Origin of the sequence: Sphingomonas sp. CFBP8993, from assembly GCF_034044895.1 — a bacterium.
Taxonomy (GTDB): domain Bacteria; phylum Pseudomonadota; class Alphaproteobacteria; order Sphingomonadales; family Sphingomonadaceae; genus Sphingomonas.
On record NZ_JAXCWU010000001.1, the window covers coordinates 398,149 to 452,783 of the forward strand.

Annotated in this window: 56 protein-coding genes (2 of these 56 only partly in view); 30 read left to right on the forward strand and 26 right to left on the reverse strand. The window is 65.7% G+C overall.

Annotated features, from left to right (window positions below):
- The 5 genes in view from metG to mazG are tightly spaced (at most 38 nt apart) and all read left to right on the forward strand, a layout consistent with a single transcriptional unit that may run on beyond the window.
- Positions 1 to 925 carry the 3' portion of a methionine--tRNA ligase gene (gene metG / locus SOM26_RS01785; RefSeq protein WP_320451010.1) on the forward strand. The gene continues 632 nt to the left of window position 1, outside the view, so only the last 925 of its 1,557 coding nucleotides appear in the window; its start codon lies off the left edge, out of view; the stop codon is at positions 923 to 925.
- Positions 925 to 1,701 (forward strand): TatD family hydrolase, encoded by a 777-nt coding sequence (locus tag SOM26_RS01790; protein WP_320451011.1) that lies wholly within the window; start codon positions 925 to 927, stop codon positions 1,699 to 1,701. The genes metG and SOM26_RS01790 overlap by 1 nt, the downstream gene beginning before the upstream one ends.
- Positions 1,698 to 2,462 (forward strand): MBL fold metallo-hydrolase, encoded by a 765-nt coding sequence (locus tag SOM26_RS01795; protein ID WP_320451012.1) that lies wholly within the window; start codon positions 1,698 to 1,700, stop codon positions 2,460 to 2,462. Before SOM26_RS01790 ends, SOM26_RS01795 begins: the two co-directional genes overlap by 4 nt.
- Positions 2,459 to 3,028 carry a retropepsin-like aspartic protease family protein gene (locus SOM26_RS01800; RefSeq protein WP_320451013.1) on the forward strand — a complete coding sequence of 190 codons (570 nt, stop codon included), beginning with the start codon at positions 2,459 to 2,461 and terminating at the stop codon, positions 3,026 to 3,028. Before SOM26_RS01795 ends, SOM26_RS01800 begins: the two co-directional genes overlap by 4 nt.
- A 38-nt stretch (positions 3,029 to 3,066) precedes the next feature.
- Positions 3,067 to 3,819 carry a nucleoside triphosphate pyrophosphohydrolase gene (gene mazG, locus SOM26_RS01805; protein WP_320451014.1) on the forward strand — a complete coding sequence of 251 codons (753 nt, stop codon included), beginning with the start codon at positions 3,067 to 3,069 and terminating at the stop codon, positions 3,817 to 3,819.
- Here mazG and hflX read toward each other — a convergent pair.
- From hflX to dusB, 7 genes are all read right to left on the reverse strand, one after another.
- A complete protein-coding gene (gene hflX / locus SOM26_RS01810; protein ID WP_320451015.1) occupies positions 3,800 to 5,092 on the reverse strand; it encodes a GTPase HflX in 1,293 nt (430 codons plus the stop codon). The two genes, mazG and hflX, sit on opposite strands and share 20 nt — an antisense overlap.
- Positions 5,089 to 5,580 carry an RNA chaperone Hfq gene (hfq, locus tag SOM26_RS01815; RefSeq protein WP_042482301.1) on the reverse strand — a complete coding sequence of 164 codons (492 nt, stop codon included), beginning with the start codon at positions 5,578 to 5,580 and terminating at the stop codon, positions 5,089 to 5,091. The genes hflX and hfq overlap by 4 nt, the downstream gene beginning before the upstream one ends.
- 128 nt (positions 5,581 to 5,708) lie before the next feature.
- On the reverse strand, positions 5,709 to 7,085 hold the full coding sequence (gene ntrX, locus SOM26_RS01820) for a nitrogen assimilation response regulator NtrX (protein WP_320451016.1): 1,377 nt from the start codon (positions 7,083 to 7,085) through the stop codon (positions 5,709 to 5,711).
- A gap of 6 nt (positions 7,086 to 7,091) precedes the next feature.
- Positions 7,092 to 9,338 (reverse strand): sensor histidine kinase NtrY-like, encoded by a 2,247-nt coding sequence (locus SOM26_RS01825; RefSeq protein ID WP_320451017.1) that lies wholly within the window; start codon positions 9,336 to 9,338, stop codon positions 7,092 to 7,094.
- Positions 9,339 to 9,411: 73 nt separating this feature from the next.
- Positions 9,412 to 10,842 carry a nitrogen regulation protein NR(I) gene (gene ntrC, locus SOM26_RS01830; protein WP_320451018.1) on the reverse strand — a complete coding sequence of 477 codons (1,431 nt, stop codon included), beginning with the start codon at positions 10,840 to 10,842 and terminating at the stop codon, positions 9,412 to 9,414.
- A complete protein-coding gene (locus SOM26_RS01835; protein ID WP_320451019.1) occupies positions 10,839 to 11,855 on the reverse strand; it encodes a two-component system sensor histidine kinase NtrB in 1,017 nt (338 codons plus the stop codon). The genes ntrC and SOM26_RS01835 overlap by 4 nt, the downstream gene beginning before the upstream one ends.
- 34 nt (positions 11,856 to 11,889) lie before the next feature.
- Positions 11,890 to 12,891, reverse strand: coding sequence for a tRNA dihydrouridine synthase DusB (gene dusB, locus SOM26_RS01840; RefSeq protein WP_320451270.1), 1,002 nt, complete (start codon positions 12,889 to 12,891; stop codon positions 11,890 to 11,892).
- 92 nt (positions 12,892 to 12,983) lie between these two features.
- On the opposite strand from dusB, the gene SOM26_RS01845 reads away from it, so the two are divergent.
- The 3 genes from SOM26_RS01845 to SOM26_RS01855 are packed head-to-tail and all read left to right on the forward strand — an operon-like array spanning position 12,984 to position 15,171.
- Positions 12,984 to 14,144, forward strand: coding sequence for a bifunctional 2-C-methyl-D-erythritol 4-phosphate cytidylyltransferase/2-C-methyl-D-erythritol 2,4-cyclodiphosphate synthase (locus tag SOM26_RS01845; RefSeq protein WP_320451020.1), 1,161 nt, complete (start codon positions 12,984 to 12,986; stop codon positions 14,142 to 14,144).
- Positions 14,141 to 14,671 carry a hypothetical protein gene (locus SOM26_RS01850; protein ID WP_320451021.1) on the forward strand — a complete coding sequence of 177 codons (531 nt, stop codon included), beginning with the start codon at positions 14,141 to 14,143 and terminating at the stop codon, positions 14,669 to 14,671. The genes SOM26_RS01845 and SOM26_RS01850 overlap by 4 nt, the downstream gene beginning before the upstream one ends.
- On the forward strand, positions 14,671 to 15,171 hold the full coding sequence (locus tag SOM26_RS01855; RefSeq protein ID WP_320451022.1) for a CinA family protein: 501 nt from the start codon (positions 14,671 to 14,673) through the stop codon (positions 15,169 to 15,171). Before SOM26_RS01850 ends, SOM26_RS01855 begins: the two co-directional genes overlap by 1 nt.
- On the opposite strand, the gene SOM26_RS01860 is transcribed toward SOM26_RS01855, so the two are convergent.
- Positions 15,132 to 15,590, reverse strand: a complete 459-nt coding sequence (locus SOM26_RS01860; RefSeq protein WP_320451023.1) for a type II toxin-antitoxin system RatA family toxin — start codon at positions 15,588 to 15,590, stop codon at positions 15,132 to 15,134. The two genes, SOM26_RS01855 and SOM26_RS01860, sit on opposite strands and share 40 nt — an antisense overlap.
- Positions 15,590 to 16,513, reverse strand: a complete 924-nt coding sequence (lipA, locus tag SOM26_RS01865; protein ID WP_320451024.1) for a lipoyl synthase — start codon at positions 16,511 to 16,513, stop codon at positions 15,590 to 15,592. Before lipA ends, SOM26_RS01860 begins: the two co-directional genes overlap by 1 nt.
- A 160-nt stretch (positions 16,514 to 16,673) precedes the next feature.
- On the opposite strand from lipA, the gene SOM26_RS01870 reads away from it, so the two are divergent.
- Entirely contained in the window at positions 16,674 to 17,324 is a 651-nt protein-coding gene (locus SOM26_RS01870) for a carbonic anhydrase (protein WP_320451025.1), read from the forward strand.
- A 95-nt stretch (positions 17,325 to 17,419) separates the two neighbouring features.
- Here the strand turns inward: SOM26_RS01870 and aspS are convergent, their stop codons facing one another.
- Positions 17,420 to 19,234: an aspartate--tRNA ligase gene (gene aspS / locus SOM26_RS01875; RefSeq protein WP_320451271.1), complete on the reverse strand. Its 1,815-nt coding sequence runs from the start codon at positions 19,232 to 19,234 to the stop codon at positions 17,420 to 17,422.
- A 160-nt stretch (positions 19,235 to 19,394) separates the two neighbouring features.
- On the opposite strand from aspS, the gene rnd reads away from it, so the two are divergent.
- Positions 19,395 to 20,573 carry a ribonuclease D gene (gene rnd / locus SOM26_RS01880; protein ID WP_320451026.1) on the forward strand — a complete coding sequence of 393 codons (1,179 nt, stop codon included), beginning with the start codon at positions 19,395 to 19,397 and terminating at the stop codon, positions 20,571 to 20,573.
- Positions 20,570 to 20,857, forward strand: coding sequence for an I78 family peptidase inhibitor (locus SOM26_RS01885; protein WP_320451027.1), 288 nt, complete (start codon positions 20,570 to 20,572; stop codon positions 20,855 to 20,857). The genes rnd and SOM26_RS01885 overlap by 4 nt, the downstream gene beginning before the upstream one ends.
- Here SOM26_RS01885 and SOM26_RS01890 read toward each other — a convergent pair.
- Genes SOM26_RS01890 through SOM26_RS01905 form a run of 4 tightly spaced genes read right to left on the reverse strand, consistent with a single transcriptional unit; the run spans position 20,835 to position 26,377 of the window.
- Positions 20,835 to 22,316 carry a Ppx/GppA phosphatase family protein gene (locus SOM26_RS01890; protein ID WP_320451028.1) on the reverse strand — a complete coding sequence of 494 codons (1,482 nt, stop codon included), beginning with the start codon at positions 22,314 to 22,316 and terminating at the stop codon, positions 20,835 to 20,837. The genes SOM26_RS01885 and SOM26_RS01890 overlap by 23 nt on opposite strands.
- A 17-nt stretch (positions 22,317 to 22,333) precedes the next feature.
- Positions 22,334 to 24,499 (reverse strand): RNA degradosome polyphosphate kinase, encoded by a 2,166-nt coding sequence (locus SOM26_RS01895; RefSeq protein WP_320451029.1) that lies wholly within the window; start codon positions 24,497 to 24,499, stop codon positions 22,334 to 22,336.
- A gap of 16 nt (positions 24,500 to 24,515) precedes the next feature.
- Positions 24,516 to 25,124 carry a P-loop NTPase family protein gene (locus SOM26_RS01900; RefSeq protein ID WP_320451030.1) on the reverse strand — a complete coding sequence of 203 codons (609 nt, stop codon included), beginning with the start codon at positions 25,122 to 25,124 and terminating at the stop codon, positions 24,516 to 24,518.
- Positions 25,121 to 26,377 carry a heavy-metal-associated domain-containing protein gene (locus SOM26_RS01905; RefSeq protein WP_320451031.1) on the reverse strand — a complete coding sequence of 419 codons (1,257 nt, stop codon included), beginning with the start codon at positions 26,375 to 26,377 and terminating at the stop codon, positions 25,121 to 25,123. The genes SOM26_RS01900 and SOM26_RS01905 overlap by 4 nt, the downstream gene beginning before the upstream one ends.
- Before the next feature lie 59 nt (positions 26,378 to 26,436).
- On the opposite strand from SOM26_RS01905, the gene purM reads away from it, so the two are divergent.
- The 4 genes from purM to SOM26_RS01925 are packed head-to-tail and all read left to right on the forward strand — an operon-like array spanning position 26,437 to position 29,018.
- On the forward strand, positions 26,437 to 27,570 hold the full coding sequence (purM, locus tag SOM26_RS01910; protein WP_320451032.1) for a phosphoribosylformylglycinamidine cyclo-ligase: 1,134 nt from the start codon (positions 26,437 to 26,439) through the stop codon (positions 27,568 to 27,570).
- Positions 27,560 to 28,138: a phosphoribosylglycinamide formyltransferase gene (gene purN, locus SOM26_RS01915; protein ID WP_320451033.1), complete on the forward strand. Its 579-nt coding sequence runs from the start codon at positions 27,560 to 27,562 to the stop codon at positions 28,136 to 28,138. The genes purM and purN overlap by 11 nt, the downstream gene beginning before the upstream one ends.
- Positions 28,135 to 28,422 (forward strand): MmcQ/YjbR family DNA-binding protein, encoded by a 288-nt coding sequence (locus SOM26_RS01920; protein WP_320451034.1) that lies wholly within the window; start codon positions 28,135 to 28,137, stop codon positions 28,420 to 28,422. Before purN ends, SOM26_RS01920 begins: the two co-directional genes overlap by 4 nt.
- A complete protein-coding gene (locus SOM26_RS01925) occupies positions 28,419 to 29,018 on the forward strand; it encodes a hypothetical protein (protein WP_320451035.1) in 600 nt (199 codons plus the stop codon). The genes SOM26_RS01920 and SOM26_RS01925 overlap by 4 nt, the downstream gene beginning before the upstream one ends.
- Before the next feature lie 51 nt (positions 29,019 to 29,069).
- On the opposite strand, the gene SOM26_RS01930 is transcribed toward SOM26_RS01925, so the two are convergent.
- The 4 genes from SOM26_RS01930 to SOM26_RS01945 form a co-directional block, all read right to left on the reverse strand.
- Positions 29,070 to 29,588, reverse strand: coding sequence for a GNAT family N-acetyltransferase (locus SOM26_RS01930; protein WP_320451036.1), 519 nt, complete (start codon positions 29,586 to 29,588; stop codon positions 29,070 to 29,072).
- On the reverse strand, positions 29,588 to 30,010 hold the full coding sequence (ndk, locus tag SOM26_RS01935; RefSeq protein ID WP_320451272.1) for a nucleoside-diphosphate kinase: 423 nt from the start codon (positions 30,008 to 30,010) through the stop codon (positions 29,588 to 29,590). Before ndk ends, SOM26_RS01930 begins: the two co-directional genes overlap by 1 nt.
- Before the next feature lie 118 nt (positions 30,011 to 30,128).
- Positions 30,129 to 30,569, reverse strand: coding sequence for a DNA polymerase III subunit chi (locus SOM26_RS01940; protein ID WP_320451037.1), 441 nt, complete (start codon positions 30,567 to 30,569; stop codon positions 30,129 to 30,131).
- A gap of 20 nt (positions 30,570 to 30,589) precedes the next feature.
- Positions 30,590 to 32,056, reverse strand: a complete 1,467-nt coding sequence (locus tag SOM26_RS01945) for a leucyl aminopeptidase (RefSeq protein ID WP_320451038.1) — start codon at positions 32,054 to 32,056, stop codon at positions 30,590 to 30,592.
- Between the two features lie 180 nt (positions 32,057 to 32,236).
- On the opposite strand from SOM26_RS01945, the gene SOM26_RS01950 reads away from it, so the two are divergent.
- From SOM26_RS01950 to rsmA, 4 genes are all read left to right on the forward strand, one after another.
- Positions 32,237 to 34,465: an LPS-assembly protein LptD gene (locus SOM26_RS01950; RefSeq protein WP_320451039.1), complete on the forward strand. Its 2,229-nt coding sequence runs from the start codon at positions 32,237 to 32,239 to the stop codon at positions 34,463 to 34,465.
- Positions 34,466 to 34,595: 130 nt separating this feature from the next.
- On the forward strand, positions 34,596 to 35,906 hold the full coding sequence (locus SOM26_RS01955) for a peptidylprolyl isomerase (RefSeq protein WP_320451273.1): 1,311 nt from the start codon (positions 34,596 to 34,598) through the stop codon (positions 35,904 to 35,906).
- Between the two features lie 13 nt (positions 35,907 to 35,919).
- Complete coding sequence (pdxA, locus tag SOM26_RS01960) at positions 35,920 to 36,915, forward strand: 4-hydroxythreonine-4-phosphate dehydrogenase PdxA (RefSeq protein ID WP_320451040.1); 996 nt, start codon at positions 35,920 to 35,922, stop codon at positions 36,913 to 36,915.
- Between the two features lie 2 nt (positions 36,916 to 36,917).
- Positions 36,918 to 37,742, forward strand: a complete 825-nt coding sequence (gene rsmA, locus SOM26_RS01965) for a 16S rRNA (adenine(1518)-N(6)/adenine(1519)-N(6))-dimethyltransferase RsmA (protein WP_320451041.1) — start codon at positions 36,918 to 36,920, stop codon at positions 37,740 to 37,742.
- A 99-nt stretch (positions 37,743 to 37,841) separates the two neighbouring features.
- On the opposite strand, the gene SOM26_RS01970 is transcribed toward rsmA, so the two are convergent.
- The 3 genes from SOM26_RS01970 to guaB are packed head-to-tail and all read right to left on the reverse strand — an operon-like array spanning position 37,842 to position 41,041.
- Entirely contained in the window at positions 37,842 to 38,345 is a 504-nt protein-coding gene (locus SOM26_RS01970; protein ID WP_320451042.1) for a tetratricopeptide repeat protein, read from the reverse strand.
- Between the two features lie 32 nt (positions 38,346 to 38,377).
- Positions 38,378 to 39,565, reverse strand: coding sequence for an RsmB/NOP family class I SAM-dependent RNA methyltransferase (locus tag SOM26_RS01975; RefSeq protein ID WP_320451043.1), 1,188 nt, complete (start codon positions 39,563 to 39,565; stop codon positions 38,378 to 38,380).
- A gap of 18 nt (positions 39,566 to 39,583) precedes the next feature.
- Positions 39,584 to 41,041 carry an IMP dehydrogenase gene (gene guaB, locus SOM26_RS01980; protein WP_320451044.1) on the reverse strand — a complete coding sequence of 486 codons (1,458 nt, stop codon included), beginning with the start codon at positions 41,039 to 41,041 and terminating at the stop codon, positions 39,584 to 39,586.
- Between the two features lie 126 nt (positions 41,042 to 41,167).
- On the opposite strand from guaB, the gene SOM26_RS01985 reads away from it, so the two are divergent.
- Entirely contained in the window at positions 41,168 to 42,142 is a 975-nt protein-coding gene (locus SOM26_RS01985; protein WP_320451045.1) for an SPFH domain-containing protein, read from the forward strand.
- Positions 42,143 to 42,144: 2 nt separating this feature from the next.
- The gene (locus tag SOM26_RS01990) at positions 42,145 to 42,588 is read left to right on the forward strand and encodes an NfeD family protein (RefSeq protein WP_320451046.1); all 444 of its coding nucleotides are present in this window, start codon (positions 42,145 to 42,147) and stop codon (positions 42,586 to 42,588) included.
- A gap of 53 nt (positions 42,589 to 42,641) precedes the next feature.
- Here SOM26_RS01990 and SOM26_RS01995 read toward each other — a convergent pair whose 3' ends face one another.
- Complete coding sequence (locus SOM26_RS01995) at positions 42,642 to 44,249, reverse strand: phosphoenolpyruvate carboxykinase (protein WP_320451047.1); 1,608 nt, start codon at positions 44,247 to 44,249, stop codon at positions 42,642 to 42,644.
- Between the two features lie 215 nt (positions 44,250 to 44,464).
- On the opposite strand from SOM26_RS01995, the gene SOM26_RS02000 reads away from it, so the two are divergent.
- The 7 genes from SOM26_RS02000 to SOM26_RS02030 are packed head-to-tail and all read left to right on the forward strand — an operon-like array spanning position 44,465 to position 49,564.
- Positions 44,465 to 45,172, forward strand: coding sequence for a response regulator (locus tag SOM26_RS02000; RefSeq protein WP_320451048.1), 708 nt, complete (start codon positions 44,465 to 44,467; stop codon positions 45,170 to 45,172).
- Complete coding sequence (locus SOM26_RS02005; protein ID WP_320451049.1) at positions 45,141 to 46,706, forward strand: sensor histidine kinase; 1,566 nt, start codon at positions 45,141 to 45,143, stop codon at positions 46,704 to 46,706. The genes SOM26_RS02000 and SOM26_RS02005 overlap by 32 nt, the downstream gene beginning before the upstream one ends.
- A 2-nt stretch (positions 46,707 to 46,708) precedes the next feature.
- Positions 46,709 to 47,146, forward strand: a complete 438-nt coding sequence (locus tag SOM26_RS02010) for an HPr kinase/phosphorylase (protein WP_320451050.1) — start codon at positions 46,709 to 46,711, stop codon at positions 47,144 to 47,146.
- Positions 47,146 to 48,057 carry an RNase adapter RapZ gene (gene rapZ, locus SOM26_RS02015; RefSeq protein WP_320451051.1) on the forward strand — a complete coding sequence of 304 codons (912 nt, stop codon included), beginning with the start codon at positions 47,146 to 47,148 and terminating at the stop codon, positions 48,055 to 48,057. Before SOM26_RS02010 ends, rapZ begins: the two co-directional genes overlap by 1 nt.
- An 18-nt stretch (positions 48,058 to 48,075) precedes the next feature.
- Positions 48,076 to 48,483, forward strand: coding sequence for a PTS sugar transporter subunit IIA (locus SOM26_RS02020; RefSeq protein WP_320451274.1), 408 nt, complete (start codon positions 48,076 to 48,078; stop codon positions 48,481 to 48,483).
- The gene (locus tag SOM26_RS02025) at positions 48,480 to 48,752 is read left to right on the forward strand and encodes an HPr family phosphocarrier protein (RefSeq protein WP_320451052.1); all 273 of its coding nucleotides are present in this window, start codon (positions 48,480 to 48,482) and stop codon (positions 48,750 to 48,752) included. The genes SOM26_RS02020 and SOM26_RS02025 overlap by 4 nt, the downstream gene beginning before the upstream one ends.
- A complete protein-coding gene (locus SOM26_RS02030) occupies positions 48,752 to 49,564 on the forward strand; it encodes a TrmH family RNA methyltransferase (protein ID WP_320451053.1) in 813 nt (270 codons plus the stop codon). The genes SOM26_RS02025 and SOM26_RS02030 overlap by 1 nt, the downstream gene beginning before the upstream one ends.
- Positions 49,565 to 49,665: 101 nt before the next feature.
- Here SOM26_RS02030 and SOM26_RS02035 read toward each other — a convergent pair whose 3' ends face one another.
- From SOM26_RS02035 to recR, 3 genes are all read right to left on the reverse strand, one after another.
- Positions 49,666 to 51,135 (reverse strand): DNA recombination protein RmuC, encoded by a 1,470-nt coding sequence (locus tag SOM26_RS02035; RefSeq protein ID WP_320451054.1) that lies wholly within the window; start codon positions 51,133 to 51,135, stop codon positions 49,666 to 49,668.
- Between the two features lie 106 nt (positions 51,136 to 51,241).
- Complete coding sequence (gene def / locus SOM26_RS02040) at positions 51,242 to 51,763, reverse strand: peptide deformylase (RefSeq protein WP_320451055.1); 522 nt, start codon at positions 51,761 to 51,763, stop codon at positions 51,242 to 51,244.
- 45 nt (positions 51,764 to 51,808) lie between these two features.
- Complete coding sequence (recR, locus tag SOM26_RS02045) at positions 51,809 to 52,405, reverse strand: recombination mediator RecR (RefSeq protein ID WP_320451056.1); 597 nt, start codon at positions 52,403 to 52,405, stop codon at positions 51,809 to 51,811.
- 55 nt (positions 52,406 to 52,460) lie between these two features.
- Between recR and fmt the strand changes: the two genes are divergently transcribed.
- Positions 52,461 to 53,366, forward strand: a complete 906-nt coding sequence (gene fmt, locus SOM26_RS02050; RefSeq protein WP_320451057.1) for a methionyl-tRNA formyltransferase — start codon at positions 52,461 to 52,463, stop codon at positions 53,364 to 53,366.
- The gene (truA, locus tag SOM26_RS02055; RefSeq protein WP_320451058.1) at positions 53,363 to 54,112 is read left to right on the forward strand and encodes a tRNA pseudouridine(38-40) synthase TruA; all 750 of its coding nucleotides are present in this window, start codon (positions 53,363 to 53,365) and stop codon (positions 54,110 to 54,112) included. The genes fmt and truA overlap by 4 nt, the downstream gene beginning before the upstream one ends.
- Here the strand turns inward: truA and SOM26_RS02060 are convergent.
- A protein-coding gene (locus tag SOM26_RS02060) for a class I SAM-dependent RNA methyltransferase (protein ID WP_320451059.1) crosses the window boundary here: on the reverse strand, positions 54,094 to 54,635 show its 3' end. Its footprint extends 655 nt past the window's final position; the window shows 542 of its 1,197 coding nt (coding positions 656-1,197); the start codon falls outside the window, past its right edge; it ends in the stop codon at positions 54,094 to 54,096. The two genes, truA and SOM26_RS02060, sit on opposite strands and share 19 nt — an antisense overlap.

Below are 54,635 nucleotides of genomic sequence, written 5' to 3' on the forward strand. Positions count from 1 at the left end.
CTTCGATTGGGGCGTGCCCGTCCCCGACAGTCCCGGTCATGTCATGTATGTCTGGGTCGACGCGCTGACCAACTATCTGACCGGGACGGGTTATCCCAATACGGACAGCGAATTGGCGCGCTTCTGGCCTGCCGATCTGCACCTGATCGGCAAGGACATTGTCCGCTTCCACACCGTCTATTGGCCCGCCTTCCTGATGTCGGCCGACCTGCCGCTGCCGCATTCGGTCTTCGGCCATGGTTTCCTGCTCCACCGGGGCGAGAAGATGTCGAAGTCGGTGGGCAACGTCGTCGATCCGATGGGGCACGCTGATGCGTTCGGGGTGGACGCCCTGCGCTATTTCTTCCTGCGCGAAGTCAGCTTCGGCCAGGACGGCTCCTATTCGGCGGAAGCGATCGTTACCCGCGTCAATGCCGAGTTGGCCAACAGCTTCGGCAATCTGGCGCAGCGTACCCTGTCGTTCATTGCGAAAAACCTGGGCGGCGAACTGCCTGAGGCGGGGCGGAGTGATCCGGCCGATGCGGTGTTGCTCGAGGAAGTCGTCGTGGCATGTGCCGGGCTGAAATCGGCTTTTGACGACCTGATGCTCAGCCAGGGTATCGAGGCGTGGATGCGCGGCGTCTATGCCTGCAACCAGTATATCGACGTGCAGGCACCATGGTCGCTGCGCAAGACCGACCCGGAGCGGATGCACGCCGTCCTCGGCACGCTGGTCCGCGCCATCCGCATGCTGGCGATCGCGATCCTGCCGGTCACGCCACGCGGCGCAGGGCTTGTACTCGACACGCTGGGCGCCGACGAGCGGGACCACGCCGCGATCGATGACGATGGCTGGTATGCCCGCCGCGTGGCTGCCGGAACTCCGCTGGCCGCCCCGACGCCAGCCTTTCCCCGGCTTGAAATGCCCGCCGAGGCCGAAGGCTGATGCTCGCCGACAGCCACTGTCACCTGAACTATAAGGGGTTGGTCGAGGACCAGGCTGGCATCCTGGCCCGTGCCCGTGACCGGGGCGTGACGGCGATGCTCAACATCTCTACGCGCGAGAGCGAATGGGATGCGGTGATCGCCACCGCCGAGCGTGAGGCCGATGTCTGGGCCACGGTCGGCATCCACCCGCACGAGGCGGACGCGCATTCGTATGTCGACACCGCAAAGCTGGTCGAGCGCGCAGCACACCCCCGCGTCGTCGGGATCGGCGAGAGCGGGCTCGACTATTATTACGATCACAGCGACCGGGAGCGGCAGCAGGCAAGCTTTCGAGCGCACATCGCGGCGTGCCGGGAAACGGGCCTGCCGCTTGTCGTGCATACACGCGACGCCGAGGAGGACACGGTCGCCATTCTGACCGAAGAAATGGGGAAGGGGGCTTATCCCGGCGTCATCCACTGCTTCACAGCCAGTGGAGATTTTGCCGATAAGGCATTGTCGTTAGGCTTTTACATATCTATTTCGGGTATCGTAACCTTCAAGAACGCCAAGGATTTGCAGGAAACCGCCGCGCGCCTGCCGCTCGACCGTCTGCTGATCGAGACGGACGCACCGTTCCTTGCCCCCGTGCCGCATCGTGGCAAGACAGGTGAACCAGCGTTCGTTGCTGACACCGCCAAATTTCTTGCCGAGCTGCGCGGCGAAACGGTGGAAACGCTGACGAAGGCGACGGCCGAGAATTTCCACCGTCTGTTCGCCAAGACGCGCGCGTGAAAATCCGTATTCTCGGTTGTGGAACGTCGTCGGGCGTACCGCGGATCGGTAATGACTGGGGTGCATGCGACCCCAGTGAACCCCGCAACCGGCGGATGCGCTGTTCGGCATTGGTAGAACATGACGACACACGCATCCTGATCGACACCGGTCCCGACATGCGCGAACAGTTGCTCGCCGCCCAGGTCGCCACGGTCGATGCGGTAATCTGGACGCATGACCACGCCGATCATTGTCATGGGATCGATGATGTTCGCCAGATATTCCATGCCCTTGGCAAGCCGGTATCGGGTTATGCCCGGCCAGTGACCGCCGCGTCGCTGGAAAGCCGCTTCGGATATGTGTTTCGCGGCAAGACGGGCTATCCACCGACCGCGACGTTGGGGCCGCTGACCAATGATCAGACAATCGCCGATATTCGGGTTCGAACGGTGGACCAGCCGCATGGCCGGATACTATCGGCGGGGCTGAGGTTCGAAGCCCAAGGCAAGAGCATCGGCTATGCTACGGATTTCCATGAATTAACGCCGGATATGGCTGATTTGTATCGCGATCTGGATATCTGGATCGTTGATGCGTTGCGACGTCATCCGCATCCGGCGCATGCAGATTTGCCATCGGTGCTGCACTGGATCGACGAACTCAAGCCAAGACGCGCGGTTCTGATCCATATGGATCAGTCGATGGATTACGACACACTGGTTCGCGAACTGCCTGATGGAGTCGAGCCGGGCTATGACGGCATGGAACTGGTTCCGTGACCTCCGATCGGGCCATGGATGTCGTTTATTTTGGCCTGATCCTGATTTTCGCGTTGAGCGCCTTGTTCGTTCAGCGCGTGCCCATCGGCCAGACATTGCGCATGGCATTGATCTGGATCGCGATTTTCGGGGTCGCGTTTGTCGTCATTGCTCAGCGTGACCGGGTTCGGGGTCTGTGGTCCAACCAAACTGGGTCGCAAGGTACGCTACGAATTCCGATGGGCGCCGATGGGCATTATTGGGTGAAGGCGCGCATCAACGGAATTGAGAGGCCAATGCTGATCGACACCGGCGCCACGACGACGGCGCTCTCCGTGGTGACCGCCCGGGCCGCCGGGTTGAATCTCGACGAAAGTCCATTTGGCAGCCTGATTGAAACCGCCAACGGGCGGGTCACGGCGGATCATGCCACCATACACCGGTTTTTGATGGGGCCGATCCTGCTCACGGATGTCGGCGCGGATGTGTCGCCAGCATTCGGCGATCAGGATATCATCGGAATGAACGTGCTGAGCCGTTTGAACGGGTGGCGGGTCGAGGGGAATATGCTTGTCCTCAATCCCTGAAATTGCCTTCGTTTTACATAATATATATTATCGATTTTATGGAGTATGATGTTTTGGAGCGTCTGCTGACCATCATGAAGCGCCTGCGCGATCCTCAAACCGGTTGCGAATGGGATGTGGCGCAAAGCTTCGAAACGATCGCACCCTATACGATTGAAGAAGCGCATGAAGTGGCTGATGCGATCGCGCGTGGCGACATGGCGGATCTGAAGGACGAACTGGGCGATCTGCTGCTTCAGGTCGTGTTCCATGCGCAGATTGCGGAAGATTTAGGCCACTTCACCTTCCAGGATGTCGTCGCGTCGATCAGCGACAAGATGGAACGACGCCACCCGCATATCTTCGGAGACGCGACCGAGGGCGGCCATCACCTGTGGGAGGAGATCAAGGCGGAGGAACGGCGCGCAAAAGCGGCGGGCGGTACACTCGACGGCGTGGCGCAGGGCCTGCCTGCCTTGATGCGCGCCGAAAAGCTTCAGAACCGCGCCGCGCGGGTCGGCTTCGACTGGCCCGATGCCGAAGGTCCGCGCGCGAAGATCGACGAGGAGCTTCAGGAGATTGCCGAGGCTACTCCGGACACGGTCGAGGAGGAATTTGGCGACTTGCTGTTCGCCATCGTCAACTGGGCGCGCCACCATGGCATCGACGCAGAGGTTGCCCTGCGCAAGGGAAACCAAAAATTCGAGCGCCGTTTCCGGTCCATGGAAGATGAAGCTGGAGAGAGCTTCCCCGCCCTCGATCTGGAAGCGAAGGAAGCCCTCTGGCAGGTGGTCAAACGTCGCGGCGGTTGAAACGCTCGAAGTCCGGTTCGGACAGGCGGACGTCATAGACCGCCTTGTCCCCTTCGATGACCTGGTCGAGCACTTCGCCATGCGCATGGAGCCACGCGGCCCCCGCCCCGTCGCTCGTGTCCAGCGCCACGCGGTAGCGACGATGGCCCGATGTCAGGGCCGCCGCCACCTGCTCGATTAGATCGTCGATCCCCTCCCCGCTGATGGCGGAGACGGCAACGATATTGGATCGACGACCGGCCTCGACCAAGACGTCTTCCCGCGCATCGCCCTCGATCAGGTCGATCTTGTTCCACGCCTCGAACCGCGGTGTTTCGGGGTCGACGCCGATTTCGGTCAACACCGCCTCGACGTCCGCGCGCTGCGCCTCGGTATCGGGATGCGCAATGTCACGGACATGGATCAACAGATCGGCCGACACCACTTCTTCAAGCGTGGCCTTGAAGGCCGCGACCAATTGGGTTGGCAAATCCGATACGAAGCCCACCGTGTCCGACAGGATCGCCTTGTCGATGCCGGGAAGCTGTATCTGCCTGAGCGTGGGGTCGAGCGTGGCGAAGAGAAGATCTTTCGCCATCACATGAGCACCCGTTAAGCGGTTGAAAAGCGTTGATTTCCCGGCGTTGGTGTAGCCGACGAGCGCGATCACCGGCCACGGCGCGCGCTGCCGTCTTTCGCGGTGTAGCCCACGCGTGCGGCTGACCTGGTCCAGTTCGCGACGCAGGCGTGCCATGCGGTCACGGATCAGGCGACGATCCGCCTCGATCTGCGTTTCACCCGGACCGCCTAGGAAGCCGAAGCCACCGCGCTGACGCTCGAGGTGGGTCCAGCTGCGAACCAGACGGCCAGCCTGATAGTCGAGATGGGCCAATTCCACCTGCAACCGTCCTTCGGCCGTTGCGGCACGTTCCCCGAAGATTTCGAGGATCAGGCCGGTACGATCGATGACCTTCGCTTCGAGCGCGGTTTCCAGATTGCGCTGCTGCACCGGCGTCAGCGCGGCGTCGAACACGACGAGCTGCGCTTCCTCCATGCGGACCTGTTGCGCGATCTGTTCGACCTGACCGCTGCCGATCAGGGTCGCAGGCTTGGGCGCGCGTACGCGCACCGCGATACGCTCAACCACGTCAAGGCCGATGGCCATGGCAAGCCCGGCGGTTTCCTCCAGACGGGAGTCGGTGTCCCGTGCGGCATCGCCCTGGTCGGGCAGGACGATGACCGTACGGGCACCACGGGTGAATTCACCGCGATCGCGGTCGAAACCGGTGCTCAATCCTCGGCCGATCCCGCCTGCTCTTCGGCCAGGTTCAGCGGGCGGGCCGGCTGAATGGTCGAAACGGCATGCTTGTAGACGAGCTGCGCCATGCCTTCGCGTTGTAGCAGCATGCAGAACAGGTCGAACCCGGCGATCTGCCCTTGCAGCATGACGCCGTTGATCAGGAACATGGTGACCGGGTCTTCGGACTTGCGCACCGCATTCAGAAAAATTTCCTGCAATAGCGGGTTCTTGCGCTGCTGTTCGTTGACGCCGTCGACGATTGCGGCGACATCCAGCGGGCCCGAGGGCATGATAGTGGAAATGGCGTGCTTGTAGATCAGCTGCGACTGTCCGTCTCGGCGCAGCAGCACCGAGAAATTGTCGAACCAGGTCACGATGCCCTGGAGCTTCACACCTTTGACGAGGAACATGGTCACAGGCGCCTTGGATCGGCGCAGTGCGTTCAGAAACAGGTCCTGCAGTGAACCCGATTTATCGGCCATGAGAAAGCCCTTGTTATTGGCGGGTGCTTCCCCGCGAATTGCGCCGTTTCCCGGCGTCGGAACCGCGCCCGTGCACCGGACGCGGCCAATATCTATGGTTTCGAGGGGCATTCGTCCAGAGGCGGCGTTCAATCCTCGCGCGTCTCGCTGATCCCCAACAGCTTCAATTTGCGGTGCAGGGCCGAGCGTTCCATGCCGATAAAGCTGGCCGTGCGTGAGATGTTGCCGGAAAAGCGCCGGATCTGGACGCGCAGATATTCCCGCTCCCAGCTTTCCCGCGCCTCGCGCAAGGGGGCCCCCATGATCGCGGTCGCGCCCGAGCCGCCCATATCGGCACCCTCCCCCAGCACTTCTGCCGGCAACAGATCGAGGTCGATGCGACCAACCCGGTCACCAGGCGCCAGGATGATCGTCCGCTCCACGACGTTGCGCAGCTGGCGGACATTGCCTGGCCAGTCATAGGATTGCATCGCGACCATCGCATCGGGTGCGATCTCTGGCGTGCGGACGCGGCGTTCGGTCGCATAGTGCGCCATGAAATGCTCGACCAGCGGCGGAATATCCTCGCGTCGCTCGGCAAGCGAGGGGATGGTCACAGGCACGACGTTGAGCCGGTAATAAAGGTCCTCACGGAAGCGCCCCTCGGCGATCTCCTGCGTCAGGTCGCGCGCAGTGGCGGAGACGACGCGGACGTCCACCTTCACGACACGCGTGCCGCCAATCCGGGTGAAGCTCTGGTCGGTCAGGACACGCAGGATACGCGCCTGGGTCGCAATCGGCATGTCGGCGATTTCGTCGAGGAACAGCGTACCGCCATGCGCCTGTTCGAGCAGGCCGGTGCGGACAAGGTCACCCCCCTCCTCTACGCCGAACAATTCCTCTTCGACCCGCTCGGGCGTCATCCGTGCGGCACTAACCACCACGAAGGGGGCATCGGCGCGATTGCTCCAGCCGTGGAGCAGGCGCGCCGCGACCTCCTTGCCTACGCCAGCGGCACCCATGATGAGAACGCGGCTACCCGTCGCGGCGACGCGCTTCAGGGTCGCACGGATACCGTTGATCGCGCTCGACGATCCCGTGAGATCCGTTTCGCGACCCGCCGAGGCCCGCAACGAGGCGTTCTCGCGCCGCAACCGCTCGGTCTCGGTCGCCCGGCCGACCATCAGCAACAGGCGCTCGGCCTCGAACGGCTTTTCGATGAAGTCCGCCGCACCCTTGCGGATCGCAGCGACCGCGGTATCGAGATTGCCGTGGCCGGAAATGACCAGCACCGGGATCGACGGATCGCGCCGCTTGATCTCGTCCAGCAACTCCAGCCCGTCCAGCTTCGACCCCTGCAACCAGACGTCGAGCAGCACCAGCGAGGGGCGACGCACCGCCACCGCTTCCAGTGCGGCATCGCTGTCCGCGGCGACGCGGGCGTCATAGCCCTCGTCCTCCAGCACGCCCGCGACCAGTTCGCGGATATCGAGTTCGTCGTCGACGACGAGGATGTCCAAAGCCATGATCTTTTACGTCCGGGTACGAGTCAAAGCGGTGAGCTGGCCCTCCCCAGCCAGCTCGGGTTCGGCGCCCCCATGATCCAGTGCAGCCAGGGCACCGGCATCGAACATCATCGATACGATGGTGCCGCCTGAGGGATTGTCGGAAAAGCCGATCGTGCCGGCATGTTCCTCGATGATCTTGTTCACGATCGCGAGGCCCAGCCCCGTGCCCCGCGCGCGTGTCGTCATATAGGGCTCTATGATCCGGTCACGCTCGGGCGGCAGGCCGACGCCGTTGTCGACGACGGTGATGGTTACCATGCTGGCCTGATGGCCGACGGTCATCACCACCTTGCCGCCCTTCATGCCTTCGGGGCGTGCCTCGATGGCCTCCACGGCATTCTTGACGATGTTGGTCAGCGCCTGGCTCATCTGGCGCCGGTCACAGACCAGCATGGGGGCGGGATCGTCCTGCTCCAGCTGGAACTTCACGTCCGGGTGAGCGACCTCATGCAGGAACATCGCCTGGGCGCAGATATCCGCGATCGCCTCCTCGCGGAACACCGGCTTGGGCATGCGCGCGAAGGACGAGAATTCATCGACCATGCGCCGCAGATCGCCGACCTGGCGGACGATCGTCTCGGTCAGGCGGCCGAAGGTTTCGTCCTCGGGGCCGATCACCTTGCCATAGCGCCGCTGAAGACGTTCGGCCGCCAGCTGGATGGGGGTCAGGGGGTTCTTGATCTCGTGCGCGATCCGGCGCGCCACGTCGGACCAGGCGGCACGGCGCTGGTCAAGAAGCTGCTGCGTGATGTCGTCGAAGGTCAGGATTGGCCCATCGCCCGTCGGCGCGATCCGCACCGCCAGCGTCCGCATGTCGCCGTGCAGTGCCACCTGAACCGTCGCCTCGCGGCGTCCCTGGTCGAGCAGTTCGTCAAGCTCGGGCGCCACCTCGCCCAGCTTGCGCCCGACCAGTCCTTCCTGATCGGCGCCCAGCAGGATATCCGCCGAGTTGTTGGCGATGCGGACCTGACGATCGCGCCCTACCGCGACGACGCCAGCCGAGACCCCGGCCATCACCGCCTCGATCAGGGCGCGGCGGTTGTTGAGCTGCGCATTGGCGGTGACGAGTTCGGTATTCTGTTGTTCCAGCTGGCCGGTCATCTGGTTGAACGCATTGGCCAGCGTGCCAACCTCGTCCCGGGTCCGCGGATCGGGAACGCGCGCGGTAAGGTCACCACCCGCAATCCGACGCGCGGCATCGACCAACTCGCCGACCGGCCGCACCAGGCGATCCGCCACGGCGAGCGCGATCCAGACGGCGATGCCGATGATCAGCAGCGCAATCGCGAACAGGACGAGGTTGAACTTCAGCTGGAGCGACCGCGCGCGGCCCTGGAGCGCGCGATAATCGTCGAATACGTCCTCGGCCGCGAAATGCTGTTTGCTCAGAAACTCGGCATTCACCGGCGTGCCGATATAGAGCATCAGGCCATTGCCCTGAGGTAGCGGCGTGACGACCCAGACCCGCTGCTCATTGATCCCCACTTCCGGGCGGCTCAGGCGGCTGGCCTGCTGGATCATCTCGGGCGTCACCAGTTCGCGGAACGTCGTGTCCGAGGGCTGATTGAAGAAATCGTAGAATTTGAAGCCTTGCTTGGCGTCGAAGGAGAAGACGACCGATTCCACCGTGTCGCGGACGACCGTCTGCTGCAGAAGGTAATCGTGGAAGTCGCGCGGATTCTCGCGCAGCAGCGGGAGGTTGCGGCCCAGATCCTGCGACATGGCGCGGCCGGTATCGACCCAGCGCTTGATGATCTGCTGCTGCGATTCGCGGGCGATATCCATCGCGTCGCCAAAGGCCTTTCGCGCCCGATCGGAGATCCAGAACTCCGCAGAGGATTGAAACAGGATCGAGGCGGTGACGACGGTCAGCAGGATCGGCACGCTGGCGGTCAGCGAGAACAGCGCCACAAGCCGGACATGCAGCCGTCCGCCCCCACCGACCGGCGACAACGCCGCGCGCCGCATCGCGACCCGGCGCCCCAGCAACATCAGCAGCAGAACACCCGGAACCAGGTTCAACGCCAGCAATGCGGCCATGACGGGCGGCGCGATCAGCCCCTGCGTATCGTGGCGACTGGCGATGAAGACATAGGTGCCGACCGCGATGGTGACCGCCCCGACGATGACCACCATCTCCATCACGGGCGTCACCGCGAAGCGGGATCGCGATGTTTCGGCAGTATCAGCAGGCTTGAGGGACGCCGACATAGTTGCAATAGTACAACGTGAAGCGTGACCCGCAAGCCACAATTCCTAAAAATTATGTCAGCATGGTGACCGGTTAATCGTCTCCGTTGGCCGGAATGTCGAGGCTGTCGAGACGTTTGCGTAACGTGTTGCGATTGATCCCCATGGCGCGCGCGGTACGGAGCTGATTTCCACCGTGGCGTGCCAGCATCGCCTCGATCAGCGGGCGTTCCACCTCGCCGATGATCCGGTCGTATAGCGTGCCGTCATCCAGCGCGGCGGGATGGCTCGTCGCCAGTCGGGTGAGAAAGGCGCGGACGGCTGCTGCCATATTGCCGTCCCCGGCACCCTCGGCAGACGTGGCCTGCGAACGGCTCTCGCCCAGCATGGTGCGGACCGCTTCGCCGTCGATGACCTCGTCACGAGCCAGCACCGCCAGCCGCCGCATCATGTTTTCCAGTTCGCGGACATTGCCGGGCCAGTCATGCGTGACCAGGACGTCGAGCGCATGGCTGTCGATCCGCCGCTTCGGCAGACCTTGCAGCGCTGCGTTCTCCAGAAAATGGCGGGCCAGCAGGGGAATGTCCTGCCGTCGCTCGCGCAGGGCGGGCAGTGCGATCGGAACCACGTTGAGACGGTAGAACAGGTCTTCGCGGAACTGGCCCGAGGCAACCTGCTGGCTGAGATCACGGTTGGTCGCCGCGACGATGCGGACATCGGTGTGGATCGTTCGCGCCCCCCCGACGGTCGTGAATTCACCGGATTGCAGGACCCGCAGCAGGCGGGTCTGTGCCTCCATCGGCATGTCGCCGATCTCGTCGAGGAACAGGGTGCCACCGGCCGCCTGTTCGAACCGCCCGGCGTTACGCTGTGCGGCTCCGGTAAAGGCGCCACGTTCATGGCCGAACAGTTCCGCCTCGATGAGTTCGCGCGGGATCGCGGCCATGTTGATCGCGACGAAGGGCGCAGCCCGGCGCGCGCCCAGATCGTGGATCGCCCGCGCGACCAGTTCCTTGCCGGTCCCCGACTCCCCGGACACCAGAACGGTCAGGTCGGTCGACACGACGCGCGCGATCACGCGGTACACGCCCTGCATCGCGGGTGACCGCCCGATCAGCGGCAGCGCGCGATCATCCTCCCCCAGCCCGTCCTCGACAATAACGCCACCCCGCGCCAGCGCGCCCGCCACCGCATGGGTCAGGGCATCGAGGTCGAACGGCTTGGGTAGATATTCGTAGGCGCCGACCTCGGCCGCACGAACCGCCGTCGTCAGCGTATTCTGCGCCGACAGGATGATGATGGGGAGCGCCGGAAAACGCTGCGCGACGCTGCGGATATGATCGATCCCGTCGCCGTCGGGCAGGATGACGTCGGTGACCAGGACGTCCGGCGCGCCATCCGCCAGAACGCGGTCGAGCTTGGCGAGCGTTTCGACCGACGTCACGTCATGTCCGGCACGGCGCAGCGCCTGCCCGACGACCGTGCGGATCGCGGCATCGTCATCGACCACCAGAACGTGGCTCATGCCTGAGCCCTCGGCAACAGCAATCGCAGGACGGTCATCTCGGGCGAACCCTCTCTGGCATATTGGATGATGCCGCTCATGTCGCGAACCAGCTTGTCGACGAGCGCAAGGCCAAGCCCCTGCCCCTCCCTGCGGCCGGAGACGAACGGATCGAACAGGTGATCGGCAATATCGGCGGGTGCGCCGGGGCCGTTATCGATGACGCAGATCTCGATCGGCAGGGGAAGGCGCGGACGCCCCTCGCCAGTGCTGACCGACATGCCGTGGCGATAGGCTGTGGTCAGGATGATACGGGGATTGCGAACTTCGCGAACGGCTTCGCGCGCGTTCTTCAACAGGTTGATGATGATCTGCAGCATCGCGTCGCGGTTGATCCGCGCCGGCGGGAGCGAGGGGTCGAATCGCTCCTCGACCGGAACGCCGCGCGCGAACCCTGCCAGTGCGACGCCGCGTGCATGCGTGAGCAGCGGATAGATATTCTCCGATGCCAGCGGCAAGGGCCTGGTATCGCTGAAATCCTGCATCCGGTCGATCAGCGCGGCGATGCGGTCGACCTCGGTCGTGATCAGGGTCGTCAACTCCCCGCCGTTGAGCAGTTGCGCCGCCCCCCGGATGCCCGACAACGGGTTCTTGATCTCATGCGCCAGCATCGCGGCCGCACCGATCGCCGCGCGGGCCCCGGCGCTTCGATCGGAGGCATGGCCCAGCCGACGCGACGACCCCGCGCTGTGCAATGTGATGGCGCGCCACCCGGCGTGATCGGGTATCTGCGCCTCGACGAAGTCGACACGGATTTTGGGCCCATGGGGCGTGGCGATCACCGTGTCATAGACGGCAAAGCCATGCCCGTTGCGGCTGCGCGGCGCATCGGGCGGGGGCAGGATCGCGTCGACCGGCTGTCCGACCATCAGGCGCTCGGACAGATTGAGCAGTTGCTCGGCCAGGGCGTTGGCATGGGCGATGCGATCGTCGGGATCGACCACCACGATGGCCACGGGCAGAGCCGCGAACATCGCAGCAAAACCGGGGCGACCATGGCCGCCCGTCTCAGGCCGCCTCGGCAAGCTCGATCTGCGGCATGTAGAAGTCGTACAGCATCGCCTTGACCCGGTCGGCGCTCGCCTCCTGGTTCACCTTGTTGCGGAACTCCGCCGAGCCATGCAGGCCGCGCGTATACCAGCCGATATGCTTGCGAGCCATATTGACCCCGGTCTCGGTGCCATAATGCTCGAGCATCGCATCATAATGTCCTGTGACGGCGCGATATTGCTCGTCAAGCGGTGGGTCCTCACGCCGTTCGCCGGTCGCGAACCAGTGCATGACCTGCCCCAGCAGCCAGGGGCGGCCATAGGCGCCGCGGCCGATCATGATGCCATCCGCACCCGACTGGTCGAGCGCCGCATCGGCGTCGTCGATCGAACAGATGTCACCATTGGCGATGACGGGAATAGAAACCGCATCCTTGACGTTGCGGATGAAGGCCCAGTCGGCGCTGCCCTTGTACATCTGGTTGCGGGTGCGTCCGTGGACAGTGATCATCCTGACCCCGATATCCTCGGCGATGCGGGCCAGCTCGGGAGCGTTCAGGCTATCATGGCACCAGCCCATCCGCATCTTCAGCGTGACGGGCACGTCGACCGCCTCGACGGTCGCGCGAATGATTTCAGACGCCAGCTTCAGGTCACGCATCAGCGCCGAACCTGCATCACCATTGACGACCTTGCGCACCGGACAGCCCATATTGATGTCGATGATCGCCGCACCGCGATCGGCGTTCAGCTTGGCCGCTTCTCCCATCTCATAGGGCGTGCAGCCGACCAACTGCATCGACACGGGTTCTTCGAGCGGATGCCAAGCGGCCTTCTGGATCGACTGGCGCGTCTCGCGGATCGCGGCCTGACTGGCGATCATCTCGGTGACGTTCAGGCCCGATCCGTAGCGGCGGACGAGCGTGCGGAACGGCATGTCGGTGACACCGGTCATCGGTGCCAGCACGACGGGGCTGTCGATCGTCACCGGACCGACCTGAATGGGAGCGAGGTTACGCATCATACTGCCTGAAAATTAAGCACGCGCCTTACCGCAACGAGCTCGCGAAGGCAAGATTGGCGACCTTGCTCAAAAGCCGCTAGGCGGAAGCGATGAGCCAGGACGAAAAGATCGGCGCGTTGATCGTCGCGGCGGGCGGCGGCAGCCGGATGGGCGGCGGTATCCCCAAGCAGTTCCGCGATCTGGGCGGCCGCCCGATGATTGCATGGAGCCACGCCGCCCTATCGGATCACCCGATGATCGCACAGGTCCTGACAGTCGTTGCGGAGGATCAGCAGGACCATGCCCGTGCCCTTCTCCCCGACGCCTGGATCGAAGCAGGCGGGGCCAGCCGCCGCGAATCGGTGGCACGGGGGCTGCGTCATCTGGCGGTGGCAGGAATCGACAAGGTGCTGATCCACGATGCCGCCCGCCCCTTTCTATCCGCCGAGGTGATCGACCGCGTGCTGGGCGGCCTGGCCTCGGCCGATGGAGCGATGCCGGTCCTGCCGGTTGCCGATACGCTGGCCCGGTCAGACAGCGGAGTGCTCGGCGCCACCGTGCCGCGCGACGACGTCGTGCGGGTTCAGACGCCGCAGGGCTTTCACCTCCAGGCGGTCATCGCCGCCCATGCCGCCTGGCCCGCCGGGGCGGAAGCGACCGACGACGCGCAGATGGTGCGACGGCTTGGCGGACGCGTCGCTTTGGTGCAGGGCGATCCCATGCTCGAGAAAATCACCTATCCCGACGACATGACCGGAGCCGATATGCGACTGACCTGGGAAACCCGGACCGCGATGGGCTATGACGTGCATCGCCTGGAAGATGGCGAGGAATTGTGGCTGGGCGGCGTGCTCATTCCGCATCATCAGGGCTTGTCCGGCCACAGCGACGCCGATGTCGCGCTCCATGCGCTGACCGATGCATTGCTTGGCACGATCGCCGCGGGCGATATCGGCACGCATTTCCCCCCCAGCGATCCGCAGTGGAAAGGTGCCGAGTCGGGGCAGTTCCTCCAGCACGCCGCCAAGCTGATCGCGGACAAGGGCGGCCGGATCGATTTCGTCGATCTGACCATCATCTGCGAGGCCCCGAAGATCGGTCCGCATCGCGCCGCCATGGTGGAGCGCATCGCAGGCCTGCTGAATATCGATCAGAGCCGCGTCAGCCTGAAGGCGACGACCACCGAACGCCTGGGATTTACCGGGCGTGGCGAGGGTATCGCGACCCAGGCGGTGGCGACGGTCCGGCTGCCCGGTGGGGCCGCAGCGTGAAGCGGTTTGCGCTGTTCGCGGCATTGGCCGCACTGACCGCGCCGGAGGTTGCCAGCGCCCAGGCCCGCGCATGCATCACCGCCCCGGAGGCGGAGGCGATGACCCTGGTCGCGATGCCCGACATCCTTCGTGAGACGGGCCGGGTCTGCGGCGCACGCCTGCCCGCCAACAGCCTGATCCGCGGCAACGGCACCCTGATCTCCAAATATGAGGGCGCGGCGGACCAGGCCTGGCCTGCCGCGCGGGCGGCCATCGTGAAACTGTCCGATCCGGCGATCGATACGCTGCTCCAGTCGGACTATGCCCGCCCGCTGCTCACCTCGCTGCTCGTGCCCTTCATCGTGGGGCGGATCGGCCTGGAGGATTGCGGGACGATCGACCGGTTGGTGACCCAGCTTGCCCCCCTGCCCCCGCGCAACATGGCTTCGGTCGTGGTGACCGCGTTGCAGTATCTGAAGACGGAAAAGGCACGCGGGCGGCAGGTCGCCGTGCCCGATCTGCCGCTTTGCACGAACGGGAACCGCTGATGGACGTGCTTCTTCCCCGCGAGCTGGTCGAGCTGGCCGAGCGTGTAGTCGTCGCCAACCGGGCGGCGGGTCGCCGGGTCGCCGTGGCCGAGAGCTGCACCGGCGGGCTGGTGTCGGCCGCGCTGACCGAGATTCCCGGATCCTCGGACGTGGTCGAGGCGGGGTTCGTCACCTATTCCAACCAGGCGAAGATCGCGCTGCTGAACGTCAATCCGGAAGTGATCGAGACATTCGGTGCGGTGTCGACCGCCACGGCCTGGGGCATGGCGCGGGGCGCCTTGGCGGCGAGCGACGCCGATGTCGCGGTCGCCATCACCGGTGTCGCGGGCCCGGGCGGCGGAACGGCGAAGAAGCCGGTCGGCACCGTCGTCTTCGCCCAGGCGCTACGCGGCGGCGACCCAGAAGAGGTAAAGGCCGAGCGTCACGAATTCGGTGATATCGGTCGCGGGGCGATCCGGCTTCAGGCGGCGCTGTTGGCGCTGGAATTGTTGCTGCCGTAAAGCTTGGCGGCGCGGTCTTCGAACGCGCCGATCATCCGGCGGAGCGCGGTGCCGAACACTTGGCCCGCCAGCATCTCGAATACCCGGTTCTTGAAGGCGAAGTCGACGGTGAAGTCGACCGCACACCCATGTTCCTCGGGGCGGAAGCGCCAGTTGTTGCGCAGATATTTTAGCGGCCCGTCGAGATAATCAACGTCGATCGACTCCGGCCGCGACTTGGTGACGCGACTGGTGAACGTCTCACGCAGGCCCTTGAACCCGACGATCATGTCGGCGACCGTCTCGGTCGACGTGTCCGAGCGGACGCGCATGGCCGAAACCCAGGGCAGGAATTCGGGATAGCGCGCCACGTCGGCGACCAGATCGAACATCTGCTCCGGCGTATAGGGCAGATGCCGCGTCTCGCTATGCTTGGGCATCAGCGCGCGGGCGCCAGCTTCGCCTCGCGCGCCGCGCGCAGCCGCTCGAAATCGTCACCGGCGTGATAGCTCGACCGGGTCAGCGGCGAACTGGCGACCAGCAGGAAACCCTTGGCGCGTGCGATCGCGGCATAGGCGTCGAACGCCTTGGGTGTCACGAACTCGGCGACCTTGGCATGGCGCGGCGTCGGCTGAAGATACTGGCCCATCGTCAGGAAATCGATGTCGGCCGAGCGCATGTCGTCCATCACCTGATGGATTTCGAGCCGCTCCTCGCCCAAGCCGAGCATCACGCCAGACTTGGTGAAGATCGAGGGATCGTGGCGCTTCACGCTCTCGAGCAGGCGCAGCGATGCATAATAACGCGCACCCGGCCGGATCGTCGGATAAAGCCGGGGCACCGTTTCGAGATTGTGATTGTACACGTCAGGACGCGCCTCGACGATCGACTCGATCGCGGCCTGCGCCTTGTTGCGGAAGTCCGGGGTCAATATCTCGATCGTGGTGTTCGGCGTGGTCCGGCGAAGGGCTTGGATCACCTTCACGAACTGCGAGGCGCCGCCATCGGGCAGATCGTCGCGATCGACCGAGGTGACGACGATATGGTTCAGCCCCATCTGCGCCGCGGCGTCGGCGACGTTCTGCGGCTCCATTGCGTCGACCTTGCGCGGCATGCCGGTCTTGACGTTGCAGAAGGCGCAGGCGCGGGTGCAGGTGTCGCCCAGGATCATGACGGTCGCATGCTTCTTCGACCAGCATTCGCCGATGTTCGGGCAGGCAGCCTCTTCACAAACGGTCGTCAGGCTCTTGGCGCGCATCAGTTCGCGTGTCGCGGCGAAACCGGCGCTCGTCGGGGCCTTGACGCGGATCCAGTCGGGCTTGCGTGCGCGCACCGGCGCGACCAGCGGGGTCAACTCGTTCATGCTTCGCGAAATAGCGATGGAGCGGGCTGGACACAATGCCTCGCGACAGCCTTCACATGCTGGACACGCTGGTGTTAGACATACTTTGATATGGAACCGAAACGGCCCTGCTCGGGTTCGCTGCTACACGAATGGTTCCTTCATGGGATAAGAGAGAGCAATGACCGACTTTAACGACCTCGTGGATGGCTATCAGCGCTTTCGGACGTCGGATTGGCGTCGCCAGCGCGATCGCTGGGCCGAGTTGAAGGAAGGCCAGAGCCCCAAGGTGATGGTGATCGCCTGTTCGGACAGCCGCGTCGATCCGGCGCAGATCTTCGACACGCTGCCCGGCGAAATCTTCGTCGTGCGTAACGTCGCCAACCTCGTTCCCCCGTTCGAGACGGGCGGTGGCCATCATGGCGTTTCGGCGGCGCTGGAATTCGCGGTGACGCAGCTGGAAGTGACCGACGTGGTCATCATGGGCCACGGTGCCTGCGGCGGCTGCAAGGCGGCGTTGACGCAAGGATTTGCCCATGCCGCCCAGGGCGAAGGTGGCTTCGTGTCCGATTGGGTCAGCCTGCTCGACGGTGCCCGCGAAAAGGTCATCGCCAAGCACGGTGACGGTGCCGACGCGATGCGTGAGATGGAGCTGGAATCGGTCCGCACGTCGATCGCGAACCTGCGCACCTTCCCCTTCGTCACCAAGCGTGAGGAAGCGGGCACGCTGACCCTGCGTGGCGCCTATTTCGCGATCGCCGACGGCGTGCTGCACCTGATGGACGAGAACGGCGAGTTCAAGCCCGCCGCTCCGGCCCTGGCTACGGCTTAAGGAAGTCGGTCCGGGCCCCCGGCCCGGACCCGACACGGAAAGGGCGGACGCCGAAACCGGCGCCCGCCCTTTTTTATTGCGTTGTGAAGTTGGGCTTAGCCAGCCGAAACGGCGGCGACCTGCTCCACATCCTTCTTGGGCTCCGCGGTCGAGCGCAGCGACAATTCGCGCATCTGCTTGTTACTGGGCAGGCTGGGCGCGCCCATCAGCAGATCTTCGGCGCGCTGGTTCATCGGGAACAGCGAGATTTCGCGCAGGTTCTGCGCGCCGCAAATCAGCATGACGATACGATCGACACCGGCCGCCATGCCACCATGCGGCGGCGCGCCGTACTGGAACGCGCGGTAGAGGCCGCCAAACCGTTCCTCAACATCCGCCTTCGACAGGCCGACCTTCTCGAACGCGGCGACCATAAGGTCCGGCGACTGGTTACGGATCGAGCCCGATGCGATCTCGAAGCCATTGCAGACCAGGTCGTACTGGTACGCCTTGAGCGACAGCGGATCGGCGGAGTTCAGCGCCTCCATGCCACCCTGCGGCATCGAGAAGGGGTTGTGCGCGAACTCGACCTTCTTCTCGTCCTCGTCCCACTCGTAGAAGGGGAAGTCGACGATCCAGCACAGGCGGAACGCACCCTCCTCGATCAGGCCCAGCTGCTCGGCGACGCGGGTGCGCGCCAGACCGGCCAGTTTGGCGGCTGCCTCGACCTTGCCTGCCGCAAAGAACAGGCCGTCATCGGGGCCAAGGTCGAGCGCGGCGTAAAGGGCTTCCATACCGTCGGTGCCATGGTTCTTGGCGATGGGGCCGCCGAACTCGCCGCCCTTGCGGGTGACATAGCCCAGGCCTGCATGGCCCTCGGCGCGGGCCCACTCGTTCATCTCGTCGAAGAACTTGCGGCTCTTCTCCGCGGTCTTGGGCGCCGGGATCGCGCGCACGACGCCACCCGAACCGACGATCTTCTCGAATAGGCCGAAGCCCGAGGTCGTGAAATGCTCCGAGACATCGGTGATGATCAGTGGATTGCGCAGATCGGGCTTGTCGTTGCCATATTTCAGCATCGACTCCGAATAGGGAATGCGCGGGAACTGGCCTACCGGCGTGACGGTGCGGCCGTTGGCGAACTTCTCGAAGATGCCGCCGATCACCGGCTCCATCGTCTCCCACACTTCTTCCTGGGTAACGAAGCTCATCTCCAGGTCGAGCTGGTAGAACTCACCCGGCAGGCGGTCGGCGCGCGGGTCCTCGTCGCGGAAGCAGGGCGCGATCTGGAAATAGCGGTCGAACCCGGCGACCATCAGCAACTGCTTATATTGCTGCGGCGCCTGGGGCAGCGCGTAGAACTTGCCCGGATGGATGCGGCTCGGCACCAAGAAGTCGCGCGCACCCTCGGGCGAGGAGGCGGTCAGGATCGGCGTCGAATATTCGGTGAAGCCGCCTGCTTCCATGCGACGCCGCATGTCGGAAATCACTTGCGTCCGGCGCACGATGTTCGTGTGCAGCGTCTCGCGACGCAGGTCGAGGAAGCGGTAGCGCAGGCGGATATCTTCGGGATATTCCTGCTCGCCCGCCACCGGCATCGGCAGTTCCTCGGCGGCCGACAATATGGTCGCGCCGCGTGCGAACACCTCGATCTCGCCGGTCGCGAGGTTCGGGTTGATCGTGCCCGCCGAGCGCGCCTTCACCACGCCGTCGATCGTCACGACCGACTCGACGCGCACGCTTTCCAGAATGGCCAGCGCGGGCGTGTCGCTGTCGGCGACGATCTGGGTGATGCCGTAATGATCGCGCAGATCGACGAACAGCACGCCGCCATGATCGCGCTTGCGGTGGACCCAGCCGGACAGGCGGACCGTCTCGCCGACCGCCTCAGCAGTCAGCGCGGCGCAGGTGTGGGTACGATAGGCGTGCATGGCGGACATTCTCTGTACGTCTGGGGAAAGTCTCGCCGCTTCCCCGCCCACCCCCAATTTGTCAATGGCAATGTGCCCGAAAGGGCCCCGAACCGACCCCAAGCCGCCTTTGTATGCGTTCCTCTTTGTCAACCCGCACAGGTCGGGCTATGTGCATGCGATGCACGTTCATCCGTTGATTACCGACAGCGCCACGCTCGCCAATCTTTGCGCCCGCCTCTCGCAAGCCGACTATGTCATGGTCGATACCGAGTTCATGCGAGAGAGCACCTATTGGCCCGAACTCTGCCTGATCCAGATCGCCGATACGCAGGAAGCCGCCGCGGTCGATCCCAAGGCGCCCGGGCTCGACATGACGCCGCTGCTCGACCTGCTGGTCAACAATGACGACGTGCTGAAGGTCTTCCATGCCGGTGGGCAGGATATCGAGATCATCTACAACCTGACCGGCAAGACCCCGCACCCGCTGTTCGATACCCAGATCGCGGCCATGGCACTGGGCCAGGGTGAGCAGATCGGCTATTCCAACCTGGTCGATAGCTGGCTGGGTATTCAGGTCGACAAGGGCGCGCGCTTCACCGACTGGTCGCGCCGTCCGCTCGACCAGCGCCAGGTCGATTACGCCATCGGCGACGTGACCCACCTCGCCGCGATCTTTCCCAAGATGCTGGAGCGCTTGCGCAAGACCGGGCGCGGCGCGTGGCTGGATCAGGAAATGGAGCGGCTGGCCGATCCGGCGCATTATGCCAATGATCCCGATCTGGCCTGGAAGCGGGTGCGTGTGTCGGGGCGCAAGCCCGACCTGCTCGGCCGCCTGAAGGCACTGGCCCGATGGCGCGAGCTGGAGGCGCAGGCCAAGGATCTGCCGCGCGGTCGCATCGTCAAGGACGAGACGCTGGCCGACCTGGCCGGGCACCCGCCGCGCAAGCAGGCCGATCTCGCCAAGGTGCGCGGGTTGTCCGCCACCTGGGGCGGCAATGATATCGGTGCGCGCCTGATGGATGCGCTGGAGGCGGCCGAACCGCTCGATGCCGACGAATTGCCCGCGCGCGACGATCGCAAGCCCGGGTTGGGTCGCGAAGGCGCGCTGGTGGCCGATCTGCTCAAGCTGCTGCTGAAGATCCGGGCACGCGATATCGACGTAGCGCCGCGTCTGCTGGCGCGTGCCGACGATCTGGAAATGCTGGCGGCGGGCGTCCGGTCCGGCCTGTCGATCCTGGACGGCTGGCGCTTCGAACAATTCGGTCGCGACGCGCTGGATCTGGTCGAGGGGCGGACCGGCTTCGTGGTGAAGGGCGGCAAGCTGAAGATGGTGCGCAATACCGAGGAGGTCGCATGATCCGCCTGTCCGCGATGCCCGCCCTGATCGGCCTCGCCGCCTGCGCCCCGATGACCAAGTCCGAGCAGAACGCCGGATCGGGCGCGTGCGGCGATGCCCGGGTCGCCCACCTCGTCGGCAAGGTCTGGAGCGAATCGCTACGTGCTCAGATACTCAAGACCTCAAGCGCGGCGTCGCTTCGCGTCATCGCCCCCGGTACGGTCGTGACGATGGATTATCGCCCCGACCGCCTGAACATCGAAACCGATGATCAGGGCCGCGTTACGCGCCTTCGCTGCGGCTGATCCGCTCCGGGGTCTTGCCGAGCGCCGTCGCCAGCGTGGCATGGCGGCGCTCGACCGCCTCGCCGTAAAAGCCACGATCGGTGTCGGCCAAGGCCAGCCCCAAGGTGGCATCCCCCAGGACGAGCGACGTTCGTTCGAGCGGACCCGCCAGTCCGGCGCTGAGCCGCTGACCCAGCCGGATGGCAAGGCCCCAGCTCGTCGCGAGCTTGAGCTGTGCCGGGGTCGCCAGTTCGGTAAGCGGCGACGGCACGTCCAACCCACCACCCAGGCTCGTGTGCAATGCCTGCGCCAGCATCGCCCGGCCCTGTGCGTCGATCCCGACCCAGTTGCCGTGCAACGCGATCTCCACTCCGCGCTCTGCGCGAAACTCGGGGTTCGCTCGCCAGCCCACATCGGCAAGGAGGCAGGCCGCATGACGCAGTCGCGCCTCGGCGGTCGACTCGCCCGTAAATAGCGGCGCGATCCACTGTTCGAGCAGGTCGCCATGCTCCGGGAAACGGCCGAGCAACCGCCCCTCCTCACGCGCGGCGACGATCAGCGGATCGAGCGCGCGCGTACGGGCATCGAGCGCGCCATAGAGCAATCCCTCGCGCAGCCCATAGGCCGAGACGACCGTCGTGCTGCTCCCCAGATATTTCAGCAGCATGGCCAGCAGCGCGGTCGCATCGCCGAGCGTCGCGGCACGGCTGGACGACAATTCCTTCACCTCGCGAAGGCGTGCGCGGCTGAGATGCGGAATGGTTCGCGACAGGCGCAGGATATCCGCGGACGTCAGTTCGTAATGGTGAATGATCGGCAATGGATAGTCTGCCAGTGCCATATCCAGCCGCGCGAGCGCCCGCCACGATCCACCCACCAAGTAGAAGGGCAGTCCGCGCCCCCGCCCCTGCCAGCCCGCATCCTCGATCAGGCGGGCGATCTGTCGTTCGAAACTCTTGCCGCCCTTTTCGCGCAGGGCAGGAATACGCAGCACGCCGAGCGGGAAGGACACCCGATCCTCGACGCCGCCGTCACGCACCCGCACCAGTTCCAGGCTGCCGCCGCCGAGATCGCCGACAATGCCGTCTGCGTCTGGGATGGCCGATAGCACGCCCTCGCCCGCCGCCTTGGCCTCCTGCTCGCCCGACAGCACCTCGACCTCAAGGCCGAGCGACTCGGCACACGCGATCAGTTCGCCGCCATTGGCCGCATCGCGGACCGCCGCCGTCGCCACCGTGCGCAACGAGTGGACGCCCATTTCCCGCGCCAGGCTAGCGAAACGGGCCAACGCCACTTGCGCCTTGCCCAGCGAGGCGGGCTCGATCGCGCCGGTGGCGGCCAGCCCGCGTCCCAGGCCCGCCATAACCTTCTCGTTGAAAAGGGTCGCAGGCAGTCTGGCAGGCCCCTGATAGACGACGAGGCGGACCGAGTTGGAGCCGATGTCGATGATCGCGTTACGCGGCGCGCGAGATCCCGTCATCGCTCAATACGCCCCCGTCAACGTTGCCGCCGAAGCGACAGGGTCGGCACGGCCTTGCTGGTGTCGAGCGCGGCGCCACGCCCCGAGAGCGAAGGGTTGGTCATGAAATACCGATGCAGGTTGAAGGGGCGATCGCCCGGCGTGTCGCGGACATAGCTGCCATCCGGCTCGAGTTCCCAGCTTTGTTCGTTGTCGAGCAAGTTGGCGACCATCACCTGGTCGAGAATCTGGTCGTGTACCGTCGGGTTCTGGATGGGCAGCATATATTCGACGCGGCGGTCGAAATTGCGCGGCATCCAGTCAGCCGAGGAAATGAAGATCTTTGCCGAGTCGTGCGGCAGCGCCTTGCCATCGCCAAAGGCCCAGATGCGGCTATGCTCCAGGAAGCGGCCGACGACCGACTTCACGCGAATATTGTCCGACATGCCCGGTACGCCCGGACGCAGGCAGCAGATGCCACGCACGATCAGGTCGATCTCCACGCCAGCGCCGCTCGCCTCGTACAGCTTTTCGATGACTTGCGGGTCGACCAGCGAGTTGACCTTGGCCCACAGGCTGCCCTTTCGCCCGGCACGGGCATGGGCGATCTCGGCATCGATCAGCGCCATCAGATTGTGGCGCAGGTCGCGCGGCGACAGGCTGACCCGGTTCATCGCCGCGGGTTCGACATAACCGGTGATGTAGTTGAACATCTGCGCCGCATCCCGCCCGATCAACGGATCGGCGGTGAAGAAGCTGAGATCGGTATAGATGCGCGCCGTGACGGGATGATAATTGCCCGTGCCGAAATGGCAGTAGGTGCGGAAATCGCTTCCCTCGCGCCGGACGACCATCGACACCTTGGCATGCGTTTTCCAGTCGATGAAGCCATAGACGACCTGCACGCCCGCCCGCTCCAGCGCGGACGCCCAGTAGAGGTTCTGTTCCTCGTCGAAGCGCGCTTTGAGCTCCACGATCGCTGTCACCGACTTGCCCGCCTCGGCCGCCGCGATCAGCGCGGCGATGACGGCGGATTGCTTGCCCGCGCGGTAGAGCGTCTGCTTGATCGCAACCACATCCGGGTCCACCGCCGCCTGTTTGAGGAAGGCGATGACGACCTCGAACGTTTCATAGGGGTGATGGACGACGATGTCCTTCGCCTTGATCGCGGCAAAGCAGTCGCCCGCAAACTCTCGGATACGCTCGGGAAAGCGCGGGGAATAAGGTGGGAATTTCAGGTCCGGCCGATCCTCGTCGACCATCGCGACGAGATCGCCGATGCCGAGCAGGTTGCCGCTCTCGGTGATGATCGCGTCCGAGCCGCCCAGTTCGCCGCGCAGAACGTCGGCGAGTTCGTCGGGCATGCCCGTTTCCAGTTCGAGGCGGATCACCCGACCACGCCGCCGCCGCTTGATGGCGTTGGCGAAGTAGCGGACCAGATCCTCGGCTTCTTCTTCGATCTCGATATCGCTGTCACGCAGGACGCGGAAGGTCGCCGCGCCATTCACGACGTAACCCGGAAAGAGCAATCCCGAGAAACGGCGCAGGATCGTCTCGATCGCGACATAGCGCGCGCCTTCGCCGGGAAGACGGACGAAGCGCGGCATGGTGGCAGGGAGCATCACCAGTTCGCGAATCGGGGCCTTGTCCGACACGCGGGTCAGGTCGAAGATCATCGACAGACCCTTGTTCGGAATGAACGGGAATGGATGGGCGGGATCGAGCGCCTGCGGTGTCAGGATCGGAAAAATCTGGTCGCGGACATGAGTTTCCAGCCAGGTGCTCGCGTCCGGATCGATGGCATCGCGACGAAGAACAAAAATCCCCGCCTCGTCCAGCAGGTTGCGCAGGTCGCCCCAGACTTCCTGCTGGCTGGCCATCAGTCGGTCCGCCTCGGCGACGATCCCGCTCAGCTGCTGGCCCGGCGTCAGCCCGTCGACCGAACGCTGCTCCACGTCCTGCGCCTGCTGTCCCTTCAGGCCTGCGACGCGGACCATGAAGAATTCGTCCAGGTTCGAGCCCGAGATGGACAGGAAGCGCAACCGCTCGAGGAGCGGATGGGCGGCGTTGCACGCCTCCTCCAGAACGCGGCGGTTGAAGGCCAGCCAGGATAACTCGCGATTGAAATAGCGCCCGTTCGGCTCGGTCGAGAAATGATCGTCGTCCGGTTCGGACATTTGCGCGATGTGGGCAGGACGGGTCATCAGGTCTCGCTTGGGCTTACGGTTCGGCGATCAGGCCTGCCGCGGTCAGAATGGATCGTGCAAGGGGAATGGACAAGCGCGCGCGCCGTTCCATCGCTCCCTGGTCGAGCATATCCACTGCGCGGATGACAGAAAGGTGACTACGCTCGGTACGAAGCGTCAGCCACTCGATCAGGTCGGGTCGCGCATCGACGCCGCGCCGCTCGAACAGATGCTCAAACAGTCCGGCGACCAGCTCGTCGTCCGGCGCACCGATCTCGGCCAGGCTGCTGTTCGCGAGTCGCGAGCGGAGGTCGGGCAGCTTGACCTGCCAGCGCGGCGGAGCGGCGTCGGCGACGATCAACAATGGCAGGCGATCGGCCTGGGCGCGGTTCCATGCGTGGAATATCTGTACCTCGGCCACCCGCTCGGCGTCGTCGATGATCGTGCCGCCGGTGCGGGCGGCGAAGATACGCGCCAACAGCGAGCGGCCCGACTTGCGCGGCCCGGTCAGGATCGCGGCCATGGTCGGCCATGCTTCCCATTGTTCGAGCATCCGCGCCGCCAACCGGTTCGACTCGGTCATCAGGAATGCATCGGAACGGGGGTCGGCCGGCCATTGCAGCGGCAGCGCCATCTGGTTCATCCGGTAATCACACTATCCGCTGGAAGCGCGGGCGTCTGCACCTGGGGTGCGCGCCGGATGCGCAAGGTCGTGCCCGAACCGGACACCTGGAAACCGCGCTGCTCGAGCGCGCGGCGAAGCTGGTCGGGGTCACCGTCGAAGGTCACCGCCATGATCGACACGCCACCCAGCGCCAAGCTGGTCGTACCCGCACGGACCACGCCGGGGATCGAGCGGATCAGGCTCTCGGCATTGGCGACCGCGCTGGCGCTCGGCGCGTCATATTGCAGGCTGACGGCGATCCCCGCCCCCGAATTGGCAATGGCCGCATCCAACCCGGCGATCGGTTCCTCGCCCGGACTGGTATCGTCGATCACTGCCGCGGGCTTTGGCGGCGGGTTGAGCGAGGCGTCGGGATGGAGCGAGCCGCTCGCCAGCGCACGCTGGTACAGGCCGTCCAGACGGGCAACGCCGGTATCGAGCAGCTGGTTCAGCCCATCGGTGCTGCCGACCCGCAGGGTGATCGTACCGAGCAGATCGTTGTCGGGCCCATGCCGCGCCTCGAACACGCCGATCACCGGGCCGCCGGGCCACTGGCGATAGAGGCGGACGACGGGGATCAGGACATCGGACGCGCCATACTGGTCCAGTATGGTCCGCCACCAGCCGCGCGAGCGGCGGTTGATCTGGCCTGCGTTCAACAGCAGCGGATCGGTGCCGGTGCCCGAGGGGCGGATATAGTCGATGCTGCTGTTGCCTGCGCGGAACCGGGCCCAGGCCTGCTGCCAGGGAGTCCGTGCCTCGAACATCTGCGATGCGCCGCCCGATATCTGGAGCGGCATGACGAGCATCGGCGGGGATCGATCGGCATAGGCCGACACCCCCAGCACCGATGCCGCGCGCACCCGGTCGAACAGGACGCCGAGCTTGGCGACATAGCGGGTCGGGCCGATCTGTTCGTTTTCGATCACGATACCACTGACCAGCGAGTCGAGCAGGCCATCGGATGCGCCGGTGCCGCTGCGACCCAGGCGCTGGGCCAGCATCGCCCACGCCTTGCGCTGCGCGATTCGCCACCCGCCCAGCCGGGCGGCCTCCGCCGTCTTGCCGGAAACATCGACCGCGACACCCGTCACTTCGTAGGAGCCGCCATTGTCGATCGGTGCGAGCCCTCGCGGCTGTCCCTCGATCTGGGCGAGCACCGTGCCGCCTCCGGCTCCCAGGCCGATTAGGGCGGCCAGGCCGAACATCATGGAGGGGGAACGCAAACGCATCGCGGCCTTTTGGCGAACCAGACGTGGAAATCCAAGCGCGATGTCGCTAACCGGCAAACATGACCGACAACAGCACGCCGTCTTCCACCCCGTCGTCCGCCGAAACGGGCGCATCCTACACCTATGCCGATGCTGGCGTTTCGATCGCCGCGGGCAACGCGCTGGTCCGCGCGATCGGCCCGCTCGCCAAGGCGACGCGGCGACCCGGAGCCGATGCCGACCTGGGCGGCTTTGGTGGCTTCTTCGACCTCAAGGCCGCCGGTTTCACCGACCCGCTGCTCGTCGCCGCCAATGACGGCGTCGGCACCAAGCTGAAGCTCGCGATCGAGCATGACCGCCATGACGGCGTCGGCATCGACCTGGTGGCCATGTGCGCCAACGACCTGATCGTGCAGGGCGCCGAGCCGCTGTTCTTCCTGGATTATTATGCGACCGCAAAGCTGGAGGGCGATGTCCCAGAGCGCGTGATCGCCTCGATCGCCGAAGGTTGCCGCATCGCGGGTTGCGCCTTGATCGGCGGCGAAACCGCCGAGATGCCGGGCATGTACGCGCCGGGCGATTACGACCTGGCGGGCTTCTGCGTCGGCGCGGTCGAGCGCGATCAGGTGCTGACCGGCGCCGCGATCGGCGAGGGTGACGTGATCCTGGGGCTCGCTTCCTCGGGCGTCCATTCCAACGGCTTCTCGCTCGTTCGCCGCCTGGCGGCGGACAAGGGCTGGAAGCTGGATCGGCCGGCATTGTTCGATCAGGATCAGTTGCTGATCGAGGCGCTGATGGCCCCGACTCGGATCTACGTCCGCTCGCTGCTCCCCTCGATCAAGGCGGGGGCGATCAAGGGCCTGGCCCATATCACCGGCGGCGGCCTCCTGGAAAACATCCCGCGCGTGCTGCCCAAGGGCGCTCATGCGGTGGTCGATGCGGATGGCTGGGAACAGCCCCGCCTGATGGCCTTCCTCCAGGCGCAGGGTGGCATCGAGCCCGAGGAAATGGCGCGCACCTTCAACTGCGGCATCGGCATGGCGGTGATCGTCGCGGCCGACCAGGCCGAAGCGCTGGCCGACACACTGCGCGCGGCAGGCGAGACGGTCGTGACCGTCGGCACGGTCCAGGCAGGCGAGCGCGGCTGCACCGTCAGGGGCTCGGCGGGCACCTGGAGCGCAAAGGCGGACTGGACCGCGACCCATGTCGGCTGACCAGCCGGTCAAGGTCGGAATCCTCATCTCCGGCCGGGGGTCGAACATGCAGTCGCTGGTCGCCGCCTCTAAGCAGTCGGACGCGGCCTATCGCGTGGCGCTGGTCGCCTCCGACAAGCCCGAGGCGGCCGGGCTGGCCTGGGCGCGGGAGCAGGGCATCGCAACCTTCGCCCTGTCGCCCAAGGGCATCGGCAAACCCGCCTATGAGGCCGCGATCGACCAGGCGCTGCGTGACGCGGGCGTCGAGGTCGTGGCTCTGGCGGGCTACATGCGTCTGTTGTCGGGCGATTTCGTCGCGCGGTGGCAGGGGCGTATCCTGAACATCCACCCCTCGCTGCTGCCGCTCTACAAAGGCCTCGACACCCATGAGCGGGCCATTGCGGCGGGCGATGCGACGGCTGGCTGTTCGGTCCATGTCGTGACCGAGGAACTGGATGACGGCGAAGTCCTGGGCCAGGCCGAAGTTCCGATCCTGTCCGGCGACGATGCGGCGGCACTTGCGGCTCGCGTGCTCGTTGAAGAGCACCGACTTTACCCGCAAATACTCACGGAGTTCGTGCGCCGATGACCGATTTCCTGACCCGCATACGCGACATCGCCATGCTGCTGCCGGGCGTGGCCGAGGATCAGCATGACGGCGAAACCCGCTTCCTGGTCGAAGGCGAACCCTTTGTCCGCGTGACCGAAGGCGCATCGAGCGTGCATCTTTGTATCGCGGATGAAGGCACCGAGCCGCACTGGCGTGATTTCACGCTGACGGCCGAGAGCGACTGGCCCCTTGTCGAGGATCGTATTGCGCGCAGTTGGGAATTGACCGCACCGACCGAGTTGCTGGAGGCGGGCGGCCGATGAGTGGACCGGCTGGCGACGATCCGGCCGATCGGGCCAAATCCCGGCGGCGCCTGCTGACGCTGGCCGAATTCGTGGCGGTGGCCGGGCTGCTCGTTGCCGCCCTGACCCTGTATCTGAACTGGTCGCAGCGGCGCAGTGATGCCGCCGACCGGGCATCCGCCGCCAGTGCGCAACGCAACGAGCGCGCCCGTCTGGACTTGGCCGCCACGGTCGAGAGCGACGGACGTCGGCTGGCGCTGCGCGACCCGAACCATGACCTGCAGGATGTCACGATCGACTTTCCCGCCAAGTCTGGTATCGCGCGCCAGACGCCGGTCGGCGATCCGGTGATCGAGGCGGAGCCCATCGCCGGTCCGATGCTGGCGCTGACCGACGGCCAGGCGGATACCAAGGAAGGGCGCCTGCCGGTGTTGATCACCACCCGCTATTGGGACGGCGATACGGCGCGGACGGTAACCGGGTTGTACGACGTGATCTGGAGCACCCACGGCCGTCTGCTGCGTGGCCGGACATTGCGGCTGGAAGGGCTGCGACTGACGGACCGCGTCGGAACCAAAGCCAAGCTCGACGCCGCCTGGGCGCGCAAGCGGGGCTAGTCCGGCGCACCGGACCATCACAACCCTGCCCCCAACCTCCGCCGGGAGCGCCTAAAGCGTTCGGGCGTAGATCACGTCGTTGTAGATTGCACCGCCGACCCGGAACCGTCGCGTTCCCGCCAGCGTGAAGCCCTGGCGTTCGTAAAAGGCGCGGGCGTGGATGTTGATGCCCAGCACTCCGAGCAGCATCCGGCGTTTGCCCATCGCGCGTGCGTCATCGATGGCCCGTGCCATCAGCTGGCGACCAAGGCCCGTGCCACGCGTCAGCGACAGGGCATAGATCCGGCGCAACTCGATATCGCGCGCATCGGTCTCGACGGGGAGGTCCGGTGGGACCAGCAGGGTATAGCCGATGGGTGCAGCGCCATCGGGATGCTCGGCCAGGGTGGCGACGCAGGACATATCCGCGATCCAGCCATCGAACTTGGCGGGTGAGCTATTCGTGGTGCAATGGTGCACCATGTCGGGACCCGAGATGATCCCGGCAAACGTCTCGAGGAAGGTGGCGGCTGCGACGAGCGACAGCGCGGGCGCATCACCCGGTCCCGCCTGTCGCAGCCGCCATTCCATCAGCCGACGATTTCTTCCGGCTTGAAGAAGTACGCGATCTCGATCTCGGCATTCTCGTCCGAGTCCGAACCGTGGACGCTGTTGGCTTCGATCGACTCGGCCAGCTCCTTGCGGATGGTGCCCGGTTCGGCGTTCGCCGGGTTGGTCGCGCCCATGATGTCACGGTTGCGCTGCATGGCGTTCTCGCCCTCGAGCACCTGCACGACGACCGGACCCGAGATCATGAACTCGACCAGATCGTTGAAGAAGGGACGCTCCTTGTGGACCGCATAGAAGCCCTCGGCCTGTTCGCGGGTCATCTGGATACGCTTCGAGGCGACGACGCGCAGGCCGGCTTCCTCCAGCATCTTGGTGACGGCACCGGTCAGGTTGCGGCGGGTCGCGTCGGGCTTGATGATCGAAAAGGTACGGTTCGCGGCCATGATGGTCACGCAGCTCCTGAATAAAGGTGTTGGCTGGAAGTGGCGTCGCCCTAGTCGGGGCGGCAGGGCAATGCAACGCCTTATGGTGATCGCACGATCATCTCCGGCGCTGGGATGATTAGGCTGCCTGTTCCCAGCGGCCCTGATCGTTCTGCTTCCAGTAACGGCGCTCGATACCCTCACGGTCCGCCAAGGCACGCCAGGCCGTCCGGGCTTCCCCGATACGGTCGCCGTCGAAGAAATGAAACGCCCGGTCGAAGCTTAGCGCTTCGTCGCGCCATATGCCGTCGGCAAGCGCGACATGACGCGCACCATTGGTCGGCTGGACCTCGCCCGCGATCAGCACCGGCTGGACCGTGTCGTCGCCTTCCCCCGCCTGGGCATGGGGCAGGAAGCCATCCGCCGGGATCATCCACAACTGACGATCGAGCGCCGCGCGCTGTTCGGCATCCCCGCTGACGATCAGCAGGCGCCCGCCTCCCGTCACCACCCGATCGGCGATGACGGGCAGCAGCCGGTCGAGCGGCGCGAGCGTCAGATGATAGAAATCGACCTGCATCGCGCCGCCCTTCCCTGCCTTTACGCCTCGAACCGGTCCGCGACGAACTGGTCGAGCAGACGCACGCCATATCCGGTCGCGCCCTTGTCATGGTTGACGCCCGGCTTGTCCGACCAGACCATGCCCGCAATGTCGAGATGCGCCCAGGCAACGCCCTCGTTGATGTAGCGCTTCAGGAACTGCGCCGCGGTGATCGAACCGGCACCCCGCGGGCCGACATTCTTCATGTCGGCGATCTGGCTGTCGATCAGCTTGTCATAGGCATCCGACAGCGGGAAGCGCCAGAGCTTCTCGTCGGTCGCCTTGCTCGCCGCCAGCAACGCATCGGCAAGCGAATCGTCATTGGCGAACAAACCGCCATACTCATGCCCCATGCTGATGATCATAGCACCGGTCAGGGTGGCAAGGTCGACGATGGTCGAGGGCGAATGAGTCTTCTGGACCCAGGTCAGCGCGTCGCACAGGACCAGGCGGCCTTCGGCGTCGGTGTTGATGACCTCGATCGTCTGACCCGACATCGAAGTGACGACGTCACCGGGGCGCTGCGCATTGCCGTCGGGCATGTTCTCGACCAGGCCCATGACGCCGACGACATTGGCCTTGGCCTTGCGCGCCGCGATCGCCTTCATCGCGCCCGCGACCGCACCGGCGCCGCCCATGTCCCACTTCATGTCTTCCATGCCGGCAGCGGGCTTGATCGAGATGCCGCCGGTGTCGAAGGTCACGCCCTTGCCGACCAGCGCCACCGTCTCGGCATCCGCCGCGCCACCGTTCCACTTCAGGACGAGAAGGCGACCCTCGCGCACCGAGCCCTGGCTGACGCCCAGCAGCGCCCCCATGCCCAGGTCGCGCATCTGCGCCTCGTCCAGCACGGTCACTTCCAGGCCGAGACCCTCGACGTCGTTGAGTACACGCTCGACGAATGTTTCCGGGTACAGCTTGTTCGGCGGCTCCGAGACGAGCGTGCGAGTCAGCTCGAGCCCGCCATTGACCGCATGGACACGTGCAAAAGCCGCTTCCGCGTCCGCACCGGCGTTGACGATGGCGATCCGGGTCAGGGTCGGCTTGGACGTCTCGGGCAGCTTGGTGCGGTACACGTCATAGCGCCAGCCACGCTGGACCGCTGCACCAGCAAAGCTGGCCACTGCCCCGGCGGCGGGCTGGGTCGAAAGGCCGCTCAGGTCGACCGATGCCGACGAAGCCGTGGTCAGCAGCTTTGCGGTCAGTGCGCCCCCCGCCTTGCGCCAATCGGCCTCCTTGCCTTCGCCGACGCCGAGCAGCAGCACGCGCCGTGCCGCGCCACTGACCGTGGTGAACAGCTCGACGACCGAGCCCGCCTCCCCCTTGAAGCGTGCGGCGTCGACCGCCGCCTTGGCGAGCGCGGCCGCACCCTCTCCTTCGATCCGGCCAGTATCGACCGCATCCTTCGTGAAGGGAAGGACGAGCACGTCACCGGCATCGACGGTGGAGGTAAAGGCGATCTGCATGGAAACCCTCTGCTGAACTGGTAACAGTTGCTATCATCTAGGCTCTTGGACCGTGGTGGCAAGCGCGCGATTGCAGCAAGCCGCCGGTGATGCGATAGGCGGGCGCTTCACGGCGTCGCCCTGGCGGGGGGAGGCTTTCATCGTGTCGGCAAGGACGGACCGGATATCATCGTGCGAAGAATGACGCTTCTGACCGGCAGCGCCCTGCCCTTCGCCCTCCTGATGGCGATGCCTGCCACCGCACAGGATCTCCAGGATCGCCCCGTCGCGCCGCCCCCCAGCGAGGGCCCCGCGCCGGAAAATCCCGACCAAGTGCGCTTCAGCGCCGATCAGCTGGAATATGACATCAACGCCGATGTCGTGACCGCGACCGGCGAGGTGCGGATGCTGCGACAGGGCGAACGGTTGCGCGCCGACAAGGTCACCTGGAGCCGCAAGACGGGCAAGGTGCTGGCGACCGGCAATATCGCCGTCACCAATCCCCAGGGCGACATCGCTTACGGCGATCAGATCGAGCTGACCGATTCGCTGAAGGACGGCGTGGTCGACAACATGCTCGTCGTGCTGGAACAGGGCGGCCGCTTGGCCGCCGTGCGCGGTACGCGCCAGCCGGACGGCACGGTCAATCTGGAGCGCGCCGCCTATACCCCTTGCGCGGTCGAGACGTCGGAGGGCTGCCCCAAGGAGCCGTCCTGGAAGATTACCGCCGTCCGCGTCACCTATCGCCCGGACCGCGAGCGCGTGTACTTTAACGGCGCTAAGCTGAACCTGTTCGGCCTGCCCACCATTCCGCTGCCGCGCCTGTCCGCGCCGGTGGGCTCGGGCGGCGACAGCGGTTTTCTGACCCCCGATATCCGCCTGGACCGTGTGAACGGGGTGGAGATCGCCGCGCCCTATTACTGGCGGCTTGCCCCGAACAAGGGCCTGACCGTCACGCCGCACATCTTCACCGCGGTCCTGCCGATGATGGAGGCGCAATATGAGGCGCTGACCACCAAGGGGGCGTTTCGCGTCACCGGCTATGGCACGGTCAGCCGTCGCAGCGACGACCTGAACACGCTGAACCCGACCGATACCAGCCAGGCCTTTCGAGGCTATCTGGATGCCGTGGGCCGCTATCAGTTCTCGCCGGAATGGAGCCTGTCTGGCTCGATGCGGATCACCACCGACCGCACCTTCCTGCGCCGCTACGACATTTCGCGCGACGACCGGCTGCGCACCACGGCCAGCCTGGAGCATATCGACGCCGACAGCTACTTCGCGCTGACCGGCTGGTATGTCGAAACGCTGCGCGTGAACGACCCCCAGGGCCAGCAGCCGATCGCGCTGCCTGAACTCGACTATCGCCGTCGGTTCAACGACCCCTGGCTAGGCGGCAAGTTCGAGTTGCAGCTCAATACGCTCGCGATCAGCCGCACGGCCGGACAGGATACGCAACGCGCCTTTGCCAGCATGCGCTGGGACCTGCGCCGCCTGACGAACTGGGGCCAGGAGGTGACCTTCACCGCCTATGGCCGTGCCGATGCCTATAATTCCAACAACATCGTCAGCACGCCGCTCGTCTATCAGGGGCTTGCCGGGTTCCAGGGGCGCGGGATCGGGGCACTGGCGGTCGACGTCAAATGGCCGTTCGTCGGCGAGCTATGGGGCGGCAGCCAGCGCTTCACCCCGCGCGTCCAGATCGTCGCCAGTCCCAAGATCAAGAATATCGACATCCCCAACGAGGACGCCCGCTCGGTCGACCTGGAAGACTCCAACCTCTTCGCACTGAACCGCTTCCCCGGTTACGACCGGTTCGAGGATTCGACGCGCATCACGTACGGCGCGCAATGGGCGCTGACCCTGCCGGGCTTCACCTTCGACACCCTGGTCGGACAGAGCTTTCGCCTGAACGACCGCACGACCATCCTGTATCCCGGCACCGGCCTGTCCGATCGCTGGTCCGATATCGTCGGCCGGACGGAGGTGCGGTTCCGCGACTTCGTGTCGCTGACCCACCGTTTCCGCCTGGACAAGGACAGCTTCGCGGTCCGCCGGAACGAGATCGACGCGACGGTCGGGTCGCGCACCACCTATGCGCAGATCGGTTACCTTCGCCTGAAGCGGAACATCTTTACCTCGATCGAGGATCTGCAGGATCGCGAGGAGGTCCGTCTGGCGGGCCGGGTGCAGTTCGCCCGCTTCTGGTCGGCCTTCGGATCGACGGTCATCGATCTGACCGACCGGTCGGAGGATGCGCTGTCGCTGTCCAACGGTTTCGATCCGATTCGCCATCGGCTTGGCGTGCAATATGAGGACGACTGCCTGCGGCTGGGCTTCACCTGGCGGCGCGACTATGTGCAGACGGGCGACGCCCGCGCGGGCAACAGCTTCCTGTTGACGCTGGCGTTCACCAATCTCGGTCGCTAAGCCGGTATTCAGCATGGTCGACCCATATTGCGAAGATTACGCGTCCCGTTCAGGCGCGATAAGGATCACAGACACGGTGAAGCACGACATTCGTACCAAGGGCCGCCGCTTCCGCGCTGGCGCAACGTTGATGCTGGTCGCGGTGGCGACGGGCGCGCTGGCGCAGACCGTCCCGGACCAGAGCGTGCCCGACACGGGTGGCCTCAACATTCCGAGCAACATGCAGCTGTTCGGCAAGCTGGACCCCAATGTCCGCAAGCCGACCGCCATCGTCAACGAAACGGTGCTGACCCAGACCGATATCGACCAGCGCATGGCGCTGGCCATGGCGCTGAACAACGCGACGAACCTGTCGCCCGAGGATCGCGACCGGCTGCGCATGCAGATCCTGCGTCAGTTGATCGACGAGACGTTGCAGATCCAGGAGGCCAAAACCGCCGAGATCGCCGTCACCCCCGACGAGATCAACCAGGCCTATGCCCGCTTCTCCAAGCAGTTCGGCAAGTCGCCTGCCGAGATGAACACCTTCCTGCGTCAGGTCGGGTCGTCGGACAAGTCGATGCGCCGCCAGATCGAGGGCGAGCTGGCCTGGAGCCGCTATCTGCGCAAGCGGGTCGAGCCTTACGTCAATGTCGGCGACGAAGAGGTGTCGGCCATCCGTGCCCGCCTGGAGGCGGCCAAGGGCACCGAGGAATACAACCTCAAGGAAATCTTCCTGTCGGCCAACGAGGCGACGCAGCAGCAGGTCTTTGCCAATGCGCGTCAGATCATCGCCGAAATCCAGAAGGGCCAGCAGCCGTTCGAATATTTCGCGCGCAGCTTCTCCGAAGCCTCGACTCGCGCGGTAAACGGCGACCTGGGCTGGGTCCGCTCGGCCCAGTTGCCGCCCGAATTGCAGGCGGCGGTTCAGCAGATGCAGGTCGGCCAGGTGGCCGGGCCGATCCAGATTCCGGGCGGCTTCTCGATCCTCTATCTGACCGACAAGCGCCAGGTGCTGACCGCCGATCCGCGCGATTCCCGCCTGTCCCTCAAGCAGCTGACCGTCAAGTTCCCGGCCGGCACCACCCAGGCGCAGGCCAGCGCGCGTGCCGCCGAATTCGCCAAGCAGACCCAGGCGATCCGCGGCTGCGGAGACGTGCAGCGCGTGGCAACCGCATTGAAGGCCGAAGTGGTCGACAATGATCAGGTGACGATCCGCCAGCTGCCGGCACCGCTCCAGGAAATCCTGCTGAAGCTCCAGATCGGCCAGGCGACGCCGCCTTTCGGCTCTCCCGAACAGGGCGTGCGCTCACTGGTCCTGTGCGACCGCGAGGAGCCGCGCTCGGGCAATCTGCCGACCAACGACCAGATTCAGAACCAGGTCGAGCAGCAGCGCGTCAACCTGCGCGCGAACCAGAAAATGCGTGACCTTCGCCGCGATGCGGTGATCGAATATCGTTGATGGGAGCAAAGCGATGATCCGGCCGCTGGCGATCTCGATGGGTGATCCGGCCGGGATCGGTCCCGAGATCATCGCCAAGGCCTGGGCCGCGCGCCACGAAGCGGGGCTGCCCCCTTTCGTGGCGGTCGGGGACGCCCGGGCGATCGAGCGCGTGTGGACGGGCCCGGTCATCCGGGTGTCGGACATGGCCAGCGCCGTCGCAGCCTTCGACGAGGCGCTGCCGATCCTGTCGGTCGATGACGGTGGCGAAATCCGCCCCGGCCGGCCCGATGTCGAGGGGGCACGCTGCGCGCTCCACGCGCTCGAACTCGCGGTTGGCCTCGTTCGCTCGGACGCGGCCGGTGCATTGGTCACGGGCCCGGTCAGCAAGGCGCAGCTCTACGACATCGGCTTCATTCATCCCGGCCAGACCGAATTCGTCGCCGAACGCTGCGGCGTGGCGGGGGCCAATGCCGTCATGATGCTGGCGGGACCGACCCTGCGTGTCGTGCCGATCACCACCCATGTCCCGCTGGCGGCGGTGTCCGACCTGCTGTCGATCGAGTTGATCGTCGCCAAGGGGCGGGCAACGGCGCGTGGGCTGTGCAAGAATTTCGGCATCACGGCACCGCGCCTCGCTTTCGCGGGGCTGAACCCCCATGCGGGCGAAAGTGGCGCGATCGGGCGGGAAGAAATCGAACTGATCGAACCCGCCATCGCGCAGCTTCGCGCCGAAGGTATCGATGCGACCGGCCCGTTCGCGGCCGACACGCTGTTCCATCCGCGCGCACGTGCCGCCTATGACGCCGCGCTTTGTTGCTATCACGACCAGGCGCTGGTGCCGATCAAGACGCTGCATTTCGACGAGGGGGTCAATATCACGCTGGGCCTGCCGATCGTCCGGACATCGCCCGATCACGGCACAGCCTTCGGTATCGCCGGTCAGGATCGCGCACATCCCGGCGCGATGATCGCGGCCATCGCGATGGCCGGAGAAGCGGCGCGTCGACGTGCCGCGGCCGCCGCCTGAGCATGGACCCCGTCACACCCCTGCCCCCGCTGCGCGAGGTCATCGCTCGCCACGGTCTGTCCGCCGCCAAGTCGCTCGGCCAGAATTTCCTGTTCGATGGGCAGCTTCTGGCACGGATCGCCGCCATTCCCGGCGACCTGACCGACCAGGACGTGCTGGAGATCGGCCCCGGTCCCGGCGGCCTGACCCGCGCGCTCCTGATGGCGGGCGCGAAGGTCACCGCGATCGAGCGCGATCGGCGCTGCATTCCCGCGCTCGCCGAACTGGCCGAAGCATTTCCCGATCGCCTGAAGGTCATCGAGGGCGATGCCCTGCGCATCAATGCGCCCGAGCTGTTCGAGAGCAAGCCGCATATCGTCTCCAATCTGCCCTATAATGTGGGCACGCCATTGCTGGTGGGCTGGCTCTCGGGGGCGTGGCTGCCCTGGTGGCAGTCCTGCACGCTGATGTTCCAGAAGGAGGTCGCGGAGCGCATCGTCGCGGCGGCCGACCAGTCGGCTTATGGTCGTCTGGCCGTCCTGACCCAGTGGCGCAGCGATTCGCGGATCGCGATGCCGGTGCACCGCTCGGCCTTTACGCCCCCGCCCAAGGTCATGTCGGCGGTCGTTCATATCACGCCGAAGCCTGCGCCCGAGGGCGTCAGCTTCCGCACGCTGGAACGCCTGACGGCCGCTGCCTTCGGTCAGCGCCGCAAGATGCTGCGCCAAAGCCTGAAGCCGGTCGCTGGCGCGGTCGAGGCGCTGGAGTCGATCGGCATTGATCCCGCGCGTCGCGCCGAGACGCTCTCGGTGGACGAATTCGTCGCACTGGCCCGCGCCTTGGGCTGATCACCCCTCCCGTTCGCGGGTAGGATGATCATGCCCAGCATGGTGGAGGGGACTGACCGCAACAGGCCGTCGCGTGTGGAATTTCCCTCCGTCAGGCCTTTACGGCGTCGGCGGGGTCTTGCTGTCGACCTGCGCGGTCGTCACGTTGGCGGGCGGACCCTTGGCGATCTGCGCCGAAAGCGCCGTCGCGTCGGCGCAGTCGGCCTTGCACAGCGTCTTGATCTTGGCGAGGTTGTCCTTCGCCCGTGCGACGGCACCGCGCTGGACCAGCGCTTCACCCTGACCACGCAAGGCGCGCGTGTCGTTGGGATCGAGCAGCAGGGCTTCGCGGTAGAGCCGGATCGCCTTGCCCGGCAGGCCGCGCGCATCGGCCACCTCGGCCAGCAGGACGAACGCAGCGCGATTGCGCGGGTCGACCGTCACTGCCGTTTCCAGAATGTCGGTCGCACCTTCCAGATTGCCCGCCGCTTTGAGGTTGCGGCCCTGCTCCAAGAGCTGGAGCGAGCGGGCGTCGATCTGGTTGTCCGGACGCTGGCCGCTGAGTGACGTGGAAAGCGAAACCACCGCCAACGCGGCGGCAGCAGCCAGGGACGACAAACGCATGAGGAACTCCGAACGTGGCACTGAGGCAGACGCTAGCATGGCGCCCGAAGGCAGGCGACAAAAAAGCCGTCGGTGCCATGGGTCGCCGGGTCCAGCCGGTGGCCCAGGCCGTGCGCCGTGCCGATTGCGGGTCGTACCGGCTCCACCGTCCAGCCGGAATGCCGGGTCAGGAACGCCCCGACCTGATCGGTCCCTTCGGCATCAAGCAGCGAACATACGATATAGACCAGGCGACCGCCCGGCTTCACCAGCCCTGCCCCCATCTCCAGAACGTGATTTTGCATCGCCTGAAGCCGCGTCAGCCGCTCCGGGGTGAGGCGCCAGCGCGCCTCGGGATTGCGTCGCCAGGTCCCGGTGCCCGAGCAGGGCGCATCGATCAGGACGCCGTCCGCCTTGCCCGCCCAGTCGGCCAGCATCTCGACCTCGTGGCCCGGATTGAGCAACCGGCTTTCGATGATCGTCGCCCCGGCCCGTTCGGCGCGTGGCGGCAGCCGTTGCAGACGCGCGCGGTCGATATCGCAGGCGAGCAGAGTGCCCTGATTGGCCATTGCCGCCGCGATCTGGAGCGTCTTGCCCCCGGCCCCGGCGCACAGGTCGACCAGCCACTCGCCCGGCCTGGCCGCGAGTGCCGCACCGACCAACTGACTGCCCTCGTCCTGCACTTCGATCAGGCCGGCGCGGTACAGGTCGGATTGTTCGACCGCCGTGCCACTGGCCAGGCGCAGGCCGAGCGGCGCAGTGGCGGTCGGTTGCGCCTCGGGCCATTGCTCCAGCACCGCCTCACGCGTGCTGGCCAGACTGTTGACCCGGACGTCGAGCGGTGCACGGTCGATCAGTGCCGCCTGCTGACGCGCTTCGAGCCCCGATGCGGTCAGCGCCTCGACCAGCCAGGCCGGGGCAATGCCGCCCTCCGCGCGCGGTTCGTCGGCGGAGATCGCCGCCGGGCCATGCCCCGCCCCGTCAAAAGTCTCCGCCACCGCCGGATCGCGATCGGCCAGTGCGACCATCGCGGCCCGTCCGGAGACGGGGGCGGGCCCCGCCTGGCGAATCGCGGCATAGACGAGTTCGCGGACCGCTCGCCGATCCTTGGACCCGGCGTAGCGACGCGTGGCGAAGTAGCGCGCGATCAACGTGTCCGCCGCCGCGCCGCCACTGACGGCCGCCGCGACGATCTCGTCCAGCAACTCGATCGCCGCCTGGGTACGGGCGCCTGGGGTCATGCGATGCGCTCCGTGAGCTTAGCGGGTAGGGTAATTGGGTGCTTCCCGCGTGATCGTCACGTCATGGACGTGGCTTTCCTTCAGCCCCGCGCCGGTGATCTGGACGAACTGGGCGCGCTCGCGCAGCGCTTCCAGCGTGGCCGAGCCGGTATAGCCCATCGCCGCCTTCACACCGCCGACCAGCTGGTGGATGACGTCGCGCGCCGGGCCCTTATAGGCGACCTGGCCCTCGATACCCTCGGGCACCAGCTTCATCTGGTCCTTGATGTCGCCCTGGAAATAACGATCCGCCGAGCCCCGGCCCATCGCGCCGACCGAGCCCATGCCGCGATACGACTTGTAAGCACGACCCTGATACAGGAAGGTTTCGCCCGGTGCCTCCTCGGTGCCCGCCAGCAGCGAGCCGACCATGCACGCGCCAGCGCCTGCCGCCAGCGCCTTGGCAAGATCGCCCGAGGTGCGCAGGCCGCCATCGGCGATCACCGGCACGCCCGACTTCCAGCCTTCCTCGGCGCAGTCCATCACGGCGGTGAGCTGCGGCACGCCGACCCCCGCGACGACGCGCGTGGTGCAGATCGAGCCCGGCCCGATGCCGACCTTCACCGCATCCGCACCCGCATCGATCAGCGCACGGGTAGCGGCAGCCGTGGCGACGTTGCCGGCGATCACCTGCACCGTGTCGGACAGCTTCTTGGCCGCTTCCACGGCACGCGCGACGTCGCGGTTGTGGCCATGCGCGGTGTCGATGATGACACAGTCGACTTCGGCCTCGATCAGCGCACGGGTCCGTTCGAACCCCTTTTCGCCGACCGTCGAGGCAGCGGCGACACGCAGGCGGCCCGAGCCATCCTTGGTCGCCGAGGGATAGGTGACGGCCTTTTCGATGTCCTTGACCGTGATCAGCCCGACACAGCGATAGCTTTCGTCGACGACCAGCAGCTTTTCGATGCGACGGCCATGGAGCAGGCGACGCGCCTCGTCCTGGCCGACGCCGACCTTCACCGTCGCGAGATTTTCGTGCGTCATCAGTTCGGAAACCGGCTGCTGCGGGTTTTCGGCGAAGCGCACGTCGCGGTTGGTCAGGATGCCGACCAGGCGGCCGTCGAACTCGACGACGGGAATGCCGCTGATCCGGTGACGCGCCATCAGCGCCTGCGCCTCGGCGAGGGTCGCGGTCGGCGAGATGGTGATCGGGTTGACGACCATGCCGCTCTCGAACCGCTTGACCTGCCGCACGGCGGCGACCTGCTGCTCGACGGTCAGGTTGCGATGGAGCACGCCCATGCCGCCCAGCTGCGCCATGACGATCGCCATGTCGGCCTCCGTCACGGTGTCCATCGCCGCCGACAGGACGGGAATGTTCAGCGCGATCGAGCGGGTCAGTTGCGTACGCGTGTCTGCGGTGCTCGGCAGAACGTCGGACTCCTGGGGCACGAGGAGCACGTCGTCGAAGGTGAGGCCGAGGCGGATATCCATGGGGCTGCCAAATCCTGCGGAGGGAACAAGTGGCGGGCCATGTAACCAAAGCAAGCCGTTCCCGCTAGGCCCTTGCTGCATCACCATGCTAGAACCCGTCGCAGACAGATAGTGGAGGAGCCGTCCATGGGCCTGATCGTCGCCGCGCTCGCGGTGCTGCTGGTGCTGATGTACCTGATGATGTCGATCAAGATCGTCCGCCAGGGCTATCAGTACACGATCGAGCATTTCGGCCGCTACACCGCCACGGCCGCCCCCGGCTTCAACTTCTATCCCGCCTTTTTCTATCGCGTCGGCCGTCGGGTGAACATGATGGAGCAGGTGATCGATATCCCCGGTCAGGAGATCATCACCAAGGACAATGCGATGGTCTCCACCGACGGGGTCGTCTTCTTCCAGGTGCTCGACGCCCCCAAGGCGGCCTATGAGGTGTCCGACCTCTATGTCGCGCTGCTGAACCTGGTGACGACGAACCTGCGCACCGTGATGGGGGCGATGGATCTGGACGAGACCTTGTCCAAGCGCGACGAGATCAATGCGCGGCTGCTGAACGTCGTCGATCATGCCACGACGCCCTGGGGCGTGAAGATCACCCGCGTCGAAATCAAGGACATCCGCCCGCCGGTCGACATCGTCAACGCCATGGCCCGGCAGATGAAGGCCGAGCGTGAGAAGCGCGCCAACATTCTGGAGGCCGAGGGATCGCGCGCTTCCGAAATCCTGCGCGCCGAGGGACAGAAACAGGCCCGCATCCTGGAGGCGGAGGGCCGCCGCGAGTCGGCCTATCGCGACTCGGAAGCGCGCGAACGCGCCGCCGAGGCGGAGGCCAAGGCGACCCGCGTCGTGTCCGAAGCCATCGAGTCGGGCGGCACCCAGGCGATCAACTATTTCATCGCCCAGAAATATGTCGAAGCAGTGGGCAAGTTCGCCACCAGCCCGAATGCCAAGACGATCCTGTTCCCGGTCGAGGCGACGCAGCTGATCGGCACGCTGGGCGGCATCGGTGAACTGGCCAAGGAAGCCCTCGCCCCGCACAAGCCCGACGCGACCACGCCGCGCGTCACGACCAAGCCCGGGCCGTTCGACAAGCCCGTCTCGTGACCATGCCCGAGATCGATCCCGCCGCGCTATGGCTGGCGGCGGGATTGGTGCTGGGCATTGCTGAGTTGCTGGTGCCGGGGGTGTTCCTGATCTTCCTGGCCATCGCTGCGGGCGTGACGGCCCTCACCGTCTGGGCGTTGCCGGATATGCCGGTCGTACTGCAACTGGTTGATTTCGCGATCTGGAGTGTCGTTTGCGTCTTGGTCGGACGACGCTGGTATCGCGATTTCGCGGTGGACGGCGATGGTCCGGTGCTCAACCAGCCGGTGCTGCGGCTGCGCGGGCAGATCGTCACCGTGACGACGCCGATCATCGGCGGCGAAGGCCGGGCGCGATTGGCGGACGGGGAATGGCCGGTACGCGGGCCGGACGCGGAAAGCGGAACCCGGTTGCGGGTGGCGCATGTCGACAACGGGGTTTTGCTGTTGGAGCCGATCGGGGATTGAGACCGAAGGCCAGGGGAGAACGCCCGCCATGAGCGCCCTCCCCGACCCAGGAATTACGCCGGGACGGTAACCTTCGGCGCCGCCGCCCGCACGCCTTCGTCGACATGCTCGGCAAACTGCTGGAAATTGTCGTTGAACAGGTCGACCAGCTTGGTCGCCGTCGCGTCATAGGCGGACTTGTCGGCCCAGGTGTCGCGCGGGTTCAGGATCGCCGGATCGACGCCGGGCACCGAGACGGGCACCTGGAAACCGAAGTTCGGGTCGGTGCGGAACTCGGCGTGGTTCAGGCTGCCGTCGAGCGCGGCATTGAGCAAGGCGCGGGTCGCCTTGATCGGCATGCGATGACCGACACCGTATTTGCCTCCGGTCCAGCCGGTGTTGACCAGCCAGCAATCCACCCCACCCTTTGCGATCCGCTCCTTCAGCAGGTTGCCATAGACTGACGGGTGACGCGGCATGAACGGCGCGCCGAAGCAGGTCGAGAAGGTCGCATCCGGCTCGGTCACGCCGATCTCGGTGCCCGCGACACGCGCGGTATAGCCCGAGAGGAAGTGGTACATCGCCTGTTCGGGCGTCAGCTTGGCGATCGGCGGCAGGATGCCATAGGCGTCGGCCGTCAGCATCACGATGTTGCGCGGCACGCCCCCCATATTGTCCTTCGACGCATTGGGGATGAAGTCGATCGGATAAGCGCCCCGGCTGTTCTCGGCCAGGCTGTTGTCGTTCAGGTCGAGCTGGCGAGTCACCTGATCCATGACGACGTTTTCCAACACCGTGCCGAACCGCTTGGTGGTCGCAAAGATTTCCGGCTCCGCCTCGGGCGACAGGCGGATCATCTTGGCATAGCAACCGCCCTCGAAATTGAAGATCGCCGTGTCCGACCAGCCATGCTCGTCATCGCCGATCAGCGTGCGGCTGGCATCGGCCGACAGGGTCGTCTTGCCGGTGCCGGACAGACCGAAGAACACCGCCGTCGATCCATCGGCACCCATGTTTGCCGAGCAATGCATCGGCATCACGCCCGTCGTCGGCAGGAGATAGTTGAGCAGGCCGAAGACCGATTTCTTCATCTCGCCCGCATAACGCGTGCCGCCGATCAGGATCAGCTTTTCGGTCATGTTGACCGCGATCACGGTCGACGAGCGGCAGCCGTGGCGAGCCGGGTCGGCGCGGAAGCTGGGCAGGTCGATGATGGTGTAATCGGCGACGAAATTGCGCAGCTCATGCTCTTGCGGGCGGACCAGCATCGTGCGGATGAAAAGGTTGTGCCAGGCCAGCTCGGTCACGACGCGAACGCGGACGCGATGCTCGGGCTGCGAACCGCCGTACAGGTCCTGGACGAACAGGTCTTCCTTCTGGCCCAGCGCGGCGAAGAAATCAGCCTTCAGCGCGGCGAAGTCGTCCGGGCTCATCGGCTTGTTGGTCTTGCCCCACCACACGGTGTCGCGCGTCTCGTCGTCGCGGACCATGAACTTGTCCTGCGCCGAGCGACCAGTGTGCTCGCCCGTCTCGACGACCAGCGGACCATCGGCGGACAGCTTGCCCTCGCCGCGTGCGACGGCGGTTTCGATCAGCCGGGCGGTCACGAGGTTCCAATGCAGCGTGGCGCGGGTTTCTATGCCCTGCGCCTGCAGGCCGACTTCCGGAATCCGTTCGTTCATTAGAGCTTCCTCGTTCCCCATGGACCCTGTTTCAAAGAACCGGATCCCGTTTTGATCGCACGCGAGTTTGCCTCGGCGTTGGTCCTCCCATAGCCGTTTTGTTAAACACGTCAAACACCGCTTTTCGCGAAGACGGTTGAGCCGTGTGCCGCTTTCGCCTAACCGAGGCGCATGGCGGTATCCTCGCTCGATCATCATTGGGGTTTTCGCATCGCATGACGGCCACCATCGCGCTGGTCGATGACGACCGGAACATTCTGACATCCGTGTCGATCGCGCTGCAGGCGGAGGGTTTCGTGACCCGCGTCTATGCCGATGGCGAGGCCGCGCTGAAGGCCTTGATCGACAATCCACCGGACCTGGCGATTTTCGACATCAAGATGCCGCGCATGGACGGGCTGGAGTTGCTGCGCCGCCTGCGTGAGAAGAGCCAGATCCCGGTCATCTTCCTGACCAGCAAGGATGACGAGCTGGACGAGGCGCTGGGCCTGGCGATGGGCGCTGACGATTATATCGCCAAGCCCTTTTCCCAGCGGCTGCTGATCGCCCGTATCCGCGCCATCCTGCGCCGGTCGGAAAATGTCGGGGCACCGCAAGGCACGCCCGCCGCGGACGTTCAGGGCCCGCTGACCCGCGGCGCACTGGCGATGGACCCCGCACGGCACCGTGTGACCTGGAAGGGCGAGCCGGTAACGCTGACCGTCACCGAATTCCTGATCCTGGAAACGCTGGCGCAGCGTCCCGGCATCGTGCGGACACGAAACCAGTTGATGGATGCGGCCTATCAGGACGACATCTATGTCGATGATCGTACGATCGACAGCCATATCAAGCGGTTGCGGCGCAAGTTTCGCCAGGTAGATCCCGACTTCGACGCCATCGAGACGCTCTATGGCGCCGGTTACCGATTCTCCGAGGAGTGAAGCTCCCGACCTGGCGTTGCGCTGGTCGGGCCAGATTTCGCTGACGCAGCGAATTCTGGCGATCAACATCTTTGCCTTGCTGCTGCTGGCGGGCGGCTTCTTCTATCTCGACTCCTATCGTACCCGCCTGCTGGACAACCGGGTCGCCCAATCGCTGCGCGAGGTGCGGTTGATGGGCGAGGCGCTGACATCGGTCCGCGATGACGAGCGTGACGCCCTTGTCGGACGGCTTGCGCGGGACACCGGGGCTCGGCTTCGTCTGTTCGACATATCCGGCCGCCTGACCGGCGACAGCCGCGCGTTGGGTGTGCGCAACGTGGTGTTCCGCGACCCCGACAAACAGGATTGGGGCCAGGTCATCGCGCGGTTTCTCGACGCCGGGATCGACACGGTGGTCGGCGCGGCGCGGCCGCCGCTTTATCGGGAGCGGCGCGGCGGGGCGGAATGGCCCGACGTCGCCCGGGCCCGCGAAGGGCGGATTTCCGCCTCGATCTGGCGCGCGCCGGACCGTACCCCCGTCATCACGGCCGCCGCTCCCCTGCCCGGCGGCGGCGCGATCATGGCGACCGAGAACGCCCGGTTCATCACCGAGACGGTACGGATCGAGCGGTTTCGCCTGAGCGTCCTGCTCGCCTTGGTCGCGCTGATCTCGGTCCTGTTGTCGCTGTTTCTGGCGCGCACGATCGTGCGCCCTCTGCGTCGCCTGGCGCGGGCGGCCGTACGGGTCCGGCTGGGCCGGGCACGCGAAGTGGTGGTGCCCCGCCTGCCCGACCGGCGGGACGAACTGGGGATGCTGGCGCGCGCCCTCTCCGACATGAGCCTGGCGCTACGTGCGCGGATCGATGCGACGGAAGCCTTTGCCGCCGACGTCACGCATGAGCTCAAGAACCCGTTGGCGTCGCTTCGCTCGGCGGTCGACACGCTGGAGACGGTTCACGACCCCGATCTCCAGGCACAGCTGCTCGCGATCGTCCGCGACGATGTCCGACGGCTCGACCGGCTCATTACCGACATCTCGGATGCGTCACGGCTCGATGCGCAGCTCAGTCGCGCCAAGTTCGATCCGGTCGACCTCCATGCGCTGCTCGCCGGTCTTATCGCCCAGCGCGAGGCGCGCGGAGTGGAACGTGGCATCCGCCTGCGCTTCGATTCGACCGAGCCCGGTCCGGCGATGGTATCGGGCGAAGGCGCCAGGCTGGAACGCGTGTTCGAAAATCTCGTCGCCAACGCCCTTTCGTTCTCACCCGCCGAAGCGGTCGTGGCGATCAGCCTCGCCCGCGAGCAGAGTGAGTTCGTCGTCCGCGTCGAGGACGAGGGGCCGGGCGTACCCGAGGAAGCGCGCGAGGCGATCTTCCGCCGTTTCCATTCGATCCGCCCGAGCAGCGAGCATTTTGGACAACATTCCGGCCTGGGTCTCGCCATCGCGCGGACGATCGTCGACGCCCATCAGGGCCGGATTTATGTCGAATCGCGTGAGGATCGGCTGAGCGGAGCGCGCTTCGTCGTCCGCCTGCCGCTGGCGGCGGGGGCCTGAGGGTGGATCGGGAAACCGAACTGATCCATGCCACCGGCCTCGCCATCGACGGTGTCGGCGTCCTGCTGACCGGACCGTCCGGGGCGGGCAAATCCGATTTGGCGCTGCGACTGATCGACCGAGGGGCGACGTTGATCGGCGATGATTATCTCCATGCTCGGCAGGACGGCACCATGTTGCGGGTGACGGTTCCCGATCGGATCGCCGGGCTGATCGAGGTGCGCGGGGTGGGTATCGTGCCGGTGCCATATGATGGTTCCGCCGTCATCGGCCTCGTCATAGCTCTCGTGTCCGGCTCCGATACCGAAGAGCGCCTGCCGGACGCGCGTGACACGGTGATCGCGGGCGTCACCCTTCCTATCTATAGCATTGCCCCCTTTCCCGCTTCGGCCCCGATCAAGGTCGAGCTTCTGGTATCGCGTCTCAAGGAGCGTCCCTGATGGACCGAAAACGCATTCTGCTGGTCACCGGCATGTCCGGTGCAGGCACCTCGACCACGCTCAAGACGCTGGAGGACCTCGGCTGGGAGGTGGTCGACAATCTGCCGCTCTTCCTCCTCGACGGGCTTCTCGATGCCGCCCCGCCCACCGGCATGGAGGGCAAGAACCGGCCGCTGGCGATCAGCATCGGTGTGCGAACGCGCGATTTCGCCCCCGACCAGATCACGCAGAGCATCCGGCGGCTGAACGAGAGCCCCAATCTGGCGATCGAGACACTGTTCCTGAATTGCGGCGGGGCCGAGTTGAAGCGTCGCTATGCCGAGACGCGGCATCGCCATCCGCTGGCGATGGACCGTGCGGCGGACGATGGCATCGCCCATGAACGCGCGCTGCTGGCGCCGGTCCGGGACATGGCCGATCGCCTGCTCGACACGACCAACATGACCAGCAACGACCTGGGCCAGTGGTTGCGCGCGAATTATGCGGTCGAGGGCCTGAGCGAACCCGTTCTTGCGGTCATGTCCTTCGGCTTTTCCAAGGGGCTGCCCCGCAATGCCGACCTGGTGTTCGACATGCGTTTCCTGCGCAATCCCCATTGGTCCGCCGAATTGCGCCCCGGCACCGGGCTCGACCAGGGCGTGATCGACTATATCCGACACGACCCGGCCTATGAAACCGCGCTGGAACAGATCGAAGGCCTGCTCGACACGCTGGTGCCGCGCTACATCGCCAGCGGCAAATCCTACATCACCGTCGCGATCGGCTGCACTGGCGGGCGTCATCGCTCGGTCCACGTTGCCGAACGGGTTGCGGGACGGTTGCGCAAAAGCGGTTTTTCCCCCACGGTGGTGCATCGTGATTTGAGCGCCGTGCCGAAAGACTCTCTCGAAGCCAGGCCGGCCAAGCAATGATGGATATGCGTGTCTGACATGATCGGTCTGGTTCTGGTGACGCACGGGCGGCTCGCCGATGAGTTCGTGACCGCGATGATACATGTGGTCGGGCCGCAGGAGCGGATCGCCACCATCGCGATCGGGCCGGAGGACGATATGGAGGAGCGCCGTGCCGATATCGCCGGGGCGATCGCCACCGTCGATGCCGGGCGCGGCGTGATCGTGCTGACCGACCTGTTCGGCGGCACCCCTTCCAACCTCGCCATCTCGCTGATGGAACGCGGCCGGGTGGAGGTGATCGCGGGCATGAACCTGCCGATGCTGATCCGCCTGGGTTCGGCACGCAAGTCGATGCAGGTCGTCGATGCGGTCGCCGCGGCGCGCGAGGCGGGCCGCAAATACATCTCGGTCGCCTCCGAAGTGCTGGGCGAGGCCGCGGCATGAGCGAGCAGACGCGAACCGTCCTCATCACCAACCGCCGGGGACTTCATGCGCGTGCCAGCGCCAAGTTCGTCACCCTCGCCTCTACCCAACCCTGCGAGGTGCGCGTGGCCAAGGACGGAAGCACCGTGACCGGCACGTCGATCATGGGCCTGATGATGCTGGGCGCCGCCATGGGCGACAGCATCACGATCAGCGCGGCTGGCGACGGCGCGGGCGAGACGGTCGAGGCGCTGGTCGCCTTGGTGGAAGCGAAGTTCGGCGAAGACTGATGCCGCGTGAGATTACCGCTTATTCGAACCCGCTGATCAAGTGGGCCCGCGACCTTCGTGACAAGCGTCACCGCAAACAGGCGCGGCAGTTCCTGGCCGAGGGACTGCGCATCCTGACCGAGGCGCGCGAGACGGGGCGATTACCGCACCTGCTGTTCTACGCCAAGCCATCGGCGAACCATCCGCTCGTCCGCGAGCTGGTCGAGGCGGTCGAGGCCGCCGAGGGCGAGGCGATCGAGACCACGCCGGACATCCTGTCCAAGCTGTCGGGCAAGGACAATCCGCAGGCGGTCGTCGGCGTCTTCGAGGAGTTCGGCCTGACCCTCGACGGGCTGGACCGATCGTCGTCGAACATCTGGCTGGTCGCCGAGCGCCTGCGCGATCCCGGCAATCTCGGCACGATCCTGCGTACCGGTGACGCGGTGGGCGCAGGCGGCCTGATCCTGATCGGTGAGTGCGTCGACCCGTTTTCGGTCGAGGCAGTCCGCGCGAGCATGGGGGCGCTGTTTACGATGCCGATCGTGCGCACCGAGTGGCAGCCGTTTCTCGACTGGCTCCGTCAGGGGCCGGGCCAGCTCGTCGGGCTGAGCCTCGACACCGATTCGGACTATCGTGCCGCCCGCTACGCCGCGCCGACCTTCCTGCTGACCGGGAATGAGGCGCAAGGCATGCCCGCCGAATATGCCGCCGCCTGCGACACGCTGGTCAAGATTCCGATGCTGGGCAAGGCCGATAGTCTGAACGCAGCGGTCGCGACCGCCGTCATGGCCTATGAGGTGCTGGCTCAGCAGGGTGGCGGCAAGGCGGGCTGAACGGATACGCGATATGTTACCGTCGATGTCGAGCAGTCCTGAAGCTTGATTCAGCCAAGCTGAAACGCCACCCCGGCGGAGGCCGGGGTGGCAGGACGATATTATGAAACAGCCGCCACGCCGTCATCGGTGCTGGTGAGTTCAGGCACCGGCATCAACTTGGTCAGCGGACGTACCGACTGCTCGATCAGCGGCGGGGATTCGATCGTCTTGCCGGCCGTATCGATGTTGAGCGCCTCGAACCGCTTGGCACTGGTCAGGACGTTGCTTTCCAGGCTTCCGACGAACGCATTATATGCGGTCATCGCCGTATCCAAATTTTTGCCCAACTTCGCGACATGCCCGCCCATTACCGACAGGCGGCTGTACAGTTCCTTGCCAAGCACGCCGATCTCCTGCGCCTGCTGTGCCAGCTTCTCCTGACGCCAGACGGCGGCGACGGTACGCGCAATCGCGATCAGGTTCGTAGGAGTCGCCAGCAAAACCTTCTTTTCGAATGCAAAATCCCACAGCGTCGGATCATGCTCCAGCGCAGCCGACAGGAAATGCTCGCCCGGTACGAACATGATGACATAGTCCGGCGCGTCATCAAACTGGCTCCAGTAGCTCTTGTTGCCCAGCCCGTTGACGTGCGCGCGCATCGCGGCGGCATGCCGGGTCAGCCCCAGTTGCCGTTCCGAATCGTCCACCGCGCCGAACGCATCCTGATAGTCGTTGAGCGAGACCTTCGCGTCGATCACCAGCGACTTTCCACCCGGAACGCGGATGATCGCGTCAGGGCGCAGCCGTCCGCCATCGCCGTCCGCCACGCTGACCTCGGTCTGGAAATCGGCATGTTCGGACAGGCCACAGCTTTCCAGCACGTTGCGGAGTTGCTGCTCGCCCCAGCGGCCGCGCGCCTTGGGCGCGTTCCGTAGTGCGTTGACCAGCTTGGCCGCCTCGCCCGAGACGCGCTCCTGGCCGATCCGCATCGCCTCGATCTGCCCCTTGAGTTCACCGAACGCATCACGGCGTTCATCCTCGACCTTCCGCACACTCTCTTCGTAACGCTGCAACCGTTGGTGCACCGGGTCGAGCAGCGATTTCAGCGTCTGCCCCGAAGCCTCCTCCGACTGGCGGAAACGCGCCTCGGCGCGCTCCAGGAATTGACGTTGGGCGACCTCCAGCGCGCGGGCCGCCGCTTCGCCGAACTGCGCGTTGATCTGCTCGCGCGCCTGGCCCAGCGCCTCCAGCGTCTGGGCATAAGCGGTTTCCCGCTCCTGCGCTCGCGCCCGCAACTCGGCGATATCACGCAGCGCGGCGTTGCGCTCGGCCTCCACCGCATCGCGGGCGGCGCGGATCATGTCCAGATCGGCCGCCCGACCACGCAGTTCGGCCAGCGCCTGCAGCGCTTCGGTCCGCTCTCGCTCTGCCTTGTCACGGCTCGCGCGGAGCGGTTCGACCTCGGCGGCGCGGGTCGTGGCGGTGGCGAGTTCTGCTGCCACCCCGTCCGCCTTGCGCCGGGCAATGATCCAGCCGACCACGCCCCCCAACAGGAGAGCGAGCAACGCGACGGCGATCAGTTCGGGCATTTCATCAACCTGTCAGATACGATTACAGGTTGGAACATAGAACGAACGAAGCCGGTCGAACACGGCTATTCGACCGGCTTCGGGAAATGCAGCGATGTGGCTGGGCTCAGCCCTTGCGGATCTTGTTCAGCTTGCGCATCAGCATGTCGCGCTTCAACCGGCTGACATGGTCGATGAACAGCACGCCGTTCAGATGGTCGATCTCATGCTGCATGCACGTCGCCAGCAGGCCGTCCAGTTCTTCCTCATGCGCCTGCCCCTTCTCGTCCAGCCACTTGACGCGGCAGGAGGCGGGGCGCTTCACCTCGGCATATTGCTCGGGGATGGAGAGGCAACCCTCGTTATAGGTCGACAGCTCTTCGCTGACCGACAGGATTTCGGGATTGATATAGGCTTTGGGGTTCTTAACCGGCTTGCCCTCTTCATCCTCTTCCTCCTGTAGGTCGATGACGAGAATGCGCTGATCGACGCCGACCTGGATCGCGGCGAGACCGATGCCGTGCGCATCGTACATCGTCTCGATCATGTCGGAGACGAGCTGGCGGACGGCGTCATCGACCGTCTCGACGGGCTTGGAGACGAGACGCAGGCGGGGGTCGGGAACTTCGACGATCGGAAGAATGGCCATGACGGTTTCGCTACGGTGAGCGGCCCGAACCGTCAAGCCGGCGGATCAGACCACCGGCCGCCGTGCACGCAGCGCCTGGGCCAGCGTGCCCTCGTCCAGATAATCGAGTTCACCCCCGACCGGCAGGCCATGCGCAAGCTGGGTCACGCGAACCGGAAAGCGCTCGATCCGCTCGGCGATGTAATGCGCGGTCGTCTGCCCTTCCAGCGTGGCGTTCATCGCAAGCACGACCTCGTCGATCCCGCCGCCCTCGATCCGCCGAACCAGCGCGTCGATGGCCAGGTCCTCGGGCCGGATACCTTCCAGCGCCGACAACCGGCCGCCCAGGACGTGGAACCGTCCGGGAAACAGGCGCGACCGCTCCAGCGCCCAGAGATCCGCGACTTCCTCCACGACACACAGCGCGCCCGCGTCACGGCGGGGGTCGGCACAGATCGCGCAAGGGTTGGCCGTGTCGATGTTGCCGCAGGTCGTACAGGTCTCCAGCCGTTCCTCGACCGCGCCCAGCGCCGTCAGCAGCGGCACCAGCGCCGCCTCCCGCTTCTTGAGCAGATGCAGGACCGCGCGACGTGCCGATCGGGGGCCTAGGCCAGGAATACGCGCCAGCGCCTGGGTAAGCGCCTCGATCTCGGGGGATGCCATATGTGAACAGATAGGGGGTTGCGCGCCGTCCCGCCAGCGGAGAGAGGCGAATGCCATGCGGATCATCTTCATGGGTACGCCGGGCTTTGCCGTCCCGGTCCTGCAGGCGCTGGTCGAGGCCGGGCACGAGGTCGTCGCCAGCTATAGCCAACCACCGCGCCCTGGCGGGCGACGCGGACGACAGCTGGTGCCCTCCCCGGTCCAGCAGATGGCCGAAGCGCTCGGCATAGCGGTGCTGACCCCGGTATCGCTGCGCTCGGCGGAGGAGCAGGCGCGCTTTGCCGCTTTCCAGGCCGATGTCGCGGTCGTGGCGGCCTATGGCCTGATCCTGCCGCAGCCGATCCTGGATGCGCCGCGCCTGGGTTGCCTGAACGTCCACGGCTCGCTGCTACCCAGATGGCGGGGGGCGGCACCGATCCAGAGGGCGATCCTGGCCGGTGACATGGTCACGGGTGTCGGCATCATGCAGATGGAGGCCGGGCTCGACACCGGCCCGGTGCGGTTGGAGGGCTCGACGCCGATCGGGCGCAAAACGACCGGCGAACTGACCGACGAACTGGCCGCGATGGGCGCTGCGCTGATGGTCAGGGTTCTCGCCGACCCGGAACGTTATCCCGCCCGGACCCAGCCGGTCGACGGCGTCACCTATGCCGCCAAGATCGACAAGGCGGAAACGCGGCTGGATTTTGGCAAACCCGCGATCGAACTGGAGCGCCAGGTCCGCGCCTTCCATCCTGCGCCCGGCGCCTGGTTCGAATATCAGGGTGAGCGGATCAAGATCCTGTCGGCGGAGGTCGTCGATGCCGGTGGCGCAGCGGGCACCGTGCTGGACGACCGGCTGACCATCGCCTGCGACGGAGGGGCGTTGCGCCCCGTCGACGTCCAGCGCGCAGGGCGCGGCGTATCGAGCGCCAACGATCTGCTTCGCGGCTTTGCGATCCCGGCGGGGACGCAGCTTTGACCCGATTCGCGCTGACCGTCGAGTTTGACGGGCGTCCCTTCATGGGCTGGCAGCGCCAGTCGCATGGCCCCAGCGTGCAGCAGGCGCTGGAGGATGCCGTCTACGCGGTCACCGGCGAGCGGACGGCGGTCCATGCCGCCGGGCGAACCGATGCCGGGGTGCACGGCCTGGCGATGCGGGCGCATGTCGAGATCGACAAGACGATCACCCCGTTCCGCCTGATGGAGGCGATCAATGCGCGGGTCCGCCCGGCACCGGTGGCCGTGCTGGCGTGCGTCGAGGTCGCGCCCGACTGGCATGCGCGCTTTTCGTGTATCCGCCGGTCCTATGAATATCGCATCGTCAACCGCCGGGCGCCGCTGACCTTCGAGGCGGGGCTGGCATGGCAGGTGCCGCAGCCCCTGGACGCGCTCGCCATGGCCAAGGCGGCGACAAGGTTGGTCGGGCGACATGACTTCACGACCTTCCGCTCGGCGCATTGCCAGGCGGACAGCCCGGTGCGCACGCTCGACCTGTTGTCGGTCGAGCGGAACGGCGACCGCCTGTTCGTCCGGGCGGCCGCACGGTCCTTCCTGCACCATCAGGTGCGGTCGATGGTCGGATGCCTCGCGCTGGTCGGCATGGGCCGCTGGACACCCGACGATGTGGAGGCCGCGCTGAACGCCCGCGACCGCGCTCAGCTGGGGCTGAACGCACCGTCGGACGGGCTGTTCTTCGTGGCCGCGGATTACCCGGCCGACGGCTGACGCGAGAAGCGTGCGGCCAGTTCGACATGGGTCGACCAGCGGAACTGGCCCACCGGCTGCACCCAATCAAGCGACCAGCCTTTCTCAACCATTGCCTTGGCATCGCGCGCGAAGCTGGACGGATTGCACGACACATAGGCGACGGTGGCGACCTCAGCTTCGGCCAGTGCCTCCGCCTGATCGCGGGCCCCGGCGCGCGGCGGATCGAGGACGATCGCATCGAACCGATCGAGCTCCGCCTTGGTCAACGGGCGGCGATAGAGATCGCGATGCTCGCCAAAGACCAGTCGTCCGGTAACGTTCGCCGCACCCTTCAACGACATGATGGCATCGCGCGCCCCCTCGGCGGCATAGACCTTGCCGGGCAGCGCGAAGGTGAAGGTGCCGAGCCCGGCGAACAGGTCGGCCGTCGTGCGCGGGCGACCCACCGCGTCGAGTACCGCCGCGACCAGCGTCGCCTCGCCATCGCGCGTCGCCTGCAGGAACGCGCCCGGCGGCAGCGGCACCGCGACGCCGCCCAGCG

What these genes read in the sequence shown, in the direction of transcription:
- rnd (WP_320451026.1), top strand. Translation starts at nt 19,395, where the DNA reads ATGCACGTTCATCCGTTGATTACCGACAGCGCCACGCTCGCCAATCTT.
- SOM26_RS01955 (WP_320451273.1), top strand. Translation starts at nt 34,596, where the DNA reads ATGCTGGTCGCGGTGGCGACGGGCGCGCTGGCGCAGACCGTCCCGGAC.
- pdxA (WP_320451040.1), top strand. Translation starts at nt 35,920, where the DNA reads ATGATCCGGCCGCTGGCGATCTCGATGGGTGATCCGGCCGGGATCGGT.
- SOM26_RS01860 (WP_320451023.1), bottom strand. Translation starts at nt 15,590, where the DNA reads ATGCCCAAGCATAGCGAGACGCGGCATCTGCCCTATACGCCGGAGCAG.
- SOM26_RS01855 (WP_320451022.1), top strand. Translation starts at nt 14,671, where the DNA reads ATGGACGTGCTTCTTCCCCGCGAGCTGGTCGAGCTGGCCGAGCGTGTA.
- ndk (WP_320451272.1), bottom strand. Translation starts at nt 30,010, where the DNA reads ATGGCCGCGAACCGTACCTTTTCGATCATCAAGCCCGACGCGACCCGC.
- SOM26_RS02005 (WP_320451049.1), top strand. Translation starts at nt 45,141, where the DNA reads ATGGCGCCGGTTACCGATTCTCCGAGGAGTGAAGCTCCCGACCTGGCG.
- hfq (WP_042482301.1), bottom strand. Translation starts at nt 5,580, where the DNA reads ATGGCCGATAAATCGGGTTCACTGCAGGACCTGTTTCTGAACGCACTG.
- mazG (WP_320451014.1), top strand. Translation starts at nt 3,067, where the DNA reads ATGGAGTATGATGTTTTGGAGCGTCTGCTGACCATCATGAAGCGCCTG.
- SOM26_RS01895 (WP_320451029.1), bottom strand. Translation starts at nt 24,499, where the DNA reads ATGACCCGTCCTGCCCACATCGCGCAAATGTCCGAACCGGACGACGAT.
- SOM26_RS01930 (WP_320451036.1), bottom strand. Translation starts at nt 29,588, where the DNA reads ATGGAATGGCGGCTGCGACAGGCGGGACCGGGTGATGCGCCCGCGCTG.
- SOM26_RS01940 (WP_320451037.1), bottom strand. Translation starts at nt 30,569, where the DNA reads ATGCAGGTCGATTTCTATCATCTGACGCTCGCGCCGCTCGACCGGCTG.
- SOM26_RS01985 (WP_320451045.1), top strand. Translation starts at nt 41,168, where the DNA reads ATGGGCCTGATCGTCGCCGCGCTCGCGGTGCTGCTGGTGCTGATGTAC.
- purM (WP_320451032.1), top strand. Translation starts at nt 26,437, where the DNA reads ATGACCGACAACAGCACGCCGTCTTCCACCCCGTCGTCCGCCGAAACG.
- SOM26_RS01885 (WP_320451027.1), top strand. Translation starts at nt 20,570, where the DNA reads ATGATCCGCCTGTCCGCGATGCCCGCCCTGATCGGCCTCGCCGCCTGC.
- SOM26_RS01825 (WP_320451017.1), bottom strand. Translation starts at nt 9,338, where the DNA reads ATGTCGGCGTCCCTCAAGCCTGCTGATACTGCCGAAACATCGCGATCC.
- fmt (WP_320451057.1), top strand. Translation starts at nt 52,461, where the DNA reads ATGCGGATCATCTTCATGGGTACGCCGGGCTTTGCCGTCCCGGTCCTG.
- aspS (WP_320451271.1), bottom strand. Translation starts at nt 19,234, where the DNA reads ATGCACGCCTATCGTACCCACACCTGCGCCGCGCTGACTGCTGAGGCG.
- lipA (WP_320451024.1), bottom strand. Translation starts at nt 16,513, where the DNA reads ATGAACGAGTTGACCCCGCTGGTCGCGCCGGTGCGCGCACGCAAGCCC.
- rsmA (WP_320451041.1), top strand. Translation starts at nt 36,918, where the DNA reads ATGGACCCCGTCACACCCCTGCCCCCGCTGCGCGAGGTCATCGCTCGC.
- purN (WP_320451033.1), top strand. Translation starts at nt 27,560, where the DNA reads ATGTCGGCTGACCAGCCGGTCAAGGTCGGAATCCTCATCTCCGGCCGG.
- SOM26_RS01900 (WP_320451030.1), bottom strand. Translation starts at nt 25,124, where the DNA reads ATGAACCAGATGGCGCTGCCGCTGCAATGGCCGGCCGACCCCCGTTCC.
- SOM26_RS01905 (WP_320451031.1), bottom strand. Translation starts at nt 26,377, where the DNA reads ATGCGTTTGCGTTCCCCCTCCATGATGTTCGGCCTGGCCGCCCTAATC.
- SOM26_RS01790 (WP_320451011.1), top strand. Translation starts at nt 925, where the DNA reads ATGCTCGCCGACAGCCACTGTCACCTGAACTATAAGGGGTTGGTCGAG.
- SOM26_RS01950 (WP_320451039.1), top strand. Translation starts at nt 32,237, where the DNA reads ATGACGCTTCTGACCGGCAGCGCCCTGCCCTTCGCCCTCCTGATGGCG.
- SOM26_RS01970 (WP_320451042.1), bottom strand. Translation starts at nt 38,345, where the DNA reads ATGCGTTTGTCGTCCCTGGCTGCTGCCGCCGCGTTGGCGGTGGTTTCG.
- SOM26_RS02025 (WP_320451052.1), top strand. Translation starts at nt 48,480, where the DNA reads ATGAGCGAGCAGACGCGAACCGTCCTCATCACCAACCGCCGGGGACTT.
- rapZ (WP_320451051.1), top strand. Translation starts at nt 47,146, where the DNA reads ATGGACCGAAAACGCATTCTGCTGGTCACCGGCATGTCCGGTGCAGGC.
- SOM26_RS01925 (WP_320451035.1), top strand. Translation starts at nt 28,419, where the DNA reads ATGAGTGGACCGGCTGGCGACGATCCGGCCGATCGGGCCAAATCCCGG.
- SOM26_RS01870 (WP_320451025.1), top strand. Translation starts at nt 16,674, where the DNA reads ATGACCGACTTTAACGACCTCGTGGATGGCTATCAGCGCTTTCGGACG.
- SOM26_RS01945 (WP_320451038.1), bottom strand. Translation starts at nt 32,056, where the DNA reads ATGCAGATCGCCTTTACCTCCACCGTCGATGCCGGTGACGTGCTCGTC.
- SOM26_RS02030 (WP_320451053.1), top strand. Translation starts at nt 48,752, where the DNA reads ATGCCGCGTGAGATTACCGCTTATTCGAACCCGCTGATCAAGTGGGCC.
- recR (WP_320451056.1), bottom strand. Translation starts at nt 52,405, where the DNA reads ATGGCATCCCCCGAGATCGAGGCGCTTACCCAGGCGCTGGCGCGTATT.
- guaB (WP_320451044.1), bottom strand. Translation starts at nt 41,041, where the DNA reads ATGGATATCCGCCTCGGCCTCACCTTCGACGACGTGCTCCTCGTGCCC.
- SOM26_RS01975 (WP_320451043.1), bottom strand. Translation starts at nt 39,565, where the DNA reads ATGACCCCAGGCGCCCGTACCCAGGCGGCGATCGAGTTGCTGGACGAG.
- SOM26_RS01920 (WP_320451034.1), top strand. Translation starts at nt 28,135, where the DNA reads ATGACCGATTTCCTGACCCGCATACGCGACATCGCCATGCTGCTGCCG.
- SOM26_RS02020 (WP_320451274.1), top strand. Translation starts at nt 48,076, where the DNA reads ATGATCGGTCTGGTTCTGGTGACGCACGGGCGGCTCGCCGATGAGTTC.
- SOM26_RS02035 (WP_320451054.1), bottom strand. Translation starts at nt 51,135, where the DNA reads ATGCCCGAACTGATCGCCGTCGCGTTGCTCGCTCTCCTGTTGGGGGGC.
- SOM26_RS01995 (WP_320451047.1), bottom strand. Translation starts at nt 44,249, where the DNA reads ATGAACGAACGGATTCCGGAAGTCGGCCTGCAGGCGCAGGGCATAGAA.
- SOM26_RS01890 (WP_320451028.1), bottom strand. Translation starts at nt 22,316, where the DNA reads ATGACGGGATCTCGCGCGCCGCGTAACGCGATCATCGACATCGGCTCC.
- ntrX (WP_320451016.1), bottom strand. Translation starts at nt 7,085, where the DNA reads ATGGCTTTGGACATCCTCGTCGTCGACGACGAACTCGATATCCGCGAA.
- SOM26_RS01835 (WP_320451019.1), bottom strand. Translation starts at nt 11,855, where the DNA reads ATGTTCGCGGCTCTGCCCGTGGCCATCGTGGTGGTCGATCCCGACGAT.
- ntrC (WP_320451018.1), bottom strand. Translation starts at nt 10,842, where the DNA reads ATGAGCCACGTTCTGGTGGTCGATGACGATGCCGCGATCCGCACGGTC.
- SOM26_RS01845 (WP_320451020.1), top strand. Translation starts at nt 12,984, where the DNA reads ATGAGCCAGGACGAAAAGATCGGCGCGTTGATCGTCGCGGCGGGCGGC.
- SOM26_RS02000 (WP_320451048.1), top strand. Translation starts at nt 44,465, where the DNA reads ATGACGGCCACCATCGCGCTGGTCGATGACGACCGGAACATTCTGACA.
- SOM26_RS01990 (WP_320451046.1), top strand. Translation starts at nt 42,145, where the DNA reads ATGCCCGAGATCGATCCCGCCGCGCTATGGCTGGCGGCGGGATTGGTG.
- def (WP_320451055.1), bottom strand. Translation starts at nt 51,763, where the DNA reads ATGGCCATTCTTCCGATCGTCGAAGTTCCCGACCCCCGCCTGCGTCTC.
- dusB (WP_320451270.1), bottom strand. Translation starts at nt 12,891, where the DNA reads ATGCGTAACCTCGCTCCCATTCAGGTCGGTCCGGTGACGATCGACAGC.